Annotated in this window: 41 protein-coding genes; 17 read left to right on the top strand and 24 right to left on the bottom strand. The window is 60.7% G+C overall.

Translation table 11 applies throughout. From position 1 onward, the window contains the following. Positions 1–799: 799 nt before the first annotated feature. Genes thiO through AC09SL_RS28295 form a run of 7 tightly spaced genes read right to left on the bottom strand, consistent with a single transcriptional unit; the run spans position 800 to position 7,587 of the window. The gene (gene thiO, locus AC09SL_RS28325) at positions 800–1,900 is read right to left on the bottom strand and encodes a glycine oxidase ThiO (RefSeq protein WP_058544092.1); all 1,101 of its coding nucleotides are present in this window, start codon (positions 1,898–1,900) and stop codon (positions 800–802) included. Between the two features lie 56 nt (positions 1,901–1,956). Then, positions 1,957–2,358, bottom strand: a complete 402-nt coding sequence (locus AC09SL_RS28320; RefSeq protein ID WP_058544090.1) for a type IV pilin protein — start codon at positions 2,356–2,358, stop codon at positions 1,957–1,959. An 11-nt stretch (positions 2,359–2,369) separates the two neighbouring features. After that, a complete protein-coding gene (locus AC09SL_RS28315) occupies positions 2,370–5,465 on the bottom strand; it encodes a pilus assembly protein (RefSeq protein ID WP_058544089.1) in 3,096 nt (1,031 codons plus the stop codon). Next, positions 5,452–5,922, bottom strand: a complete 471-nt coding sequence (locus AC09SL_RS28310) for a pilus assembly PilX family protein (RefSeq protein ID WP_116643726.1) — start codon at positions 5,920–5,922, stop codon at positions 5,452–5,454. The genes AC09SL_RS28315 and AC09SL_RS28310 overlap by 14 nt, the downstream gene beginning before the upstream one ends. A gap of 20 nt (positions 5,923–5,942) precedes the next feature. Continuing rightward, a complete protein-coding gene (locus tag AC09SL_RS28305) occupies positions 5,943–6,659 on the bottom strand; it encodes a PilW family protein (RefSeq protein WP_058544087.1) in 717 nt (238 codons plus the stop codon). Next, positions 6,656–7,117: a type IV pilus modification protein PilV gene (gene pilV, locus AC09SL_RS28300; RefSeq protein ID WP_058544086.1), complete on the bottom strand. Its 462-nt coding sequence runs from the start codon at positions 7,115–7,117 to the stop codon at positions 6,656–6,658. The genes AC09SL_RS28305 and pilV overlap by 4 nt, the downstream gene beginning before the upstream one ends. Then, positions 7,114–7,587 carry a GspH/FimT family pseudopilin gene (locus AC09SL_RS28295; RefSeq protein WP_058544085.1) on the bottom strand — a complete coding sequence of 158 codons (474 nt, stop codon included), beginning with the start codon at positions 7,585–7,587 and terminating at the stop codon, positions 7,114–7,116. Before AC09SL_RS28295 ends, pilV begins: the two co-directional genes overlap by 4 nt. A 159-nt stretch (positions 7,588–7,746) precedes the next feature. On the opposite strand from AC09SL_RS28295, the gene AC09SL_RS28290 reads away from it, so the two are divergent. Further along, the gene (locus tag AC09SL_RS28290; protein WP_058544084.1) at positions 7,747–8,286 is read left to right on the top strand and encodes a GspH/FimT family pseudopilin; all 540 of its coding nucleotides are present in this window, start codon (positions 7,747–7,749) and stop codon (positions 8,284–8,286) included. Here AC09SL_RS28290 and ispH read toward each other — a convergent pair. The 6 genes from ispH to murJ form a co-directional block, all read right to left on the bottom strand. Then, a complete protein-coding gene (gene ispH, locus AC09SL_RS28285) occupies positions 8,240–9,187 on the bottom strand; it encodes a 4-hydroxy-3-methylbut-2-enyl diphosphate reductase (protein ID WP_058544083.1) in 948 nt (315 codons plus the stop codon). The genes AC09SL_RS28290 and ispH overlap by 47 nt on opposite strands. Before the next feature lie 108 nt (positions 9,188–9,295). After that, on the bottom strand, positions 9,296–9,733 hold the full coding sequence (gene fkpB, locus AC09SL_RS28280; RefSeq protein ID WP_058544082.1) for an FKBP-type peptidyl-prolyl cis-trans isomerase: 438 nt from the start codon (positions 9,731–9,733) through the stop codon (positions 9,296–9,298). Continuing rightward, on the bottom strand, positions 9,726–10,238 hold the full coding sequence (gene lspA / locus AC09SL_RS28275; protein WP_058544081.1) for a signal peptidase II: 513 nt from the start codon (positions 10,236–10,238) through the stop codon (positions 9,726–9,728). Before lspA ends, fkpB begins: the two co-directional genes overlap by 8 nt. Next, entirely contained in the window at positions 10,231–13,062 is a 2,832-nt protein-coding gene (gene ileS, locus AC09SL_RS28270) for an isoleucine--tRNA ligase (protein ID WP_058544080.1), read from the bottom strand. Before ileS ends, lspA begins: the two co-directional genes overlap by 8 nt. A 13-nt stretch (positions 13,063–13,075) precedes the next feature. Beyond that, positions 13,076–14,014 (bottom strand): bifunctional riboflavin kinase/FAD synthetase, encoded by a 939-nt coding sequence (ribF, locus tag AC09SL_RS28265; RefSeq protein WP_058544079.1) that lies wholly within the window; start codon positions 14,012–14,014, stop codon positions 13,076–13,078. Between the two features lie 129 nt (positions 14,015–14,143). Then, entirely contained in the window at positions 14,144–15,682 is a 1,539-nt protein-coding gene (murJ, locus tag AC09SL_RS28260; protein ID WP_058544078.1) for a murein biosynthesis integral membrane protein MurJ, read from the bottom strand. 254 nt (positions 15,683–15,936) lie between these two features. On the opposite strand from murJ, the gene rpsT reads away from it, so the two are divergent. Further along, on the top strand, positions 15,937–16,215 hold the full coding sequence (gene rpsT, locus AC09SL_RS28255; RefSeq protein WP_003185593.1) for a 30S ribosomal protein S20: 279 nt from the start codon (positions 15,937–15,939) through the stop codon (positions 16,213–16,215). 121 nt (positions 16,216–16,336) lie between these two features. Here rpsT and AC09SL_RS28250 read toward each other — a convergent pair whose 3' ends face one another. The 5 genes from AC09SL_RS28250 to rplU all read right to left on the bottom strand — a co-directional run bounded on the left by AC09SL_RS28250 (position 16,337) and on the right by rplU (position 20,276). Then, positions 16,337–16,801 (bottom strand): CreA family protein, encoded by a 465-nt coding sequence (locus tag AC09SL_RS28250; RefSeq protein ID WP_058544077.1) that lies wholly within the window; start codon positions 16,799–16,801, stop codon positions 16,337–16,339. A gap of 9 nt (positions 16,802–16,810) precedes the next feature. Continuing rightward, the gene (gene proB, locus AC09SL_RS28245; protein ID WP_058544076.1) at positions 16,811–17,929 is read right to left on the bottom strand and encodes a glutamate 5-kinase; all 1,119 of its coding nucleotides are present in this window, start codon (positions 17,927–17,929) and stop codon (positions 16,811–16,813) included. A 325-nt stretch (positions 17,930–18,254) separates the two neighbouring features. Beyond that, positions 18,255–19,478, bottom strand: coding sequence for an Obg family GTPase CgtA (gene cgtA, locus AC09SL_RS28240; RefSeq protein WP_058544075.1), 1,224 nt, complete (start codon positions 19,476–19,478; stop codon positions 18,255–18,257). Between the two features lie 190 nt (positions 19,479–19,668). Then, positions 19,669–19,926 (bottom strand): 50S ribosomal protein L27, encoded by a 258-nt coding sequence (rpmA, locus tag AC09SL_RS28235; RefSeq protein ID WP_003205738.1) that lies wholly within the window; start codon positions 19,924–19,926, stop codon positions 19,669–19,671. A gap of 35 nt (positions 19,927–19,961) precedes the next feature. Further along, positions 19,962–20,276 (bottom strand): 50S ribosomal protein L21, encoded by a 315-nt coding sequence (rplU, locus tag AC09SL_RS28230; protein WP_003176051.1) that lies wholly within the window; start codon positions 20,274–20,276, stop codon positions 19,962–19,964. Positions 20,277–20,515: 239 nt separating this feature from the next. On the opposite strand from rplU, the gene AC09SL_RS28225 reads away from it, so the two are divergent. From AC09SL_RS28225 to AC09SL_RS28215, 3 genes are all read left to right on the top strand, one after another. Next, positions 20,516–21,484, top strand: coding sequence for a polyprenyl synthetase family protein (locus AC09SL_RS28225; RefSeq protein ID WP_058544074.1), 969 nt, complete (start codon positions 20,516–20,518; stop codon positions 21,482–21,484). Between the two features lie 204 nt (positions 21,485–21,688). Then, a complete protein-coding gene (locus AC09SL_RS28220; RefSeq protein WP_003205741.1) occupies positions 21,689–22,030 on the top strand; it encodes a zinc ribbon domain-containing protein YjdM in 342 nt (113 codons plus the stop codon). 207 nt (positions 22,031–22,237) lie between these two features. Beyond that, the gene (locus AC09SL_RS28215; protein ID WP_003205743.1) at positions 22,238–22,495 is read left to right on the top strand and encodes a PA4570 family protein; all 258 of its coding nucleotides are present in this window, start codon (positions 22,238–22,240) and stop codon (positions 22,493–22,495) included. A 133-nt stretch (positions 22,496–22,628) separates the two neighbouring features. Here AC09SL_RS28215 and AC09SL_RS28210 read toward each other — a convergent pair whose 3' ends face one another. The 4 genes from AC09SL_RS28210 to AC09SL_RS28195 form a co-directional block, all read right to left on the bottom strand. After that, positions 22,629–23,246 (bottom strand): BamJ family beta-barrel-assembly machinery protein, encoded by a 618-nt coding sequence (locus AC09SL_RS28210; protein WP_003205746.1) that lies wholly within the window; start codon positions 23,244–23,246, stop codon positions 22,629–22,631. A 204-nt stretch (positions 23,247–23,450) separates the two neighbouring features. Further along, positions 23,451–23,939, bottom strand: a complete 489-nt coding sequence (locus tag AC09SL_RS28205; protein ID WP_014340287.1) for a TIGR00645 family protein — start codon at positions 23,937–23,939, stop codon at positions 23,451–23,453. A gap of 132 nt (positions 23,940–24,071) precedes the next feature. Continuing rightward, positions 24,072–24,413, bottom strand: a complete 342-nt coding sequence (locus AC09SL_RS28200; protein ID WP_013694243.1) for a PA4575 family protein — start codon at positions 24,411–24,413, stop codon at positions 24,072–24,074. 340 nt (positions 24,414–24,753) lie between these two features. Beyond that, the gene (locus AC09SL_RS28195) at positions 24,754–27,192 is read right to left on the bottom strand and encodes a Lon protease family protein (RefSeq protein WP_058544073.1); all 2,439 of its coding nucleotides are present in this window, start codon (positions 27,190–27,192) and stop codon (positions 24,754–24,756) included. Positions 27,193–27,466: 274 nt separating this feature from the next. Here AC09SL_RS28195 and AC09SL_RS28190 point away from each other — a divergent pair, with 274 nt between their 5' ends. The 6 genes from AC09SL_RS28190 to AC09SL_RS28165 all read left to right on the top strand — a co-directional run bounded on the left by AC09SL_RS28190 (position 27,467) and on the right by AC09SL_RS28165 (position 32,896). Then, a complete protein-coding gene (locus AC09SL_RS28190) occupies positions 27,467–27,955 on the top strand; it encodes a DUF3015 domain-containing protein (protein WP_003185616.1) in 489 nt (162 codons plus the stop codon). A 90-nt stretch (positions 27,956–28,045) separates the two neighbouring features. After that, positions 28,046–29,899 (top strand): Lnb N-terminal periplasmic domain-containing protein, encoded by a 1,854-nt coding sequence (locus tag AC09SL_RS28185; protein WP_058544072.1) that lies wholly within the window; start codon positions 28,046–28,048, stop codon positions 29,897–29,899. Positions 29,900–30,033: 134 nt separating this feature from the next. Beyond that, positions 30,034–31,296 carry an AAA family ATPase gene (locus AC09SL_RS28180; RefSeq protein ID WP_058544071.1) on the top strand — a complete coding sequence of 421 codons (1,263 nt, stop codon included), beginning with the start codon at positions 30,034–30,036 and terminating at the stop codon, positions 31,294–31,296. Beyond that, positions 31,293–31,862 (top strand): hypothetical protein, encoded by a 570-nt coding sequence (locus AC09SL_RS28175; RefSeq protein ID WP_039014169.1) that lies wholly within the window; start codon positions 31,293–31,295, stop codon positions 31,860–31,862. Before AC09SL_RS28180 ends, AC09SL_RS28175 begins: the two co-directional genes overlap by 4 nt. Positions 31,863–31,977: 115 nt before the next feature. Then, on the top strand, positions 31,978–32,334 hold the full coding sequence (locus AC09SL_RS28170; RefSeq protein ID WP_058544070.1) for a hypothetical protein: 357 nt from the start codon (positions 31,978–31,980) through the stop codon (positions 32,332–32,334). A gap of 70 nt (positions 32,335–32,404) precedes the next feature. Next, positions 32,405–32,896 (top strand): GreA/GreB family elongation factor, encoded by a 492-nt coding sequence (locus tag AC09SL_RS28165; protein ID WP_058544069.1) that lies wholly within the window; start codon positions 32,405–32,407, stop codon positions 32,894–32,896. Between the two features lie 185 nt (positions 32,897–33,081). Here the strand turns inward: AC09SL_RS28165 and ettA are convergent, their stop codons facing one another. Further along, entirely contained in the window at positions 33,082–34,746 is a 1,665-nt protein-coding gene (ettA, locus tag AC09SL_RS28160) for an energy-dependent translational throttle protein EttA (protein WP_058544068.1), read from the bottom strand. Positions 34,747–35,017: 271 nt separating this feature from the next. Between ettA and AC09SL_RS28155 the strand changes: the two genes are divergently transcribed. The 6 genes from AC09SL_RS28155 (at position 35,018) to AC09SL_RS28130 (ending at position 44,296) form a co-directional block, all read left to right on the top strand. Continuing rightward, a complete protein-coding gene (locus AC09SL_RS28155) occupies positions 35,018–38,866 on the top strand; it encodes a sensor domain-containing protein (protein ID WP_058544067.1) in 3,849 nt (1,282 codons plus the stop codon). A gap of 222 nt (positions 38,867–39,088) precedes the next feature. Continuing rightward, on the top strand, positions 39,089–40,342 hold the full coding sequence (gene glyA / locus AC09SL_RS28150; protein ID WP_058544066.1) for a serine hydroxymethyltransferase: 1,254 nt from the start codon (positions 39,089–39,091) through the stop codon (positions 40,340–40,342). Between the two features lie 204 nt (positions 40,343–40,546). After that, positions 40,547–41,077, top strand: a complete 531-nt coding sequence (locus tag AC09SL_RS28145; protein ID WP_058544065.1) for a hypothetical protein — start codon at positions 40,547–40,549, stop codon at positions 41,075–41,077. A gap of 399 nt (positions 41,078–41,476) precedes the next feature. After that, positions 41,477–42,790, top strand: coding sequence for a C4-dicarboxylate transporter DctA (locus AC09SL_RS28140; protein ID WP_058544064.1), 1,314 nt, complete (start codon positions 41,477–41,479; stop codon positions 42,788–42,790). 59 nt (positions 42,791–42,849) lie between these two features. Next, positions 42,850–43,554 (top strand): FadR/GntR family transcriptional regulator, encoded by a 705-nt coding sequence (locus AC09SL_RS28135; RefSeq protein WP_058544063.1) that lies wholly within the window; start codon positions 42,850–42,852, stop codon positions 43,552–43,554. A gap of 22 nt (positions 43,555–43,576) precedes the next feature. Continuing rightward, a complete protein-coding gene (locus AC09SL_RS28130; RefSeq protein ID WP_081264539.1) occupies positions 43,577–44,296 on the top strand; it encodes a GntR family transcriptional regulator in 720 nt (239 codons plus the stop codon). Here the strand turns inward: AC09SL_RS28130 and yjiA are convergent. Further along, entirely contained in the window at positions 44,288–45,256 is a 969-nt protein-coding gene (gene yjiA / locus AC09SL_RS28125; RefSeq protein WP_058544062.1) for a GTPase, read from the bottom strand. The genes AC09SL_RS28130 and yjiA overlap by 9 nt on opposite strands. Between the last annotated feature and the right edge of the window lie 65 nt (positions 45,257–45,321).

The following is a 45,321-nucleotide window of genomic DNA, read 5'->3' as shown; positions in this document are numbered from 1 at the left end:
TGCAAATCCCTGTGGGAGCAAAGCTTGCTCGCGATGGCGGTGAATCAGCTGACATCAGCCTTGGATATACCGCCGTCTTCGCGAGCAAACCCGCTTCCACACTGGGTCGGGAACGAACTACAGATTTTCGGCCACTGCAAATCCCTGTGGGAGCAAAGCTTGCTCGCGATGGCGGCGGATCAGCTGACATCAGCCTTGGATGTACCGCCGTCTTCGCGAGCAAGCCCGCTCCCACACGGGGTCGGTGACGATCTACACATTTGCGGCCACTGCAAATCTCTGTGGGAGCAAAGCTTGCTCGCGATGGCGGTGGATCAGCTGGTATCAGCGCGGGATATACCGCCGTCTTCGCGAGCAGTCTCGCTCCCACAATGGGATCGCAGTAGGACCGGAAGAGACAGGTCGGCTGTAAGGACGCCTCGCGAGCAAGCTTTGCTCCCACAGGTCCTGCTCAAACAGATCTGACGGATGTACGACCGAGAGAGCCAGGTCGGCTACTAGGCCGCCTCGGCGTGGACGTTGATCTCGGCGCCCCGTTAACCACGATGGCCGAACGCAGGCATTGCGCAGTGGGCCCACGGAGCAATGCCGGAGTGAGGGCACACCGAGCCTAGGCGAGGTGCCAAGTGGTGGGGCATGAGCGTTTTGCTTACTTTTGACTGGGCCGGCTTCCGGGTTTCTCAAAAGTGAGCCGCCGTCAGGGCGGAACCCTAAGCGGCCGTTACCGCAGCAATGGATATGTACTCGATCAACACACCGCCATCGCGAGCAAACCCGCTCCCACAGAAAAAACCGGCTCTTACAAGCGCCCCGCCGGCGCATAAGGCGCAGGATCAATCACCGGCGCCCGCCCCAACATCAAATCCGTAAACAACTGACACGACGCCGGCGCCAGCACCAACCCATTGCGATAATGCCCACAGTTCAACCACAACCCGGCAACCCCAGGCACCTCGCCGATATAGGGAATGCCTTCAGGCGATCCAGGCCGCAACCCAGCCCAATGCCCAACCACCTCAGCATCAGCCAGCGCCGGAATCAGTTGCTGGGCCGAAGCCTTCAGGCTCTCCAGCGCAGCATCAGTCGGGGTCTTGTCGAAGCCTTCGCGCTCCAGCGTACTGCCAACCAGAATATGCCCATCACGGCGCGGAATCGCGTAACGACCCTTGGCCAGGACCATGCTCGACAGAAAATCCGACGCGCACTTGTACAGAATCATCTGGCCCTTGACCGGCTCGACCGGCAACTTCAAGCCCAAGGTCTTGAGCAACTCGCCACTCCAGGCCCCGGCGGCCAGTACCACCTCGTCGCCACGAATTTCGCCAACAGAACTGTGCACGCCCACCACTTGCCCACCGTCGCGAATGAACCCACTGACTTCGCAATGCTCATGAAGCGTGACGTTCGGCATCGCCAGCAAGGCAGCCTTGAGGGATTTCACCAACCGGGGATTGCGCACGTTGGCCACATCGGCCATGTAGATCGCCCGGGAAAAACCCGCGCCCAGCACCGGCACGGCATCGTGGACAGCCGAGATATCCACAGCCCGCATCGGGCGCCCTTCCCGTTCGGCCCAGGCCAGCGCTTCGTCCTGATCGTCCAGGTCCAGCCAATACAGACCGGTGACATGCACTTGCGGATCGACCCCGGTCGCGGCGAACAAACGTTCGCCCAGCTGTGGATAAAAATCCTGCGACCAGTGGGCCAGCGCCGTGACCGCCGGGCTGTAGCGCCAGGGGTACAACGGCGACACGATACCGCCGCCAGCCCAGGACGATTCCTGGCCGACACTGGAACGGTCCAGCAGCACCACGCGCTGCCCTTCGGACGCCAGATTGAACGCCGTCAGCAGGCCAATGACTCCGCCGCCGACAATCACCACTTGCTGTTGCCTGGTCATGTTCTGATTCGACTCATAAGACAGAGGGCGCAAGACCGCGCCCGAATAAAAGAAACTCAGCGGCCCCAACAATCCTTGGTGGTCAGCCCGGCGGCGGCGTTCTCTATGCTCCGTACCCCGGTATTGGTGATTTTGAAGTCACCGCATTTGTCCGCGGCCATGGACGAGCCACTCTTGCGCACAGCGGTCAGGATGAAGCTCTGGTCCGTCAGTGTCTGGGTAATGGTATAGAAATCATTGCCGCCGCTCAGGCCGGTCGCATTGGTGTAGACGTTATTCTTCGAGTAGTAGCGCTCGAGAATCTGCGCCTGCTCAGATAACAGCCCGGCGATTTCCGTACGCCGGCCCTTCTTCATGTATTCGGTCAGGCTCGGATAGCCGATGGTAATCACGATACCGATGATCGCAATCACGATCATGATTTCGATCAAGGTGAAACCCCGGTTGGATCTGCGCATGACTTGCCTCTTCATTGTATTTGCCGCCACATGATGCGGCGGCTGCCACCGACGGATTTTTCCAACAGCTCGGTGATGTTGCCGCTGGAGTCGTTGACGATCATGTTGGTGGCCCCGCTGGCGCTGACGACGGCGCTCAAGGTCGGGATACCCCCCGTGAAAACCACCCCGCTGGAGATCGTGTCGGAGCTGTTGAGCGTGCCGTCACCGTTGGTATCGAGCACCGCATAGTTGAGCATCTTACCGTTGAACGCATCCAATTCGATCAGTTTGCCAGTACCGAAGCTGGCGCAAGGGTCGGTGGTGTCCACCGCAGCCGTGGTAAAGACCACGCGCCCAAGCACCAGGTTGGCCGGGTTGATCACCCGCTCCCCGGTCAGCGCATTGTTGTACACCAACGACAGGTACCAACCCTTTTTCGTCGGATAAGCCACGTCGGTCTGGCTGGTGGTCACGAACTGCCCCGTGCTGCCTGAGAACACACCCGTGATCGACTGGGCCTGCAGGCTCGACACGGTGATTTGCCCGACACCGCCGGCAGCATCCCAGATCGAGTAGAACCCTTGCAGGTCCTTGTTGAGTTTATCCGCCGTTTCATTGAACTTGCCGGTGCCGAAAAACACCTGGGTACCGCCCTGCGGGTTGTCCGCCAGCAGCGGTTGAACGGTGATCGGCTGAGTCGCGCCACCGGGCGCGGTGAACAACGGCTGCCCGGAAAACGCCACGCCCCAGGCGGTCGGGGAAGTGCCGCTGAGGTCAAACTTCCACATCCGCCCTTTCAAGTCGCCACCGTACGCCGCCTGTACCACGTTCTGGGAGTTGACCCGCAACTTGACCGACGACAAGCCATTACCGGTCTCGCTGCTGTTGATGACGATTTTCCTGATCAACGAGCCGTCGCGGATATCCACCACGTACAGTGCGGCGACACCGCTGTTGCTACCGTAGCCGTTGGAGATGAATGCCGCCCAGCGCCCGTCCGCCAGGCGGGCGACTTCGGGGCGGGCGTAGGCGTAGCCCAGGTCATTGAAGGCGTTGGCGGTGTTGGCAATGGTCGGCGCGCTGATTTCCCACAACGCCCGCAACACATTGCCCGCCGTCGCATCGAACAGCTGAACCGCGTAGAACGTCTTGCCCCCGGCACCGGTGCCACCCAGGGCCACTGTCTTCCAGGCACTCCCCGATTGCGTATCGAATACACCGATCTGTCCGTCCACTAAAAACTTGTGGCTCACGCCATTGACGTAGGTGGTGTCGGCAATGCTCTGCAACGATGGCAGCACGCTCGACGGCATATAGGCATAGCGCCGGGTACCGTTTGCACTGTTGATGACGCTGAAAAAACCGTCGTTGGCGTTCACCACCAGGCTGGTATTCATGTTCGCCGCCTTGGTCGTCAGGTACGTGCTGTAGCTGGTGTCGTTGAGCAAATCCGCAGCGGTCTGCTCATTGGGCGATGCCAGTACCAGCGGCGAATTGATGATGTCGCCCAGCAATACATTGCGCACCTTCAAGCCGGTCTTATTGACACCCTTGCTCCACCCCACCAGGTCGTTGCCGGTGATCCCCGTGGGCAGGCTCTGGCTGAGGCTGGTTTGCTGGGCCGGCGAAAAGTTGCCGTAGGCCAGGGTCACGGGCACGTTGGTCGCTGTGTTCCAGGATTGGTAAATTGGTGCCGTGGCGCCGGGCACGATGGCGGTGTCGGTGGTCCACTGCACCGCTGCCTTGTTGACCGTACCTGTCGCGGTGAAACCGAACGCCCGGATGGTGCCGCGCCAGTCCTTGGGGTCGTAGGTGGTCTGGTAGTAACTGGAGGTGCTGGATAATGTGGCGGCGTTGGTCGCGCCCGCGCCCCCGGACCCGGCCTTGGAGGTGATGTCGCTCAGGGCAGAGGCCAACGCTGAGTTCAGGCCTTCGCTGTCGGCCGCCTGGTAATACTTGCCTGCGCCGTAGCGGGCGGCGTCGGACAACATCGGGTTGCTGGCGGTAAAGCCCACAGTGTAGGTATTGAGGTACTGTCGACGGAAATCCGCGGAATCCCAGCTCTGGCCCGTGGCATCGGTACCGGTAGAACGCATGTCGATGTCGAAGGCGAACTTGGCGATGTCATCCAGATAGAGCGTGTCGCCCTCGCCGTCACCATTGAGATCGGCACCATCGTTGTTGACGCCATCCCAGTTCGGCAAACGGGCCAAGCCCAGCGGGTCGTTGATGGGAAACGTCCGGTCATAGGTGGGTAAACCGTCGGTGATGACCACTCCGAAGTTTTTCTGGCAGCGGTACTGGATCGGGCTGGTGTAAGAGCTTGGTGTGCCATTGTAGTAAGGCGCCATGCCCCGGAAATAGCGGGTGACTTCATAGTAACTTTCGGCCAATGGTGTATTGGCGACTGCGCCCAGGCCGTTGATCGCGTTGATCAGGGCACTGTAGTTGCTGTTGGCCTGGGTCTGGGTCACGCTGCCGCTGACCGGCGACAGGTCGCTGACGACGCGGGCAATGTAGCCCCCTGGGCCGGAGTTGCTGTAATTAGGCGGATTGAAGGTGGCGAGGCCAATACGCAGGGCGCGGTTATTGGCGACCAGGTCATTGGAAACATCCCGGGCCACGTTGATTCGATAGTCATTGGGTATCGTGCCAGTGGTGAAGTCTCGGTTCGACCCATTGGACAAGGACAGCAAATAAGACAGGTATTTGGCTGTATAGCGAGTATTCCCGTTACCCACCGGATCGGGGAGTCTCAGGCAGACTTCTCCCAGATCGCTTCGATAAAAGCCATACCAGTTGCCCGCCTTGGAGCAACCGCCTCGGGACAGGCTCGCCAGCAAAACATTGCCATCGTCCATATTCAGTCTGGCAATGCTGTTGCAGTTAGTAGTGGACTCACATGTATAGACAGTCGGCCAGGACACATTCGGATCAAACCCCGCCGCCCAGATAATGTTATTCATGCTCCCCGAATCATCGATCAGCAGCATCACGTTCGGCGTGACCGCGCCCGCACTCAGCAAGGGCGAATCCGAAGGCGTGAACGCATAGGCCGGCGCCGCCAGGTAAAGACTGAGCAACGCCCCCCACAACGACCCCAGCAGCCCCCTAGTACTTCGCATAGATACTCTCCACCACGCTGCGCTGGTTATTGCCCACCACCGCCACCGCCGTGATCCGGTACAGCGTCGCCGAGGTATTGACCGGCACATTGACTGCCGCAAGCGTAGTACCGATGTTCTGCACGCCATAAAACCCACCGGCAGCGGCAACCCAGAGCACCCCCGACGACGAACTGCGCCCCGCCGCCGTGACGGTCGCCGACTCGGCCGGTGGCGCGCATTGAATCGTGGTGGTACAGACCGCCAGCGAATAGGTCTCGACCTGCACCGCACTCTCACCGATTCTCAACGCCGCTTCGGCAATCTGGAACGACTGGTTGCGCTGCATGACGCTGCTGGTCATTTTTTCCTGGAGGGTGGCGCTCTGCATCGACGACAGGCCGATCAACGTCAGCAGCAACAGGAAAACCAGGCTGACCAGCAGGGCCATGCCACGCTGGCGATGCTTGAGACCCATCGAGCGCATCGATTGCCCCCTCATAGAAGCCGGTTGCGCAAGGCGGCAACCACATTGAAGGTCTGCTCGCGCACCGTGTTCCTTGGATCAAAGAGCGTCAGGCTCAGGCGCACACTGCGGATCAGTGCCGGGTCTGCCGGGTTGCCGGTGTAGCTCGACGCTGCGATATCCGTGGCGCTGCCGGCCACGCCAAACGTCACGTCGAACGCCCGCACGTTGTCCACCAGCACCGACAGGGTAGGCGGATTGGCGGTGCCGCTGCCCAGCAGCAATTGGTTGTTGTTGAAGCTGTAGACCAGTCGACGGATCGGGAAGGCCAACTGCCCCGCCGCCGGCGCCCTTGCGTTCGAGTAGGCCGTCGCCGAGGTACGGCAATCGGAAACGACGGTCCAGGTCGGCACGCCACCGCCACTTCCAATGTCCGCGGTGACCAGGGTCAACCTCCGGTTGGCGTTATCCCAACGGATCGGCGTGGTCTGGCTGGTAGCGAAACTGTTATCCGTTGAAGCATCGATGATGGTCGCCAGGCAACCGAACATGCCCACCATGCGAATTTCCTGGACCATTTTGCTCAAGGCAAACCGCGCGTCCTCCTGAATCACCGCGGCGGCATTCTGACTGACATAGGTGTTTTTGGCGGCAATGAAAATCTGCACGACACCCAGCACGACGATCAGGCTGAGCACCAGCGCGATCATCAACTCGATCAGGCCGAAACCGCGACTGTGCCGGTTCATGGTGTTGTCCCCACCGGGTCGACCGCGACGCGGCTGGTCAGCACGAAGCTGCGCCGCGCCTCGGTCGCGTCGGTGGTGTTGGCGGCCCGGGCGTCGTCCCAGGCAATGGTGATGGTGTAGACCCGCTGGTTCAGCGCAATGGTGCCAGTGGCCGTGGCGCCGCCGAAGGCAATGATATTGGTCTTGAAATCGTAGAGGTCCTGGTCCCGGGCCACGTTGAGGTTCGGCGAGCTGGGCGGTGTGATGGTGTAGTCGGCGCCGGAGTTGGCTCGAATGCGGTCCAGCAGGTCGTAGGCAATGAAACTGGCCTGGCTGGTCATGCGCGAACTGTCGGTGTACTTGAGCGCATTGAGCTGGATCATCGCCGCCCCCAGCAAACCGACGCCGAGAATCAGCACCGCCACCAGCACCTCGATCAACGTCATGCCGGCCTGCGCCCTTTTACTGCAACCCTTCATCCGCAACTTCCACCCAATACGATTCTTCCATTGAGGCAAACACTCAGCGTCCTGCTCTGCGCCCCTCGTACATAATTGAAACTCACCGGCGTGGCCGGTGCCGACAACCCGCCAAGGTTGTTGAAATCAATATTGCTCACCTCTGAGGTTAGCGTCAGAGTCGCGCCGCTGCCCATCGCTGGAACAACCCGCAATACATTGGCCGGCGTGCCAGTACTGTCGTACACCGTCAGTTCGCCGCTCCAGACGCTGCCTTGGGCCGTGGGGCGAATTCGCGTGGTGATACCACGGTCGATTGCCTCCATACGGGCAAAGTTCAGCGCCCGGCGCAAGTCGCCGATCTCGGTATCGGCCTTGGTGCTCTGCAGCGAGCCGGTGAATGACGGCACCGCCATAGTGATCAGGATCAGCAGCACGCCAAGGGCCACCAGCACCTCGATCAGCGTGAAACCTTTTGTACGAAGATCCATCGATGCCCTCCGTTGCCGTTGGCTATACCTGCTTCTACACGCTAGAACAAACCACCGCCCTGCGCGTGGTGCTGCAATCTGTGGCGAGGGGATTTATCCCCTCGCCACAATAATTCATAAGTCTTAGATCCGCTTCACACTCTCCAGGGAGGAGACGTCATGTATCAACAAGGCTTCAGCCTGATCGAACTGCTCATGGGACTGGCGATCGCCGCAATTGTTCTGCCGTGGGCCGGCGCGAGCTACAAAGAGCTGATCGAATCCATCGAACGCGAGGACACCGCGCAATTGCTGATCAGCGGGTTGCGCCTTGCCCGCAGCGAAGCCATCACACGTAATCGCCGCGTATTGATACAAGGGATAGACAATGATTGGGGCCAGGGTTGGCGGATCATGCTGGACAACAAGGAGAAAACCTTGCTGATGGAACGCACCGCAAGCGCCCGTGTGATCGGCAACCAGCCGATGAGACGCAGGGTGAGGTTCGGCAACCAGGGGGAAGCACTGCACCCCAGCGGCGCATTCCTGGCCGGCAGGCTGCATGTCTGCGCCAAACGCGGGCCGGTCAGCCACCATCAAGTGATACTGGCGCCCTCCGGCCGCGTCCGCCTGGAAAGCGTCGAGGCCGAGCAGGCGCTGTGCGAGAAAGGACTTAAAGCAAGGAGCGCACGCGCAGCTCTTTCGGCATCGAGAACGTGATGTTCTCCTCGCGACCGGCCAGTTCATCGGCACCGGTTGCGCCCCAGGCCTGCAATTGCTGGATCACGCCGCGCACCAGGACTTCCGGCGCGGAAGCGCCGGCGGTGATGCCGATGCGCTCGACGCCGTCGAACCAGCTGCGTTGCATGTCCTCGGCACCATCGATCAGGTAGGCCGGGGTGGACATGCGTTCGGCCAGCTCACGCAAGCGGTTGGAGTTGGAGCTGTTCGGGCTGCCGACAACCAGCACCACATCGCATTCGTTGGCCAGTTGTTTGACCGCATCCTGACGGTTCTGGGTGGCGTAGCAGATGTCATCCTTGCGCGGGCCGCCGATAGCTGGAAAGCGCGAACGCAGGGCGTCGATCACACGGCTGGTGTCGTCCATGGACAAGGTCGTCTGGGTAACAAAAGCCAGGCTCTCAGGGTTGCGGACCTGCAAGGCCGCCACGTCCTCCTCGTCTTCGACCAGGTAGATCGCACCGCCGTTGCTGGCATCGTATTGACCCATGGTGCCTTCGACTTCCGGATGGCCTTCATGACCGATCAGGATGCATTCGCGACCGTCACGACTGTAGCGCGCCACTTCGATGTGCACCTTGGTCACCAATGGGCACGTCGCGTCGAAAACCTTAAGGCCACGGCCGGCGGCTTCGGTGCGTACTGCCTGGGAAACCCCGTGGGCGCTGAAGATCACGATGACGTCGTCCGGCACCTGGTCCAGTTCCTCGACGAAAATGGCCCCGCGGCTACGCAGGTCTTCGACGACGAATTTGTTGTGGACCACTTCGTGGCGCACGTAGATCGGCGGCCCGAAGACTTCCAGGGCGCGGTTGACGATTTCGATCGCCCGGTCCACACCGGCGCAGAAGCCACGGGGGTTGGCGAGTTTGATTTGCATGCTGTGCCTCGTGTCTTGCGCGCAAGAAATTGAATCAGTGCGATTCACGGTGAGAGCGAGCTTGCTCCCACAGTGAATCGGGTGGCAGCAGGAACTGCCTGCGAAACGTTAAACCGCCTTGACCTCAAGGATTTCCACCTCGAAGTTCAAGGTCTTGCCCGCCAGCGGATGGTTGAAGTCCACGGTCACCTGGGCGTCGTCGAAAGCCTTCACCACACCCGGCAGCTCGGTGTTGGCCGCGTCGTTGAAGATCACCAGCAAGCCCAGGGACAGCTCCATGTCCTGGAACTGGGAGCGTGGCATGGTCTGCACGTTTTGCGGGTTGGGCTGACCAAAGGCGTTTTCTGGCGGTACGACCACGGTGCGCTTGTCGCCGGCCTTGAAGCCGAAGATCGCCGCTTCGAAGCCTGGCAGCAGGTTGCCGTCACCGACCTTGAACACCGCCGGGGCCTTGTCGAAGGTGCTGTCGACGGTGTCACCGTTTTCCAGGTGCAGGGCGAAGTGAAGCTTCACTTCGGTGTTTTGAGCGATACGCTGCTCAGTCATGGACGGCTTCTCCGGTTTTCTTGCTCTTGAACATGTCCAGGGCGAGCATCACGGCGCCCACGCTGATGGCGCTGTCGGCAAAGTTGAACGCCGGGAAATACCAGCGGTTCTGCCAATGCACCAGGATGAAATCGATGACATGGCCCAGGGCGATACGGTCATAGAGGTTGCCCAAGGCGCCACCAAGCACCAAGGCCAACGCCACGGCCAGCCAGGTCTCATTGCGCCCCAGGCGCTTGAGCCAGACCACCAGCACCGCGCTGACCACGACGGCGATCAGGGCGAAGAGCCAGCGCTGCCAGCCCGAACTGTCGGCCAGGAAGCTGAACGCCGCCCCGGTGTTGTAGGCCAAGGTCCAGCTGAAGTAGTCGGGAATGATCACGATCTGCTGGTACAGGGTCAGCGAGTTCTCGAAGTAGTACTTGCTGGCCTGGTCGATGACCAGTACCAGCACACTCAACCAGAGCCAGCCCAGCCGCCCGAAGCGGCCCGCCGCGTTAGGCATAATGACGAACCTCACCGGTGCCGCTGATGTTGTCGACGCAACGACCACAGATTTGCGGATGCTCCGGGTTCACGCCGACGTCTTCACGGCAGTGCCAGCAACGGGCGCACTTGGTGTGGTTCGACTTGACGATCTTCAGCTTCAGGCCGCTGACTTCAGTGGCTACCGCATCGGCCGGCGCCTGCACGAAAGGCGCGACGCTGGCGGTGGAGGTGATCAGCACGAAGCGCAGCTCGTTGCTCAGCTTGGCCAGATCGGCACTCAGGGCTTCTTCGGCGTAGAGGGTCACTTCGGCCTGCAGGTTGCCACCGACGGCCTTGGCCGCGCGCTGGATCTCCATCTCCTTGTTGACCGCCGCCTTGACCGCCATCACGCGATCCCAATACGCACGGTCCAGCTCGAAGCCTTGCGGCAGTTCGGTCAGGCCTTCGTACCAGGTGTTGAGCATCACCGATTCGTTGCGCTCGCCCGGCAGGTACTGCCACAGCTCGTCGGCGGTGAACGCCAGGATCGGTGCGATCCAGCGCACCAGCGCCTCGCTGATGTGGAACAGCGCGGTCTGGCACGAACGACGGGCCTTGCTGTTGGCGCCGGTGGTGTACTGGCGGTCCTTGATGATGTCGAGGTAGAAACCACCGAGCTCCTGCACACAGAAGTTGTGGATTTTGGAGTAGACGTTCCAGAAGCGGTATTCGCCGTAGTGCTCCTGCAATTCACGTTGCAGCAACAGAGTACGGTCCACGGCCCAACGGTCCAGCGCAAGCATTTCTTCGGCCGGCAGCAGGTCGGTGGCCGGGTTGAAGCCGGTCAGGTTGGAAAGCAGGAAGCGCGCGGTGTTACGGATCCGCCGGTAGGCGTCCGCGCTGCGCTGCAGGATCTGCTCGGAAACGGCCATCTCGCCGGAATAGTCGGTGGACGCCACCCACAGGCGCATGATGTCGGCGCCCAGGGTGTCGTTGACCTTCTGCGGCGCGATCACGTTGCCCAGGGACTTGGACATCTTGCGACCGGACTCGTCGACCGTGAAGCCGTGGGTCAGCAACTCGCGATACGGCGCGTGGTTGTCGATAGCGCAACCGGTCAGCAGCGACGAGTGGAACCAGCCGCGGTGCTGGTCCGAGCCTTCCAGGTACAGGTCGGCACGCGGGCCGCTCTCGTGGCCCATCGGGTGCGAACCGCGCAGCACGTGCCAATGGGTGGTGCCGGAGTCGAACCAGACGTCCAGGGTGTCGCTGATCTTGTCGTACAGCGGCGCTTCGTCACCCAGCAGCTCGGCGGCATCCATCTTGAACCAGGCTTCGATGCCTTCGGCTTCGACGCGCTTGGCGACAATTTCCATCAGTTCGACGGTGCGCGGGTGCAACTCGCCGCTTTCCTTGTTCAGGAAGAACGGGATCGGCACGCCCCAGTTGCGCTGGCGGGAGATGCACCAGTCCGGGCGGTTGGCGATCATCGAGTGCAGGCGCGCCTGGCCCCAGGCCGGTACGAACTGGGTTTCTTCAATGGCCTTGAGCGAACGCTGGCGCAGGGTGTCGCCGCTGGCCGGCTGCTTGTCCATGCCGATGAACCACTGCGCGGTGGCGCGGTAGATCAGCGGGGTCTTGTGGCGCCAGCAGTGCATGTAGCTGTGTTCGATGACGGTGGTGTGCAGCAGCGCGCCGACTTCGGTCAGCTTGTCGACGATGGCCGGGTTGGCTTTCCAGATGAACTGGCCGCCAAAGAACTCCAGCGACGGTGCGTACACGCCATTGCTCTGTACCGGGTTGAGGATGTCGTCGTTGACCATGCCGTATTTCTTGCAGGTCACGAAGTCGTCGACGCCATAGGCCGGCGCGGAGTGAACCACGCCGGTGCCTGCGCCCAATTCCACGTAGTCGGCCAGGTACACCGGCGACAGGCGGTCATAGAACGGATGACGGAAATTGATCAGCTCCAGCGCCGAACCTGGCGCGGTGGCGACCACCGAACCTTCGAGGTTGTAGCGGGCCAGGCAGGATTCGACCAACTCTTCGGCCAGCACCAGCAGCTTGTCGCCGACATCGACCAGGGCGTAGTTGAATTCCGGATGGACGTTCAGCGCCTGGTTGGCCGGGATGGTCCACGGGGTGGTGGTCCAGATCACGATCGAGGCCGGCTTGGCCAGCTTGCCAAGGCCGAAAGCCGCGGCGAGCTTGTCTTCGTCGGCGATCGGGAACGCGACGTCGATGGTCGAGGACTTCTTGTTCTCGTACTCGACTTCCGCCTCGGCCAGGGCCGAACCGCAATCGAAGCACCAGTTCACCGGCTTGAGGCCCTTGAACACGAAGCCGCCCTCGACGATTTTCGCCAGGGCACGGATTTCGCCGGCTTCGTTCTTGAAGTCCATGGTCTTGTACGGGTTAGCGAAGTCGCCCAGCACGCCGAGGCGGATGAATTCGGACTTCTGCCCTTCGATCTGCTCGGTGGCGTAGGCACGGCACAGCTCGCGGGTCTTGTCCGCGCCCAGGTTCTTGCCGTGGGTCACTTCGACCTTGTGCTCGATCGGCAGGCCATGGCAGTCCCAACCCGGGACATACGGCGCATCAAAACCCGACAGGGTCTTGGAGCGGATGATCATGTCCTTGAGAATCTTGTTCAGCGCGTGACCGATGTGGATCGTGCCGTTGGCGTACGGAGGGCCGTCGTGCAGGACGAACTTCGGACGATCCTTGCCAATTTCGCGCAACTTTCCGTACAGGCCAATGCTGTCCCAACGCTGCAGAATCTGTGGTTCGCGCTGAGGCAGGCCGGCCTTCATTGGGAAGGCGGTGTCCGGAAGGTTTAGCGTGGCTTTATAGTCGGTCATTTAAGGCTCTTCATTAGCGATTGGCGCTGGTTGCGACAAGGGCACGGGCGGCGGCGATATCTGCATGGATCGCCGTCTTGAGCGCCTCCAGAGAGGCAAAACGCTGCTCTTCACGCAGCTTATGGTGGAAAACCACCGTCAAACGCCGGTCATACAGATCGCCGGCAAAATCCAGAACATGTACTTCAAGATGGGCCTTGCCATCGCCCTGGACCGTGGGCCGCACACCGATGTTGGCGACGCCGGGCCAGGTCTTGCCGTCGATCTCGACACTCACCAGGAACACCCCGGTGAGCGGCACACGACGACGCTTGAGCTGCACGTTGGCCGTTGGCGTGCCCAATTGGCGCGCCAGTTTCTGCCCGTGCAGGATCCGTCCGGCAATCCGGTACGGCCGGCCGAGCAAGCGCTCGGCCAATTCGAAGTCGCCAGCCGCCAGGGCATTGCGGACCTGGGTGCTGCTGACGCGCAAGCCGTCGATCTCGACAGTCTGCGCTGCTTCGACGGTGAAGCCCTGGGCGATACCGGCCTGTTGCAGGTAATCGAAATCCCCGGACCGGTCGCAACCGAAACGGAAATCATCGCCGACTTCCAGATGCTTCACATCAAGACCGTCCATCAAGATGGTATCGACGAATTCGGCGGCACTGAGCTTGCTCAGGCGCTGGTTGAAGGCCAGGCACAGGACCCGGTCGACGCCTTCGGCGGCCAGCAGTTGCAGCTTGTCCCGCAGCCGGGCCAGACGGGCCGGGGCAGTGTCCGGGGTGAAGAATTCCCGCGGCTGCGGCTCGAAGATCACCACGCAGCTGGGCACGCCCAATTCCAGCGCGCGCTCGCGCAGCCGCGCCAGGATAGCCTGGTGGCCACGGTGAACACCGTCAAAGTTGCCAATAGTGGCGACACAGCCCCGATGTTGGGGGCGCAGGTTGTGGAGGCCTCGAACCAGCTGCATAACGCGCTTCTTGCTCATAAAGTGGCCGATTATAACCACACCCGGCGGCCAACGACAGGCAACACCGCAAGCCAAAGTGATCGAACCGACAAAACCGCTGCCCGACCCAGGATTATCGGAGGCAAACCCTCAGCTCAAGGCCTTGCGATTGAAGTCGCGCAGACGGAACCCCATCAGCAGCAACATGCCGAAATACGCCACCACGCCGGCAATCACCAACGCCCCCAGGCGCAGGAAACGCTCGAGCATCTGCCCTTCGCCCCAGGCCGGCATGAAATGCATCGCCCCCAGCAACACCGCCGACATCACCGCCACGGCCACCAGCAGCTTGAGGCCGAACTTGCCCCAGCCCGGCTGCGGTTGATACATCTTCTGCTTGCGCAACTGGTAAAACAGCAGCCCGGCGTTGAGGCACGCGCCGGCGCTGATCGCCAGGGCCAGGCCGGCGTGGGCCAACGGGCCGATGAGCAACAGGTTGAACAATTGCGTCATCACCAGGGTGAAAATGGCGATTTTCACTGGTGTGCGAATGTTCTGCTGGGCATAGAACCCCGGCGCCAGCACCTTGATCACGATGATCCCGAGTAGGCCCACCGAGTAAGCGATCAGGGCACGCTGGGTCATCAAGGCGTCGAACGCATTGAATTGACCGTATTGGAACAGCGAAACCGTCAGCGGCTCAGCCAGGATTCCCAGCGCCAGGGAACAGGGCAAGACCAGTACGAAACACAGGCGCAGGCCCCAGTCGAGGATGCGCGAGTACTCCTGGCGGTCCTGACTGGCGTAGGTCTTGGCCAGGGTTGGCAGCAGGATCGTGCCCAGGGCCACACCCAGCACGCCGGATGGCAATTCCATCAGACGGTCGGCGTAATACATCCACGACACCGAGCCGGCCACCAGGAACGAAGCGAAGATGGTGTTGATGATCAGGGATATCTGGCTCACCGACACCCCGAGGATCGCCGGCAACATCTGCTTCATCACCCGCCACACGCCGCTGTCGCGTAGGTTCAGCCGTGGCAGCACCAACATGCCGATCTTTTTCAGGTGCGGCAGCTGATACAGCAATTGCGCCAGGCCACCGACCAGCACCGCCCAGCCCAGGGCCATCACCGGCGGATCGAAATACGGCGTCAGGAATACCGCGAACACGATCATGCTGACATTGAGCAGGGTCGGCACAAAGGCCGGTACGGAAAAGCGGTTCCAGGTATTGAGGATCGCCCCGGCCAGGGACGACAGGGAAATCAGCAATATATAAGGAAAGGTCACCCGCAGCAGGTCCGAGGTGAGCTGGAATTTTTCTGGCGTATCAGTGAAACCCGGGGCCGTGGCCCAGATCACCCACGGCGCGGCGAGCATGCCGGCCGCCGTGACCAGCGCCAGCACCAACGTCAGCAGGCCGGTGACATAAGCAATGAACGTGCGGGTCGCTTCGTCGCCCTTCTGGCTTTTATATTCCGCCAGGATCGGCACGAAAGCCTGGGAGAACGCCCCTTCGGCGAAGATCCGCCGCAGCAGGTTGGGCAACTTGAAGGCGATGAAGAAGGCGTCGGTGGCCATCCCGGCGCCGAATATCCGTGCGATCAACGTATCGCGAACGAACCCCAGGATGCGGGAAAGCATCGTGATAGAGCTGACGGCGGCCAACGATTTGAGCAGATTCATGAAAAGAGTTTTTGCCTGTCGATAAACAGCAGGCGAACAACGCGCCCACTTGTGCGATACTCCGCGCCGCTAAACAGTGCAGAGCCAAAGCCCGCGAGTTTACAGGTCGCACGCCGGAAAGAAATCCTTCGGTGCGCAGCACCTGCCATTCAGCGGAACGCGTCACCCGCCCTTGACAAGACTTCAACTCATCGGCATGATTCGCGGCCTATTTTGTTTGCTATTTCCCAAAAAGTCTTTCGAGGAGCTCGACGGTGGCCAACACACCTTCCGCCAAAAAACGTGCAAAACAGGCTGAGAAGCGTCGCAGCCACAACGCCAGCCTGCGTTCCATGGTCCGTACCTACATCAAGAACGTAGTCAAGGCCATCGACGCAAAAGACGCTGAAAAAGCTCAAGCTGCTTACGTTCTGGCTGTGCCAGTTATCGACCGCATGGCCGATAAAGGCATCATCCACAAGAACAAGGCTGCTCGCCATAAGAGCCGTTTGAATGGCCACGTAAAGGCCCTGAACGTTGCCGCTGCTGCCTAAGCGACGCGCTCGTTAAAAAACCGACCTCAGGGTCGGTTTTTTATTGCCTGCGATTTACCAGACATACCGCAAAAAATGCGGGAGCGAGCCTGCTCGCCCCCACAATGGGATTTGCTCGAGGTTATTGGGTATGGGCCCACGGCAGGATCGGAATAGCCGTCACCGCATTCTGCGGGCTGCCCTCGATCACACGATCGCTGTAGACCAGGTACACCAGCGTATTGCGCTTCTTGTCGAGGAACCGCACCACCTGCATGGTCTTGAACACCAGCGAAGTGCGCTCGCGGAACACCTCTTCGCCGTCCTTGAGCTCACCCTTGAAGCTGATAGGCCCGACCTGGCGGCAGGCAATGGACGCCTCGGCGCGATCCTCGGCCAGGCCCAGGCCACCCTTCACACCGCCGGTCTTGGCCCGCGACAGGTAACAGGTCACGCCATCCACCTTGGGATCATCGAACGCCTCGACCACAATCCGGTCGTTCGGCCCGACAAACTTGAACACCGTCGATACCTGGCCGATTTCCTCGGCCGAAGCCAGCAGCGGCACTGCCAGCAGCAAACCGACCAATCCTTTTGCCAAACCCATGATTTTTCCTTAGACGAGGATCAGGTTGTCACGGTGAACCAGCTCAGGCTCCGCCATGTAACCCAACAGACCGACAATCGCATCGGACGACTGACCGATGATTTTCTGCGCTTCCAACGCACTGTAGTTGGCCAGGCCACGGGCGATCTCGCGACCATCCGGCGCCACGCACACGACCATTTCGCCCCGGCGAAAACTGCCCTGGACCAGCTTCACACCCACCGGCAGCAGGCTCTTGTTGCCTTGGGACAGGGCCGACACCGCACCAGCGTCCAGCACCAAGGTGCCACGGGTCTGCAGATGCCCAGCCAGCCACTGCTTGCGCGCCGCCAACATGCCGCGCTCCGGGGAGAGCAAGGTGCCGATGCGCTCGCCAGCTTTCAGACGATCCAGCACCCGCTCCAAGCGCCCACCCACGATGATGGTGTGAGCCCCGGACCGCGCCGCCAGACGCGCAGCGCGCAGCTTGGTCTGCATGCCGCCACGCCCCAGCGCACCGCCAGTGCCACCCGCCACTGCATCCAGCGCCGGGTCATCGGCACGGGCTTCGTAGATCAGCTTGGCATCGGGATTGTTGCGCGGATCGGCATCGAACATGCCGTCGCGATCGGTGAGGATCACCAACAGATCCGCCTCCACCAGGTTCGCCACCAGCGCGGCCAGGGTGTCGTTATCGCCGAAACGGATCTCGTCGGTGACCACCGTGTCGTTCTCGTTGATCACCGGGATGACTTTGAGCTCCACCAGCGCGCGCAAGGTACTGCGGGCATTGAGGTAGCGCTTGCGGTCGGACAGGTCATCGTGGGTCAGCAGGATCTGCGCCGTATGGCGACCGTGCTCGGCGAAGCTTGATTCCCAAGCCTGCACCAGGCCCATCTGACCGATGGCGGCGGCAGCCTGCAGTTCATGCATCGCGCTGGGTCGCGACGTCCAGCCCAAACGGCTCATACCGGCCGCCACAGCCCCCGAAGAGACCAATACCAGCTCGACGCCAGCCTCATGCAAGGCCACCATCTGCTCGACCCACACCGCCATCGCCTGGCGGTCCAGACCCTTGCCATCCGCTGTCAGCAGTGCGCTGCCGATCTTCACGACCCAGCGCCGCGCACCCGTCACCTTGCTCCGCATCATCTTCAACCTTTGCCAGCGAACGGCGCGACCCAGCGCCGCCCATGGGATTATTCGTATTTGCGTTTTACAGATACCAAAACGCCGCTCGAATGAGCGGCGCCCTGGAAACCGGCTGGTTGCGATGATAACACCGCGCCGAAACACTTGAACCTGCCCCCGAGAATCCTTGGGGGGATGAGCCTGCGCAAGTAAAGCTTGCTCGCGATGACGTCATCACGTCCAACACCTTTGCTGGCCGTAAAATCGCTATCGCGAGCAAGCTTTGCTCCCACAAGCTCACTCACACAGGCCTTAGCCCCAACTGAGTGGCATCAGCACAGGATCAGTCGCGAACGTAGATGATTTCCGGACCGTCTTCGTCATCCACATCTTCTTCGTCCCAATCGTCGTCACCGATGTCATGGACCGACTTGACGCCACTGCGACGCAGGGCACGCTGGTCGTCCAGCGCCTGCAACTGGGCACGAGCCTCGTCTTCGATGCGCTGATCGAGTTCGGCCAGCTCTTCCTTGTAGACCGGATCGTTGGCCAGGCGGTCGGCGCGATCTTCCAGGTAACGCATGATGTCGTGGCACAGGCGCTCGGTGCCTTCTTTGGCGATGGCCGAGATCACGTAGACCGGGCCTTCCCACTCCAGGCGATCGACGATTTCCTTGACCCGCTCCTCATGTTCTTCTTCAAGGATCTGGTCGCACTTGTTCAGCACCAGCCAACGGTCACGCTCGGCCAGGGCCGGGCTGAACTTGGTCAGCTCGTTGACGATGACTTCGGCGGCATCGGCAGCACTGGTTTCATCCAGCGGCGCCATGTCCACGAGGTGCAGCAACAGACGGGTACGGGACAAGTGCTTGAGGAAGCGAATCCCCAGGCCTGCACCCTCGGAAGCCCCTTCGATCAACCCCGGGATATCCGCGACCACGAAGCTCTTCCAGCGGTCGACGCTGACCACGCCCAGGTTCGGCACCAGGGTGGTGAACGGGTAATCGGCCACTTTTGGCTTGGCCGCCGACACCGAGCGGATAAAGGTACTTTTACCGGCGTTCGGCAGGCCCAGCAGGCCCACGTCGGCCAACACTTTCATTTCCAGCTTCAAGTCACGCTGCTCGCCTGGCTTGCCTGGCGTAGTCTGGCGTGGCGCACGGTTGGTACTGGATTTGAAACGGGTGTTGCCCAGGCCGTGCCAGCCGCCATGGGCGACCAGCAGACGCTGGCCAGCCTTGGTCAGGTCGCCAATCACTTCCTGGGTGGCGGAGTCGATCACCGTGGTGCCGACCGGCACGCGCAGGATCAGGTCTTCGCCCTTCTTGCCAGTGCAGTCGGTGCTGCCGCCGTTGGAGCCACGCTCGGCATCGAAGTGCCGGGTGTAACGGTAGTCCACCAGGGTGTTGAGGTTTTCGTCGGCGAGCATGTAGATCGAGCCGCCGTCGCCCCCGTCACCGCCGTTAGGGCCACCGTTTTCAATGAACTTTTCCCGACGAAAACTCATGCAACCATTGCCGCCGTCGCCGGCCTTTACTCGAATCGATACTTCATCAACAAACTTCATGACACACGCCTCTCGCCATACGGACGAGCCAAAAAAACAAGACATAAGACTCTTGCAAAAATGAGCGCAGCGACCTGATGACACGCCCCAACCGCAGCGCCGACAGCCCATACAAACAGTTTTGCAAGAGACTCACCCCACAAACGAAAAAGCCCCGTCGCAAGACAGGGCTTTTCCAGCGATCTCGCAATTAAGCTGCGATAACGCTTACGTAACGACGACCGAAGGCGCCTTTTACTTCGAACTTGATCACGCCTTCGACTTTAGCGAAGAGGGTGTGATCTTTACCCATGCCCACGCCGTAGCCAGCGTGGAATTGGGTGCCGCGCTGACGCACGATGATGTTGCCTGCTTTGATAGCCTGGCCGCCATACATCTTCACGCCAAGGCGTTTGGCTTCTGAGTCGCGACCGTTACGGGTACTACCACCAGCTTTTTTGTGTGCCATGAGTTCAATTCTCCTAGTGAGGAATTAGGCTGAAATTAAGCCTGAATACCGGTGATTTTGATCTCGGTGTACCACTGGCGGTGGCCCATACGCTTCATGTGGTGCTTACGGCGACGGAACTTGATGATGCGGACTTTATCGTGACGACCTTGGGAGATCACTTCAGCCACAACGGTAGCGCCAGCAACGACTGGAGCGCCGATATTCACGTCATCGCCATTGGCGACCAACAGAACGCGATCAAAAGTCACGGATTCGCCGGTAGCGATTTCCAGTTTTTCGATCTTCAGGTATTCACCTGGGGCGACCTTGTATTGCTTGCCACCAGTAACAATTACTGCGTACGACATGGTATTTCTCCGATAATCCTGCTCACCCAGCGCTTTATAAGAAGAGGTATTGGCTGGCATGGCTGCATGGGCTGGAAGGCCCGGATGCAATTGCGTAAGGCAGGTGCTGCCCAGGAAGTTCAGGGTGCGCGATTGTACGCAAGGCGCAACAGCCTTGCAAGTAGCCGTCCATCGCGCCTTGACAGGCCTGGGTGGGGGTCCTAGCATGCCGCGCAACCCTTCTGGAGCACCTGTCGCTGATGCAACCCCAAGCTTTCTACCGCGCGGTGGCGGACGATTTTAGCGCCGTCGACGGCATCATCAAGAAGCAGCTGACTTCCCGAGTGCCGCTGGTATCGAAAATCGGCGACTACATCACATCGGCCGGCGGTAAACGCCTGCGGCCTTTATTGGTGCTGTTGTGCGGCAAGGCCCTGGGTCGCGAAGGCGACGACATGCGCCTGCTGGCCGCGACCATCGAATTCCTGCACACCGCGACCCTGCTGCACGACGACGTGGTCGACATGTCCGGCATGCGGCGTGGCCGCTCGACCGCCAACGCCATGTGGGGCAATGCCCCGAGCGTGCTGGTGGGCGACTTCCTGTATTCGCGCTCGTTCGAAATGATGGTCGAGCTGGGCTCGATGCCGGTGATGAAAATCCTGTCCCAGGCCACGCGCATCATCGCCGAAGGCGAAGTGCTGCAGTTGTCCAAGGTGCGCGATGCCAGCACCACCGAAGAAACCTACATGGAAGTCATCCGCGGCAAGACCGCGATGCTCTTCGAAGCCTCGACCCACAGCGCCGCAGCCCTGGCCGGTGCCAGCGCCGAGCAGAGCCAAGCGCTGCGCACCTTCGGCGATCACCTGGGCGTGGCCTTCCAGTTGGTGGACGATCTGCTCGACTACAAGGGCGATGCCGAGACCCTGGGCAAGAACGTCGGTGACGACCTGGCCGAAGGCAAGCCGACCCTGCCGCTGATCTACACGATGCGCGAGGGCACGCCTGAACAGGCGGCACTGGTCCGCCAGGCGATCCAGAAAGGCGGGATCGAAGACCTGGAAAGCATCCGTGTCGCGGTCGAAGCGTCTGGCTCGCTGGACTACACCGCGAAACTGGCCCGGGACTACGTCGCCCGCGCGATCAAATGCCTCGACGCCCTGCCGGCCAGCGAATACCGCGATGCGCTGGTGGAACTGAGCGAGTTTGCGGTCGCCCGTACCCACTGACACACAGGGCTTTTGTGGGAGCAAGGCTTGCCCGCGATGACGACGATGCGGTCGTTCAGAAACCGAGTCGCCTGTATCGCGGGCAAGCCTTGCCCCCACAAATCCTCTCGCCACAGGATATCCAAACGCAGCACCGTCCCTCTTTCGCAACAAAACCCTATATAATGTGCGCCCTTTTGTCCTCCTGATACCCAAGGAACCTTAGTGAGCACGTTGCCTCCCTGCCCGAAATGCAATTCCGAATACACCTACGAAGACGGTACTCAACTGGTCTGCCCGGAGTGTGCCCACGAATGGTCCGCCAGCGGCGAAGCTGAAACAGTGTCCGACGATACCGTGAAGAAAGATTCGGTCGGCAACGTCCTGCAGGACGGCGATACCATCACCGTGATCAAGGACCTCAAGGTCAAGGGCACGTCGCTGGTGGTCAAGGTCGGCACCAAGGTCAAGAACATCCGCCTGTGCGATGGCGACCACGACATCGACTGCAAGATCGACGGCATTGGCCCGATGAAACTCAAATCCGAGTTCGTCAGAAAAGTCTGATCTTGCTGTATTCCATCCCACGCCCCGCGTGTGGGATGGAGCTTTTCCCCCTCCGCTTCGACCCCATTTCTCGGGGCGCCAGCCAACTGCCAGCCGCCCTGAGCCGACAGCACCCATCGTCAGAAAAACAGTCGCAACGCCAATAGAGACTTGCTATTTAGCGAATAAGAATTATTCTCATCAGACCCCATCAAGGAGATGAGAACCATGACTTATTTGATCGATGCCTGGCTGGACCGCCCACATCCCTACCTCAGGATCCTGCATCGGGAAACCGGGGAAGTTTGTGCAGTGCTTGAAGAAGAGGCCTTGAACGAGCTGCAGGACCAAGGAGACCTGGACCTCAACAGTCTCAACTCCAGCGAGCCGTTGGTGCTCAAGGAACTGGTGCGCAATCTGTTCCTGTTCTGCTACGCCCGGGCGTTGCGCCCGACGGGTGATTTCAGCGGCAGGTTCCACGGATGAGCACAAAGAACCTGTGGGAGCGAGCTTGCTCGCGATGGCGGTCGGTCAGTCGACATTTTCGTTACTGACACACCGCCATCGCGAGCAAGCTCGCTCCCACAGTTTTTATCCGGCGGTAAAACCGGACAGGGTCTTACAGTACGTCCAACAGCTCGACGTCAAACACCAGCACGCTGTGCGGTGGAATGCTGCCAACGCCTTGAGCGCCGTAAGCCAGTTCGCTCGGCACGTACAGGCGCCATTTGCTACCGGCATTCATCAGTTGCAGTGCTTCGGTCCAGCCTGGGATCACGCCGCCTACCGGGAATTCGGCTGGCTGGCCACGATCGTAGGAGCTGTCGAACACAGTGCCGTCGATCAGGGTGCCGTGGTAATGGGTGCGCACCTGGTCTTCACGGGTCGGCTTGGCGCCTTCACCCTGGGTCAGCACTTCGAATTGCAGGCCGGAAGCCAGGGTGGTGATGCCTTCACGCTTGGCGTTTTCGGCCAGGAACGCACGGCCTTCGCCTGCGGCGGCTTCAGCCTTGGCAGCGGCTTCGGCCTGCATGATTTCACGAATGACCTTGAAGCTGGCGGACATCTCGTCCTGGCCCACGCGGCTTGGCTTGCCGGCGAACGCGTCGGTCAGGCCGGCCAGGATCGCATCCAGGCTCACGCCCGGTGGCGGGTTGTCGCGCAGTTGGTCGCCCAACTGACGGCCAATGCCGTAGCTGACGCGGGTTTCGTCGGTGGACAGGTTAACTTCGGACATGATGCTGCTCCGCTGTGCGGACGGCTCGAGAATTGCCGTGCGTGACACAGCGCCTCCCGGAGCGCCCGGAACCAAAAGGGCGAGCAGACTAGCACAGATGCCACGGCGGGTGACGAGCCCCCCGCGTCAAAGCAACCCGCCAGAAACGACAACGCCCGCCTGCAATTTGACAGACGGGCGTTGCGCCAGCGCGGTGAACGGACCTCAGTGCTTGGTCAGTTTGTCCAGGTAGCCCATGGCAAATGCCGAAACCACGAAAGTCATGTGGATGATCACGTACCACATCAGGTGTTCGGGATCGACGTTTTTGGCGTCCATGAAAATGCGCAGCAGGTGGATGGAGGAAATGGCCACGATCGAGGCGGCGACTTTCATCTTCAGCGATGAAGAGTCCATGGTGCCCAGCCAGTTGAGCTTTTCCTTGTCGTCGGCGATGTCCAGTTGCGAGACGAAGTTCTCATAGCCGGAAATCATCACCATCACCAGCAGGCCACCCACCAGCGCCATGTCGATCAGCGACAGCAGCACCAGGATCAGGTCGGACTCGGCCATGGAAAACACGTTGGGAATGACGTGAAAGACTTCCTGGAAGAATTTCAGCGCCAGGGCCAGCAAGCCCAGGGACAGCCCGAAGTAGATCGGCGCCAGCAGCCAGCGGGAGGCGTACATTGCATTTTCGATAAAGCGTTCCATTGAATCTCACACCAGGGCTGAAAAATCGCGGCGAGTATATCAGCCACGACCGGCCCCACAAACGCCGGGCCCCTCCCTGGTCCCAGCTCTTGTGTCAAAATTTTACTGCTGGTAGTCGTGCCGTGATGGCCTTCAATGCAGCGGACGAAATTCGAAACCGCCGACGTTGCGACAACGGCCTCCGTTGATTTCACGCAGTTGGGCTTGCATGTGCAGGGACCAGATCTGCGGGTCGTCGGCCAGCTCATAACCGTGCAGTGTCAGGCTTTGCACAATGGTATCGAGGATGGATTCAGCGGCAGTCGGGCCGGGGAATGGCCCTTGGGCCTTGATGGCCGAAGGTTGTTCACCGGCCATTCCGGCGGCGAAGAGCAAGGTCCACATACCGGTATCTCCCGCCAGGGGGCGGATGGCGCATTCGATACGGGTGACAAGGCCCAGGCATTGACGAGTGAGGCAAAGGTTGCGCGACATGGCGGCGCCCCTCGGTAGATCCGGTATTCAGCCCCCGCGAGGAGGCTGTTTCGATCCGATGATGACTCTCGTTATCCTTGAGCTGAGGATAGAAGAAAAGTTCCGATCGCAAGGACTTTCGAGACCGGAATACGCCGAGCGGTCACAGTGTGAATATTGACGCCAAAGTGGTGGCGTTTTTTCGTGATAACCCACAAAACATTGATTGCGAGAGCAAGCCTATGGGAGCAAAGCTTGCTCGCGATGGGGTTGTCACATGCAACACTTCTGTTGACAGGACAAACGCTATCGCGAGCAAGCTTTGCTCCCACAGGGGGGTCTTGCGGCGGTCAGGAAAACATCAAGCCGGCTTGGCCTCCGCCAGAGCCTGCTGTGCCAGTTCCTTTTCCGCTTCCTTGATGTCGTCCTCGCTGATCATCTCCGCGATCACCCGCAGCCGTTCCACCACGCGGGCATTGACGCTGCCCTCCGGGAATTCGCCGTTTTCATCCGGCTCGCCGGCAGGCTCGCCCACCAGCAGGCTCAGGGCTTCGTCGGCCTGGCGCACCGCATAAACGTGGAACTGCCCGGCGCGCACGGCGGCCAGTACCTTCTCGTCGAGCATCAGGGTCGCGACGTTGGCCTGGGGAATGATCGCCCCCTGCTCACCGGTCAGCCCGCGGGCTTCGCAGAGGCGGAAGAAACCTTCGATCTTCTCGTTGACCCCGCCCACCGCCTGCACTTCGCCGAACTGATTGATCGAACCGGTGATGGCGAAGCACTGTTTCAACGGTGTCTTCGACAGGGCCGAAATCAACGTACACGCCTCGCCCAGGGACGCACTGTCGCCGTCCACGTAACCGTAGGACTGCTCCAGGGCGATGCTGGCCGAGATCGCCAGCGGGAATTCCTGGGCATAACGGCTACCCAGGTAACCGGTCAGGATCATCACGCCCTTGGAGTGGATCGGTTGGCCGAGGTTGACCTCCCGCTCGATGTCGACAATGCCGCTGCCGCCCGGGTACACCGTGGCAGAAATCCGCGCCGGCACGCCAAATGCTGAGTCGCCGACCTCGAGCACCGTCAGCCCGTTGCATTTGCCCACCGCCGCGCCGGCGGTGTCGATCAGGATGATCCCCGCCAGCATGTCGTCGAGGATTCGCGCCGAGACACGCCCGGTACGGGTGGCCTTGGCCTTGAGGGCGCGTTCGATATGACCGGCGTCGGTCATCTCGTCACCGGCCAGCTGGCGAATGAAATCCGCCTCGCTGACCAGTTGGAACAGATCCCCGATACGCGCCGACAAGCGTCCCTGGTGTTCGGCCAGGCGCGCACTGTAGGTCGCCAGGCGCGCCACCGCATCGGCAGTCAGCGGCGCCATGCCCTCTTCCGAAGTGCGGGTCTTGAGCAACTGGGCGAACTGCTCCAGGCTCTCGTCGCCCATCGGGATGTCTTCGTCGAAGTCCACCAGCACGCGAAACATTTCCTGGAAGTCCGGATCCAGGTCCTGCAAGGCGTAGTAGAGCTGGCGGGCACCGATGATCACAACCTTGACCTGCAGCGCAATGTGCTGCGGCGTCAGGGTCACGGTGGCCACGCGCCCCAGTTCACCGAGCGGCGATTCCATTTTCAGCTTGCGCGATTGCAGGGCACGCTTGAGCGCATCCCACACGAACGGCTCGCCGAGCATTTTTTCCGCTTCGAGAATCAGGAAACCGCCGTTGGCCCGGTGCAAGGCGCCCGGACGCAACTGCCGGTAAGTGGTGTAGAGCGCGCCTTGGTCGGTGCTGTATTCGATCCGACCGAACAGGTTGTCGTAGGTCGGGTGCGGCTCGAACACTACCGGCGCGCCGCCGCTGAACGGATGCCCGACCACCAGGCTCGGGGCGTACTGTTCCTCCAGCAGTTTGCGGGCGATGGCGTCGGTCTTGCTGTCCTCCACCAATTGCTCGACCACGGTCTTGAGCAGGTAGACCTGCATGGCCTGCAGGTAGCCGCAGACCGCAGCGTTCTCTGCGTACTTCTCCGACAGCGGTGCCAACAACGGTTGCAGGGCCAGGGTGATGGTTTCTTCGTTGAGATGGCGCAACTGGTTGCTGGACTCGCGCTTCCATTGCGGCAGGCTGGCGAGCTCTTCGTTCAAGCGCTCTTCCAGGCCCGAGATGTCCTCATGGAAACGCTCGCGCTCGGCTTCCGGTAACTGGGCGAATTCCGCCTCATCCAGGGCCTTGCCTTCGCTCATCGGCGTGAAGGCGATGTTGCTGCTGTCACGGTACAGCGCAACATCCTTCTCCAGCGCCAGGCGCTCGATCACGTCCAAGGCGCGGTCATAGCGCTGGTTGAAGGCGCGGTCGATGGCGCTTTTCTTCTGCTGGTAGGACGGGTGCTCGAACACTGCCGGGAAGGTCGCCAGCAGGTTGTCGATCAGGCCGTTGATGTCGGCGATGAAAGCACCGGCCGTACCTGACGGCAGTTCCAGGGCCCGGGGTTCGCGGGGCTCGTCGAAATTGTTGACATAGACCCAGTCCGCCGGGGTCTGCAGGCGCTTGCCTTCGGCCTTGAGGTAGCGTTTGACGAACGAAAACCGGCCAGTGCCGGGCTCGCCCATGACGAATACGTTGTAACCGGGGCGCGGCATGGCCACGCCGAACTGCAAGGCTTCGACCGCACGTTCCTGGCCAAGCACACCGCGGAAGGGCTCCAGATCATTGGTGGTAGAGAAGCTGAACTGTTCAGCGGAAAACGGACGGGTCAGCGCTTCGGGCGCTAGACGCAAGCTGGCAGCAACAGGATCAGGCATCGGGCTTCCTTACATCAGGCGGGGCAGATAGCGGCATTCTGGCGCCGCCTGCACCTGACTGGCAAGGAGCGCCTCCGCCCAAAGCATAGTCAACGGGAAAACCTTGGACGGGTCCCAGTAGGCAGGTGATCCTCCGTAATGTTTTTGCAAAATGTCACGGAACCCCAGGATCGTGCCTAAACTCCAAATTGCGCGGCTGGAACAATAACCGGCCCACTGGCTGCTATAGGGGCCAGACCCTGTCCATTGGTATGCACATAAAGAGAACATAGCTATGAAACGGATTCTTCTCGGTACTCTCTTCACCGCTGTATCCATCAACGCCATGGCTCAGGCGCCGGGCGGCCCGGATTGCGGCTGGGGCAACATGCTGTTCGAAGGTCAGCGTGGCACTCCGGCACACTTCCTGGCATCCACCACCAACGGCACTTCCGGTAACGCTACCTTCGGCATGACATCCGGCACCAACGGTTGCTCGACCAACGCGGCACTGACCTACGGTGGCAAGTCCTGGCTGGCCATGAATGGCATGATGAACGAGCTGTCCGAAGACATGGCCAAGGGTCAGGGCGAAGCGCTGACCACCTACGCCGTAGTACTGGGCGTGGCGCCGGAAGACCGCGCACATTTCTCTGCCGTCACCCACGAGCACTTCCAGCAGATCTTCAGCAAGGCTGACGTGACCGCCGAAGACGTGCATACCAACACCCTGGCCGTGCTGAAAAGCGATCCTCGCCTGGCCAAGTACGCCACTCAAGCTTAAGCTCGGCATCACTCGCTCCTTTCGGGGAGCGGGTTTTTCTTTTTGGGGCCCCTGCGGTCTTTATTTTTTCGACTTTCCAAGTAGCCGACTATGCTCAAACGCCTTGCCTGGCTGGCGCTCTGTGTGTGCGCCCCGCTGTCCGCCGCGCCTCATGTCGACCCTCAACGTTTGCAGCAACTGGCCAATGACCGCTTCTGGATTTCCCTGGGCCACTACGAAACCGCCAAGCTCGGCGGCTGGCGCAGCTATATCAGCGACAAGAAATTCTTCCTCGCGCCCGATGGCAACGAACATCCCGACCGTGAACTGACCGCCACGCTAGAGGCCCTGTACGGTCCGACCAGCGCCGGCCAGCAACATGCTCAATGCGTGTACCCGGCGCGAACCCGCTGGCTCAAGGCGCAGTTCAACCTGACAGACCTGCCGGCGGTCAATTGCAGCGACTTTACCCAGTGGTTCAAGGACGTCTCGCCTCACAGCGCGGTGATGATCTTCCCCGCCGCGTACCTGAACAGCCCGTCCTCGATGTTCGGCCACACCCTGCTGCGCATCGACCAGGCCGATGTGCAAAGAGACAAGACCGCCCTGCTCAGTTATGCGATCAATTTCGGCGCCTACATCGAAGGCTCCGACAACAGCATCCTCTATGCCTGGAAAGGCCTGATGGGCGGTTATCCCGGCCTGTTCGCCCTGGTGCCGTACCAGGAAAAACTCTCCGAGTACCGTAGCCTGGAGAACCGCGACCTGTGGGAATATCGCCTGAACCTGAGCCAGGCGGAAACCGAGCGCATGGTCGAGCACGTCTGGGAACTCAAGCAGATTCAGTTCGACTATTTCTTCTTCGACGAAAACTGCTCCTATCGTCTGCTCGAACTGCTGCAAGTGGCTCGTCCCAGCCTGCGCCTGACCGAACAATTCCCGCTGACGGCCATTCCCACCGACACCGTCAAGGCAGTAAAAGAGTCCGGCCTGGTAGAAAGCATCCAATATCGACCGTCCCGTGAACGGGAACTGCTCAGCCGCGCCGAACCGCTCAGCGATGATGAACAGCAATGGGTACTCAAAGTCAGCGCCGACCAGCAGCAACTGCAAACCCCCGGCTTCAAGGCGCTGCCGCGCGAACGCCAGGCGCTGATCATCGATGCGGCCTATCGCCTGGAGCGCTATCGCGCCAACGGCCAGGAGCGCGATCCACAACGCGCCCAACGCAGTTTCGAACTGTTGCGGGCGATCAATCAGAATCCCGCGCCGGAACTCGAGATCCCGCAACCGGGCCTGCCCGAGGACGGTCACCAATCGCGTACCTGGCAGGCCGGCCTCGGCACGCGGGGCGACCGGGCGTTCGGCGAGTATGGCTTGCGCATGGCCTATCACGATCTCAACGACAACGCCGAGAGCTTCCCCTTGGGCGCACAGATCGAAATCCTGCAATTGAAACTGCGCCAGTACGAAGGCAATGACTGGCAGCTGCAGCAACTGGACCTGGCGACCATTCGCTCCCTGACCCCACGCAACGAGCTGCTGCAACCGCTGTCCTGGCAGGTCACCGGCGGCCTGGAGCGGGTGCCGGGCAAACACGACGATGAAACCTTGGTCAGCCACGTCAACGGCGGCGCCGGAGGCACCTGGGCACTGGGCGAAGAGGTGCTGGGCTTTGCCCTCGGCACGGTGCGGGTCGAGCACAACAACGACTTCGCCCAATTCATCGCCCCGGCCGCCGGTTTCAACAGTGGTGTGCTGTGGAAAAACCCGTTGGGCAACCTGAGCCTGGAAGCCAAGGGCGATTATTTCGTCAACGGCGAAGTGCGCCGCAGCCTGAGCTTGAATCAACAATGGGAATTATCCCGCAACCTCGGCCTGCGCCTGAGTGCCCAGCGGGAATTCAGCCAATTGGCCTCGCCGCAGAACGAGGTGATGCTCGAGGTGAAGTGGTACCACTATTGAATCTGAGCGAGAGAAGGGGAAAACGAAGCACAACCTCAAGTCGAATCAGGCGTGAGTCCGGGCTCACATTTCGAAGTCAGCCAAAATCAAGTAGATTGGCTTGAATAAACCTTTAATCGGAATTGAATGCTGCGATGCTTGATTATCTGCACATGAAAAACGTGGGGCCCGCTCCTGAGCTCGAAGTTAACTGGGCGCCACGAATCAATCTGATCACGGGTGACAATGGACTGGGAAAAAGTTTTTTGCTGGACCTGGCCTGGTGGGCGCTGACGCGCACCTGGGCCAATACGCCAGCGCTTCCTGTAAACCCCGGCAAGTCCTCAATCGAATATGTTGTAAAAGGTAAATCCGGCGTCGCTCAGCCTGTCGTATCGACCTATAAACGCGAAGACAGCTCCTGGCCCTTGAAGCAAAGCCGTCCCACCATGCCCGGCATCGTGGTTTACGTACGCATCGACGGCGGCTTTTCCGTCTGGGATCCGGCCCGCAATTACTGGCGCTCCGATAAGGATCGCCCCGCCGCATATCACTTCTCTGCCGACGCCGTATGGGATGGCCTTGATGTCAACGGGCAAAGAGTCTGTGAAGGCTTGGAGCGCGACTGGGTCAATTGGCAAAACGGCCGCAAACCCCAATTCAAAGCGTTGGAAAACGCCTTGCGCGACCTTTCCCCCGCCACTGAACCGCTATGCGTCGGGGCGCCCAGACGCGTATACCTGGGCGAGGGTCGAGAACGACCGACACTCACCATCGGCAATCAGAACGTGCCTGTCACGCTGGCCTCGGCAGGCGTAAGACGAATACTGGGGCTGGCTTATTTTCTTGTGTGGGCCTGGTATGAACACCAGGCAGCTGCTGCGCTGCTCGACAAAAAACCCGAACGCCGGTTTGTCATCCTGTTCGACGAACCCGAGACTCATTTACATCCAAGGTGGCAACGCACGTTGATGCCCAGCCTGTTGCAAGCTATCAAGACCTTGCGTGGGAACCACGGTGCCGCGCCTCCCCAACTCCTGATTGCTACGCACTCGCCGCTCGTCGCCGCCTCCCTTGAGCCAGTGTTCGATGAAGAACAGGACGATCAGATTCAATTGTCGATCCAGGACCATAAGGTCACGCTGACACAAGGACACTGGGCGGCCCAGGGTGATGCCAGCAGTTGGTTGGTATCTGACACGTTCGGACTGGAACAGGCGCGCTCGCTGGAGGCAGAAAAAGCCATCGAGGCCGCCGAAGCGTTCATGCGTGGCGAGAAACAACTACCTGAAGGACTCAAGACCCGTGCATCCATCCACAGGTCCCTACAAAAACTGCTTCCTGCCCACGATGAATTCTGGCCACGCTGGCTGATCGAGAGCGGCCTCCTGACGCTCAATGGCGAGGGCAATCAATGATCCCGGTGACCAGGCCAAAGGAACCCGCCGACTTTGATAAAAATGTCAGAACACCGGGAACACAATGGCTCAAGGATAATCCGGGCGCTCCTCGTCCTTCACCGCTCTGGAACAAATGCTCGCAAGCGCTGGCCGATCATTACGCCAACCTATGTGCCTATGCGGCCATGCTTGACCCTACCGGCGGAACGGTTGACCACTACCTCAGCTACAAGAACTTCCCAGGCCTGACCTATGAATGGAGCAATTACCGCTTCGCCTCTGGCACTTTGAACTCCAGCAAGAAAACAGCTGATGACACGGTGCTCGACCCTTATGACGTGGGCCCAGGCTGGTTCGAAATCATTTTGCCGTCGCTTCAGATGCGCACCACAGAAGCGATACCTGCGGCTTATCGTGAAAAAGCCGAGTACACACTCAAGCGACTTAAATTGCGTGACGGTGAGCGCGTCATTCGCTGGCGCCAGAGTTGGTACAACATGTACAAACAAAAAAAGCTGACCCTTGAAGGGCTCCGTGAAGTTGCGCCGTTGATTGCAGATGCCGTTGAAAAAGCAGCCCTCTGAAGGCAGGCTCATTTGCCTGCAACCGCAGATTTTTTTGATCATTCTTTCACCACTCGTCAACAACTTCGCCTCTAGACTCTCCTTGTAAGGCCGCCAATGCGGCAGGGAGACAGGCATGTGGCGCGCGGTAACGATGTTGAGTGTGATGTTGTTGGTCAGCGGCTGTGAAACCACCCACCAAGACCTGATCGCCCGGGGTTATCCACCGGCGTTTGCCGATGGCTACGACGATGGTTGCAGCAGCGGCCGGCAAGCGGCCGGAGTGATCACCGGCCAGTTCAGAAAAGACGTGCCGCGTTACCTCAAGGATCCGCGCTATGCCGAAGGCTGGAGCGATGGTTTCCGCCAGTGCCAGGCCATGCGCGAGAACGAAGAGCGTAATGCCTATCGCGAGCGTCACTGGGATGAGCGTGAGCGGGCCTGGCAACAGCAAAAAGACCGCGACGCCGCCCGGGCTTACCGCTTGCAATAGGTCGCGTACAGGCATTCATCGAAACCAAAAGCCTGCGAGCATGGCCCAAGCTCCAATAGAGGAGAACACCATGAGTCGCGCTTTCGTCAACGAAGATAACGCCGCCGCCCAAGCCGATCAGCCGGTCGAACGCCAGGTCAGTGCACAGCCCAATTACGTGACCCCCTCGGGGTTTACCCAGTTGCAGGCCCGCGTCGCCCAATTGCAGGCGCTACATGGTCAGCACGTGGCCAAAGACGATCAATCAGACAAACAACGCATCGCCGACATTGAACGCGACCTGCGCTATTTCAACCAGCGTGTACAAAGCGCGCAGGTCGTTGTGCCGACGTCAACAGATCAAGTGCGGATCGGACATTGGGTGACCTTTGTCGATGAGCATGACCACCAACAGCGGGTGCAACTGGTAGGTGAAGACCAGGCTGATGCGGCCAGTGGATTGATCAACTGGGGCTCGCCGCTGGGACGAGCGTTGCTGGGGGCGAAGGTTGGCGATGAGGTGACATGGGAGCGACCGTTGGGGAATCTCGCTATCGAGGTCGTTGCGATAGATCTCCAGTGATACTGCCGGTCCGTTTAAACATGCCTAAAGCCTCTAACAAGGCCCGATATTACCCGGTACTCGGGTAGCCCCATCAATTAAGCCTTACAAACTGTGGGAGCGAGCAAGCTCGCTCCCACCATGGATTTACATCCATAAAAAAACGGAGCCTTCGAAGGCTCCGTTTTTTTATGCGACCGACCGAATCAGGCCAATTTCTTGTGCCGTACGCGATGCGGCTGGGCAGCCGCTTCGCCGAGGCGTTTCTTGCGATCGGCTTCGTACTCGGTGTAGTTGCCTTCGAAGAACACCGCTTGCGAGTCGTCTTCGTACGCCAGGATGTGGGTCGCCACGCGGTCGAGGAACCACCGATCGTGGGAGATCACAATGGCGGCGCCCGGGAAGTCCAGCAAGGCTTCTTCCAGGGAACGCAGGGTTTCGACGTCGAGGTCGTTGGACGGTTCGTCGAGCAGCAGGACGTTGCCGCCCTCCTTCAAGGTCAACGCCAGGTGCAAGCGACCGCGCTCACCACCGGACAAGTCCTTGACGAACTTCTGCTGGTCGCCGCCCTTGAAGTTGAAGCGGCCCACATACGTGCGCGACGGGATTTCATAGTTGCCGATGCGGATCTGGTCGGAACCGTCGGAGATCTGCTGGAACACGGTCTTGCTGCCTTCCAGGTCTTCGCGGCTCTGGTCGACGCAGGCCAGTTGCACGGTCTCACCGATTTCGATGCTGCCCGAATCCGGCGTTTCCTTGCCCATCAGCATGCGGAACAGCGTGGATTTACCCGCGCCGTTACCCCCGATCACACCGACAATGGCGCCTTTGGGCATGGAGAACGACAGGTTGTCGATCAGCACGCGGTCGCCATAACCCTTGGTGACGTTCTTGAACTCGATGACCTTGTCACCCAGGCGCGGACCGGCCGGGATGTAGATCTCGTTGGTTTCGCTGCGCTTCTGGAATTCCTGGGATTGCATTTCCTCGAAGCGTTGCAGGCGAGCCTTGGATTTGGACTGGCGGGCCTTGGCGCCTTTGCGCACCCATTCCAGTTCTTCCTTCATGGCTTTTTCATGGGCCGACTGCTGCTTGGATTCCTGGGCCAGACGATCAGACTTGGCTTCCAGCCAGCCCGAATAGTTGCCCTCGTACGGAATCCCTGCGCCGCGGTCGAGTTCCAGGATCCAGCCGGCGACGTTGTCCAGGAAGTAACGGTCGTGCGTGATCGCAACCACGGTGCCTGGGAAGTCGTGCAGGAAGTGTTCGAGCCAGGCGACGGAATCGGCGTCCAGGTGGTTGGTCGGTTCGTCGAGCAGCAGCATGTCCGGGGCCGACAGCAGCAGGCGGCACAGGGCCACGCGACGCTTCTCACCACCGGACAGGTGTTCGACCTTCGCGTCCCAGGCCGGCAGGCGCAGCGCATCGGCGGCGACTTCCAGCTGGCGGTCCAGGTTGTGGCCGTCGCTGGCCTGCAGGATCGCTTCGAGCTTGGCCTGTTCGGCGGCCAGCTTGTCGAAGTCGGCATCCGGATCGGCGTAGGCGGCATAGACTTCATCGAGGCGCGCCTGGGCGTCCTTGATCACGCTGACCGCTTCCTCGACCACTTCACGGACGGTCTTGCTCGGGTCCAGCTGCGGCTCCTGGGGCAGGTAGCCGATGTTCAGGTCCGGCATCGGGCGGGCTTCGCCGTCGAATTCGTTATCGACGCCGGCCATGATTTTCAGCAGCGTGGATTTACCCGAACCGTTGAGGCCCAGTACGCCGATCTTGGCGCCGGGGAAGAAGGACAGTGAAATGTTTTTCAGGATTTCCCGCTTCGGCGGAACAACTTTGCTCAGCCGATGCATGGTGAAGACGTATTGAGCCATGGTGAACCTAGCGTCAGTGACAGGTGAAAAGAACGAGCCAAGCCATGCGCTGCGCCGGCACTTGACGGTCATCAATGCCTGCGCGCGGATAGAGCCTGGGAATCTGGAGCTGGAACGCTCTTGTTTGACCGGCAAAGCTACCTCAACCGTCGGTCAAGGTCCAGCCACCAAGGGCTGGCACTTTGCCACAAGTCAAGGCATGCTAGCCGCCCTCCGGGCGTCCGGCTTATAGTGCACGTCGCGCCAGTCCAGCAAACCGCAGGATTACAGCTTGTCCAACGTCACTCAGCCCCTGTCCCCTCGAGCACCCGCTGTCGTGCCCGGCTCGCCCCTGCGCGGGACATTGAAGAGCGCACTGGCCACGCTGGTGTTGCTGTTGCTCGGTTTGCTGTTCTGGCAATTGCTTGACCAACTGCGCGAAACCCAACAGCAACAACGCCAATACACCATCGACTACACCGCCGATCTCGCCGCGCAGGTCAGCCTGAACATGGCCCTGAACGCGCAAATCGCCCTCAACCTGCTACCGATCGTCGAACAGCCGCAAACGGCCGACGAACAGCGGGCCCTGGTTCGCAAACTCCAACAATCGCTCCCCGAAGTGCGCAGCCTGGCCCTGCTGAGCCCCTCCGGCCGAGTGCTCAGTGACAGCGACGCCGACAGCCACGACGCCGATTACCTGGGTGAACTGGTGCGGCGCAGCCGGGCCCAGGCCCATTATTTCAGCAATGCCGAAGACGGCTCGGTGGTGCATCTATTGTTGCACCAGGCCAGCGGTAGCAGCCGTGGCTACTGGGCCCTGCGCCTGACCCCGAGCTTTTTCTCCACCCTGACCAAGCAGGCCGATATGGGGCTGCGCCCACTGTGGCTGGTGGAAAACCGTCTCAACCAGCAGATCATCAGCCGCGACGAAAACCTGCCCTCGAGCAGCCCTACCCATTTGTCTCCCGATGACCTGGAGAACACCGTACTGACCGTGCCCCTGAGCAGCAGCGACTGGCAACTGCGGGGGCTGTTCGACCGTCGCCAGGTGATCGAGCAACTGCTGCCGGCCTTCATCGGCAAATGCCTGCTGGGCCTGGCGTTTTCGTTGTTGCCGGTGATTGCGCTCTTGAACATGCGCCGGCGCCAGCGGCAGTTGCACGAAGGTCGACGGCGCTACCAGGATATTTTCGAAGGCACCGGCGTGGCCCTGTGCGTGCTCGACCTGTCGGGGCTCAAGGCCTTTTTTGAGCAGGCCGCCCTGCACAATGGCGATCAATTGCGCGCCTGGATGAAAACCGCTCACCAACTCGAGCAATTGCGCCAGGAAGTTCACGTCACCGAAGTCAACCAGATGGCGTTGAAGCTGCTCAACGTCGACTCCTGCGACCAGGCCTGGCAACTGTTGGTCGGCAAGGGTACACAGGACAACAACCCCATTGGCTCGAAGCTGCTCGAAGCGTTGCTCGACCCGCACAAGCAGCTGGAGCTGGAAATCAAGCTCCAGGACGCCCATGGCCGCGACCAGCACCTGTGGCTGGTGCTGCGTCTGCCGGAAAAACAGGATGACTATAACGCAGTCATCCTGAGTATCAGCGACATCACCAGTCGCAAGCTGATCGAACTCTCGCTGCTCGAACGCGAGGGTTTCTGGTCCGACGTGGTGCGCACCGTGCCGGATCATCTCTATGTGCAGGACGTCATCAGCCAGCGGATGATCTTCAGCAACCATCACCTGGGCCAGACGCTGGGGTACGACCGCACCGAACTGCACCAGATGGGTGAGTACTTCTGGGAAATCCTGCTGCACAGCGAAGACGCCGATCACTACCACCAACTGCGCCAGGAACAACGGCGAGGCGGATACACGCAACTGTTGCAATGCCAGCTGCGCTTTCGCCATCGCAATGGCAAGTGGCGCTGCTTCGACATCCGCGAACAGGCGCTGGCCCGGGACCGGCACAATCAGGTGACACGGATCATCGGCGTGGCCAAGGACGTCACCGAGCAGATCGAGGCCAGCGAATCGCTGCGTGACAGCGAGCAACGCTACCGGATGCTCGCCGAAAGCATCAGCGACGTGATTTTCTCCACCGACAACAAGCTCTCGCTCAACTATGTCAGCCCGTCGGTGCAAGCGGTGCTGGGCTACACCGCCGACTGGATCTTCCAGAACGGCTGGCAATCGATCATCGCCAACCCGCAACAACTGACCGGCATCTACAGCCTGATGGACCGGGTCAGCAAGGCCCTCGACAAGCCCGAACAGCTGGCCGAGCTGCGCAGCCAGATGCAGACCCAGTTGTTCCTGTTCGACTGCCTGCGGGCCGACGGGCGCAAGATCCCCATCGAGCTGCGGCTGGTGCTGGTGTGGGATGAACGCGGCGCGTTCGAAGGCGTGCTCGGCGTCGGTCGCGACATCAGCCAGCAGCGTCGCGCCGAAAAAGACCTGCGCATGGCCGCCACGGTCTTCGAGCACTCGACCTCGGCGATCCTGATCACCGACCCGGCCGGCTACATTGTCCAGGCCAACGAAGCCTTCAGTCGCGTCAGCGGTTATGCCGTGTCGCAAGTGCTGGACCAGTTGCCCAACATGCTGACCGTGGACGATCAGCAGGAAGCCCACTTGCGCTACGTGCTCAAGCAGTTGCAACAGCACAGCACCTGGGAAGGCGAAGTCTGGCTCAAGCGCCGCAATGGCGAACACTACCCGGCCTGGGTCGGCATCACGGCCGTGCTGGATGACGAAGGCGACCTGGCCAGCTATGTATGCTTCTTCAGCGACATCAGCGAACGCAAGGCCAGCGAGCAACGCATTCATCGCCTGGCCTATTACGACGCCCTGACTCACCTGCCCAACCGCACGCTCTTCCAGGATCGCCTGCACACCGCGCTGCAATCGGCCGAGCGGCAGAAGACCTGGGTCGTGCTGATGTTCCTCGACCTGGACCGCTTCAAGCCGATCAACGACTCCCTGGGCCATGCCGCCGGCGACCGGATGCTCAAGGAAATGGCCACGCGCCTGCTCGGTTGCGTCGCCGATGACGACACCGTGGCACGCATGGGCGGCGACGAATTCACCCTGCTGCTGCAACCGCGCGCCAGCCGCGAAATGGCGCTGAACCGGGCCATTGCCGTGGCCGAGCAGATCCTCGCCAGCCTGGTCCGGCCATTCGTGCTCGAAGGCCGGGAGTTCTTCGTCACCGCCAGTATCGGTATCGCCCTGAGCCCCCAGGATGGCAACGAACTGAGCCAATTGATGAAGAACGCCGACACGGCCATGTATCACGCCAAGGAGCGTGGCAAGAACAACTTCCAGTTCTATCAGGCCGACATGAACGCCAGCGCCCTGGAGCGCCTGGAACTGGAAAGCGACCTGCGCCATGCCCTGGAACAGAACGAATTCGTGCTGTACTACCAGCCGCAGTTCAGCGGCGATGGCAAGCGTTTGACCGGTGCCGAGGCCCTGCTGCGCTGGCGCCATCCGCGACGCGGGTTGGTGCCGCCAGGAGACTTCATTCCGGTACTCGAAGAACTTGGGTTGGTGGTGGACGTCGGCGATTGGGTCATCGCCGAAGCCTGTCGGCAGCTCAGGACCTGGCACCAGGCCAAGGTCCGGGTGCCGAAGGTCTCGGTCAACATTTCGGCCCGGCAGTTCTCAGACGGCCAGTTGGGCACGCGCATCGCCAATATCCTGCGCAGCACCGGCCTGCCTCCGGCCTGCCTGGAGCTGGAACTGACGGAAAGTATCCTGATGCGCGAAGTCAGCGAGGCGATGCAGATCCTGGCCGGGCTGAAAAACCTGGGCCTGAGCATCGCCGTCGATGACTTCGGCACCGGCTATTCATCGCTCAACTACCTCAAGCAATTCCCCATCGACGTGCTCAAGATCGACCGCACCTTCGTCGACGGCCTGCCGTCCGGCGAGCAGGACGCGCAGATCGCCCGGGCGATCATCGCCATGGCCCACAGCCTCAACCTGGCGGTCATCGCCGAGGGTGTCGAGACCCACGAGCAACTGGACTTCTTGCGCGAACATGGCTGCGACGAAGTCCAGGGCTACCTGTTCGGCCGACCGATGCCGGCCACCCGATTTGAAGCGCAGTTCAGCAATGATGCGTTGTTCATGCTCGACTGAGGCCTTGTACTCTCTGGGCCAGCCTCTCGCGGGCAAGCCTTGCTCCCACGGCGGAACGCAGGCTTTTGTGGGAGCAAGGCTTGCCCGCGATGAGGCCAGTACAGGCAACGCCCCTCTTGCTTGAATCCCATTCGTCCGCGACATGACGCCCTTTCATATGCCTTCCAAAACCGGTTGGGGTAGAATGCCCCCCTTTTCTGCCCCCGATCCTTGAGGACCGCCATGTTCAGCCGTGATTTGACTATTGCCAAGTACGACGCCGATCTCTTTGCCGCCATGGAGCAAGAAGCTCAGCGCCAGGAAGAGCACATTGAGCTGATCGCTTCGGAAAACTACACCAGCCCCGCGGTGATGGAAGCTCAAGGCTCGGTACTGACCAACAAGTACGCCGAAGGCTACCCAGGCAAGCGTTACTACGGTGGTTGCGAGTACGTCGACGTAGTCGAGCAACTGGCCATCGACCGCGCCAAGCAACTGTTCGGTGCCGACTATGCCAACGTCCAGCCGCACGCAGGCTCCCAAGCCAACGCCGCCGTGTACCTGGCGCTGCTGTCGGCCGGTGACACCATCCTGGGCATGAGCCTGGCCCACGGCGGTCACCTGACCCACGGCGCCAGCGTTTCCTCCTCCGGCAAGCTGTACAACGCCATCCAGTACGGCATCGACGGCAACGGCCTGATCGACTACGACGAAGTCGAGCGCCTGGCCCTCGAGCACAAGCCGAAAATGATCGTGGCCGGTTTCTCTGCCTACTCCCAAGTCCTCGACTTCCCGCGTTTCCGCGAGATCGCCGACAAGGTCGGTGCCTACCTGTTCGTCGACATGGCCCACGTTGCCGGCCTGGTCGCCGCTGGCGTCTACCCGAACCCGGTGCCATTCGCCGACGTGGTCACCACCACCACCCACAAGACCCTGCGCGGTCCACGTGGCGGCCTGATCCTGGCTCGCGCCAATGCCGACATCGAGAAGAAACTGAACTCCGCCGTCTTCCCGGGCGCCCAGGGTGGCCCGCTGGAGCACGTGATCGCAGCCAAGGCGATCTGCTTCAAGGAAGCCCTGCAACCTGAGTTCAAGGCTTACCAGCAACAAGTGGTGAAGAATGCCAAGGCCATGGCCGGCGTATTCATCGAGCGCGGTTTCGACGTGGTGTCCGGCGGTACTGAAAACCACCTGTTCCTGCTCTCGCTGATCAAGCAGGAGATCTCCGGCAAAGACGCCGACGCGGCCCTGGGCAAGGCGTTCATCACCGTCAACAAGAACTCGGTGCCAAACGACCCACGCTCTCCGTTCGTCACCTCGGGCCTGCGCTTCGGCACCCCGGCCGTGACCACTCGCGGTTTCAAGGAAGCCGAGTGCAAGGAACTGGCTGGCTGGATCTGCGACATCCTGGCGGACCTGAACAACGAAGCGGTCATCGACGCCGTGCGTGAGAAGGTCAAGGCTATCTGCAAGAAGCTGCCGGTCTACGGCGCTTAACTAGCCCGCTCGAGCGCAGTTGAAAAAGGTCCGCATCGAAAGATGCGGGCCTTTTTTTTGCCTTGCAAAACTGGGCCAAACAACCAACACCATCCGACACTTAATTTCCTGCAATACAGAAAACTCCACACGCAATTAACAAACTCCTACGATCCCTTTTGCCCCAACCTAACTTAATCAATAAAAACAGGACTCAATATTCACATGGACAGTGAACAATCCTTTAATGCAACGCTCAGCATGTTCAACACCCGCGTGAATCTACTGGAAAGGCTGCATGGCAAACCCGCGATGGCGACCATCAGTTCATTCAGCGGTGGATTCTTTACCGGCAAACCCCAAACCCTCGACCACTCAAGCCTGCTCGGGATGCGCGCCGAAGACCAGGCTGTGCAAGGCGAGCCCTTGCGGCTGCACTTGCGGTATACCGCGGGCGGCTACCTCCTGACCCTGAAAAACACCGGTGAACACTACAACAAGCTGATCAGTAAAAGCTGGCTCGACGTGTTTGGCGCACGTGATCCAGACACTCGCAACCCGACTCTTTTCAGTCTGATCGATCATCAGCACAACATCATCACGCGAAAGAACATCAAATCCCGCCATATCCCCATCTCGCTCATGACAGGCAATAAGAAACATGTCGGGGGCTTAAGGGTGCGCGGCTCGCCTTATCTTTATCTTGCCGAGACAGACCAACAGTCAAAAGCCATGTTCATTCTGAGCATCCGTTGAGAAAAGTACGCGTCGCTCTCTTTTACACTTAACAACCAGATTGTGGCGAGGGAACCGGGCTGCCCTGTAGGAGCTGCCGAAGGCTGCGATCTTTTGATCTTGATCTTTCGCTCGCGACTCAATTGTCCGGGACAAGATCGCAGCCTCGTTGCACTCGACAGCTCCTACGCAGCGGCATCTGCGGCAACTTTTTTCAAGCCGAGAAAAGGCTCAAGGACAAGGCTCGCGCCGCAACTGGTAAGACCGGTAAAGCCAAATCATCACAATCGAGCTTGCATCCCCGCAAAAACAGCGCCTAGACTGCGCCTGCACTGGACAAACCGGTAAGACCACAATAATGAAGTCCCGACGCCAGCCCCTCCTCTGGCGAACAAGGACACCGAACCAGGAATCCCTCCCATGCTCAAATGGTGCTCGCGGTCGATCTTCCTTCAAGTTGTCCTCGGACTGGTGCTCGGCATCGTCTGCGGGCTTACCCTTCCCGAATACTCTGCACAGCTCAAACCCCTCGGCGACGGCTTTATCAAGCTGATCAAAATGCTCATCGGCCTGATCGTGTTCTGCGTGGTGGTCAGCGGCATCTCCGGCGCCGGTGATCTCAAGAAGGTCGGGCGCATCGGCCTCAAGTCGGTCATCTACTTCGAAATACTCACCTCCATCGCCCTGGTCATCGGCCTGGTCCTTGCTTTCAGCACAGGCATTGGCAGCGGCGCGAACATCCACCTGGAGCAGCTCTCCAGCGCGGACGTGAACGATATCGCCCAGCGCGGCCAGCACATGGTCACCACCACTCAGTTCCTGATGAACCTGATCCCGACCTCAGTGATCGGAGCGTTCGCGGAAAACAACATCCTGCAGGTGCTGTTGTTTTCAGTGCTGTTTGGCAGTGCGTTGAATCTCGTGGGTGACGCCGCTTCCGGCATTTCACGCCTGATCAACGAACTCAGCCACGTGATCTTCCGCATCATGGGTATGATCGTGCGCCTGGCCCCGATTGGCGTCTTCGGGGCCATTGCCTTCACCACCAGCAAATATGGCCTGGACTCGCTACAGCACCTGGGCAGCCTCGTCGGCCTGTTCTACCTGACCTGCATCGCTTTTGTCGCGGTGGTCCTGGGCGTGGTAATGCGTGTGTCGGGCCTGCCGATGCTGCCGTTCCTCAAATACTTGCGTGAAGAGTTGCTGATCGTACTCGGCACCGCGTCGTCCGACGCCGTGCTGCCCCAGATCATGCGCAAGCTCGAACACCTGGGGATCGGCAGCTCCACCGTGGGCCTGGTCATTCCAACCGGCTACTCGTTCAACCTGGATGGTTTCTCGATTTACCTGACCCTGGCCATTGTTTTCATCGCCAACGCAACCGGTACGCCCTTGGCCATGAGCGATCTGTTGACCATCCTGCTGGTCTCGCTGATCACCTCCAAGGGTGCCCATGGGATTCCCGGCTCGGCGCTGGTGATCCTGGCGGCCACGCTGACCGCGATCCCGGCGATCCCGGTGGTCGGCCTGGTGCTGGTGTTGGCCGTGGATTGGTTCATGGGCATCGGTCGAGCCCTGACCAACCTGATTGGCAACTGCGTGGCCACCGTGGCGATTGCCCGCTGGGAAAAAGACATCGATGTCCCTCGGGCGCGCAAGGTGCTGTCCGGCCAACAAGGCTATACCTTCCAACCCAGGAAACCGGTGGGCAGTGCCCATCACCAGCAATTCTGAAAGACGGCGATGCCGGCCCGCGAGCCGGCATCGCCTGATTGATTACCAAGGAGTCACATGTGATCAGCTCATCGACCGTCGTCAATTCCGTGGTGGAGAAACTCCGCGCCGCCCTCGCCCGGGGCCAGTGGCGCTCGGGCGACATGCTGCCCGGCCAGCGTGAGCTGGCCGAGCAACTGGGCATCAGCCGCCCCAGCCTGCGTGAAGCGGTGATTGTGCTGGAGACCCTGGGCCTGGTGCGCTCGATGCCCGGCAAAGGTGTCGTGGTGCTGGAGGCCAATCTCAACGATGGCGCCAGTGACAGCGGCGCCATGGCCGGCGCGAGCCTGGAGGACCTGCTGCAACTGCGCTACACCCTGGAGCCCTTCATCGTTGGCCTGGTGGCCCAGTCCATCAGCAGCAAGGAGGTCGGCCAGTTGCGCCTGACCCTCATGGACATGCGCGAAGCCCTGGAAGCCAACGACAGCGACGCCTGCGCCAACGCCTACATCGCCTTCCATGAAGAATTGTTTGCCCTGACGTCCAACCCGATCTTCCAGAACGTGGTCCAGCAGACCAGCAACGCCCTCAAGCAAAGCGCCGATGTGTTGCGCAATTCGCCCGAGCACCTGGCAGAACGCCTGGAAGAAAACGAAGCCGTGGTACGTGCCATTCGTGGCAAGAACAGCGCCCAGGCCAGCGCGCAAATGCGCCGGCACATTCTCCGGGAAGGCCAGCGCATGGGCATCGAATTGAACATTCCGGACGACAACCTCGGCACCTGAGCCATTGCCTGTGGAGACCGCCATGAACAACCTCATGCCCCATCAACCAAAGCACAACCGCAACGTGCAGGCCACCCTGCCCCTGCCCGGCCGAGTCGGCAAACCGTCGGTGGAGGATATCTACCCGCGGATCTTCGACGCTATTCTCGAACAGCGCATTGCCCCGGCCAGCCGCTTCACCGAGGAAAGCCTGGGGGACGTGTTCGGCGTCAGCCGCAGCGTCATTCGCCGCGTCCTGGCGCGCCTGTCCCACCAGCAAGTGGTGATCCTGCGGCCCAACCACAGGCCACAAGTCGCCGCGCCGGACCTGGAGCAGACCCGGCAGATCCTCCACGCTCGCCGCTTGGCCGAGCGAACCCTGGTGCGCCTGGCCTGCAACGCGCCACAGCCCAAGGATTTGCAACAGCTGCGCGATCTGGTGGAGCGCGAGCGCCAGTGCCTGGATCGCGGTGAGCGTGGCCCGGCGATACGCCTGTCCGGCGAGTTTCACCTGCAACTGGCCGTCATGGCCGGCAATGCGCCACTGATGCAATTTCTCGGCAGCCTGGTGCCGTTGACCTCGTTGGCCCTGGCCAGACATGAGATCAGGTCCCGCCGGCATTGCGCGTGGCAGGAACACCTGGCGATCATCGACGCCGTGGAAGGCCGCAACGTCAACGAAGCGGTGCGGCTGATGGACGAGCACCTGGACCATCTGGAGCAAAAACTGCTGCTGGCCGCAGGCACGGGTTCGTCACAGTAGAGCGGCTTCGAAGCCGGCGCGGATCTTTTCTTCCGGCAGTTCGTCGGCGATGAACACGATCACGCTTTCCCGGGCTTCGTCTGGCGCCCATTCGGTGTCCCAATCGAAACCGTACAACTTGAGCACACCCTGGAACACCAACCGACGCGGTTCGCCGGCGATGTTCAGCACGCCTTTGTAGCGCAGCAATTGCTTGCCGTGTTCTTCCAGCAACTGGTTCATGAACTCGCTGAGCTTGTCGATATCCAGCGCCTTGTCGGTACGCAGCACCAGGCTGCTGATGCGATCACCTGGGCTGGCCTTGCCGACCGGTCGCAGGCTGAGCCCGGCGCCCAGGTCCGCATTGAGGTTGAAGCCGCGGATGTCGAGCAGCTCGGCCAGGTCGATCTTGCCGTGCTCGACCACCCGGATCGGCGCCCGCCGGTTGATGCGCGTCAGGCGCTCGCCCAGGGCCTGGACCTGGGTCGCGTCCACCAGGTCGGTCTTGCTCAGGAGCAGGCGGTCGGCAAACCCGACCTGGGCCTGGGCGATGGCCTGGGTCAGGTGGACATCGGCATGGGCAGCGTCCACCAGCGTGAGAATGCCGTCGAGGATATAGCGCTCGCGCAGGTCCTCGTCGATGAAGAACGTCTGGGCCACCGGAGCCGGGTCGGCCAGGCCGGTGCATTCGATCACCAGGCGATCGAAGGCAATCTCGCCGCTGTCCAGCCGCTCGAGCAACAGATACAGGGCCTTGGTCAGGTCGGTGTGGATGGTGCAGCACACACAACCGTTGGCCAGGGTCATGACTTGCACCGGCTCGTCGCCCAGCAATTGGGTGTCGATGCCGGCATCGCTGAATTCGTTCTCGATCACGGCGATTTTCAGGCCGTGCTCGGCTTTGAGCAGATGGCGCAACAGCGTGGTCTTGCCGGCGCCGAGAAAGCCGCTGAGGATGGTGACCGGGATGGGAGAGGACAAACTGAATCTCCTTGATACCTGAAAGGGAAGCGGTTTTGTAGGTATGAAAACCCTGAGACTACCCG

This window comes from Pseudomonas sp. PF05 (assembly GCF_056521845.1).
The sequence above is the reverse complement of the archived record's forward strand: the minus strand, read 5'-3'. Positions and strand labels throughout refer to the sequence as shown.

Excerpts from the sequence above, each read along its gene's own strand:
- thiO (WP_058544092.1), bottom strand. The coding sequence starts at position 1,900 with ATGACCAGGCAACAGCAAGTGGTGATTGTCGGCGGCGGAGTCATTGGC.
- AC09SL_RS28320 (WP_058544090.1), bottom strand. The coding sequence starts at position 2,358 with ATGCGCAGATCCAACCGGGGTTTCACCTTGATCGAAATCATGATCGTG.
- AC09SL_RS28315 (WP_058544089.1), bottom strand. The coding sequence starts at position 5,465 with ATGCGAAGTACTAGGGGGCTGCTGGGGTCGTTGTGGGGGGCGTTGCTC.
- AC09SL_RS28310 (WP_116643726.1), bottom strand. The coding sequence starts at position 5,922 with ATGGGTCTCAAGCATCGCCAGCGTGGCATGGCCCTGCTGGTCAGCCTG.
- AC09SL_RS28305 (WP_058544087.1), bottom strand. The coding sequence starts at position 6,659 with ATGAACCGGCACAGTCGCGGTTTCGGCCTGATCGAGTTGATGATCGCG.
- pilV (WP_058544086.1), bottom strand. The coding sequence starts at position 7,117 with ATGAAGGGTTGCAGTAAAAGGGCGCAGGCCGGCATGACGTTGATCGAG.
- AC09SL_RS28295 (WP_058544085.1), bottom strand. The coding sequence starts at position 7,587 with ATGGATCTTCGTACAAAAGGTTTCACGCTGATCGAGGTGCTGGTGGCC.
- AC09SL_RS28290 (WP_058544084.1), top strand. The coding sequence starts at position 7,747 with ATGTATCAACAAGGCTTCAGCCTGATCGAACTGCTCATGGGACTGGCG.
- ispH (WP_058544083.1), bottom strand. The coding sequence starts at position 9,187 with ATGCAAATCAAACTCGCCAACCCCCGTGGCTTCTGCGCCGGTGTGGAC.
- fkpB (WP_058544082.1), bottom strand. The coding sequence starts at position 9,733 with ATGACTGAGCAGCGTATCGCTCAAAACACCGAAGTGAAGCTTCACTTC.
- lspA (WP_058544081.1), bottom strand. The coding sequence starts at position 10,238 with ATGCCTAACGCGGCGGGCCGCTTCGGGCGGCTGGGCTGGCTCTGGTTG.
- ileS (WP_058544080.1), bottom strand. The coding sequence starts at position 13,062 with ATGACCGACTATAAAGCCACGCTAAACCTTCCGGACACCGCCTTCCCA.
- ribF (WP_058544079.1), bottom strand. The coding sequence starts at position 14,014 with ATGCAGCTGGTTCGAGGCCTCCACAACCTGCGCCCCCAACATCGGGGC.
- murJ (WP_058544078.1), bottom strand. The coding sequence starts at position 15,682 with ATGAATCTGCTCAAATCGTTGGCCGCCGTCAGCTCTATCACGATGCTT.
- AC09SL_RS28250 (WP_058544077.1), bottom strand. The coding sequence starts at position 16,801 with ATGGGTTTGGCAAAAGGATTGGTCGGTTTGCTGCTGGCAGTGCCGCTG.
- proB (WP_058544076.1), bottom strand. The coding sequence starts at position 17,929 with ATGCGGAGCAAGGTGACGGGTGCGCGGCGCTGGGTCGTGAAGATCGGC.
- cgtA (WP_058544075.1), bottom strand. The coding sequence starts at position 19,478 with ATGAAGTTTGTTGATGAAGTATCGATTCGAGTAAAGGCCGGCGACGGC.
- rpmA (WP_003205738.1), bottom strand. The coding sequence starts at position 19,926 with ATGGCACACAAAAAAGCTGGTGGTAGTACCCGTAACGGTCGCGACTCA.
- rplU (WP_003176051.1), bottom strand. The coding sequence starts at position 20,276 with ATGTCGTACGCAGTAATTGTTACTGGTGGCAAGCAATACAAGGTCGCC.
- AC09SL_RS28225 (WP_058544074.1), top strand. The coding sequence starts at position 20,516 with ATGCAACCCCAAGCTTTCTACCGCGCGGTGGCGGACGATTTTAGCGCC.
- AC09SL_RS28215 (WP_003205743.1), top strand. The coding sequence starts at position 22,238 with ATGACTTATTTGATCGATGCCTGGCTGGACCGCCCACATCCCTACCTC.
- AC09SL_RS28210 (WP_003205746.1), bottom strand. The coding sequence starts at position 23,246 with ATGTCCGAAGTTAACCTGTCCACCGACGAAACCCGCGTCAGCTACGGC.
- AC09SL_RS28205 (WP_014340287.1), bottom strand. The coding sequence starts at position 23,939 with ATGGAACGCTTTATCGAAAATGCAATGTACGCCTCCCGCTGGCTGCTG.
- AC09SL_RS28200 (WP_013694243.1), bottom strand. The coding sequence starts at position 24,413 with ATGTCGCGCAACCTTTGCCTCACTCGTCAATGCCTGGGCCTTGTCACC.
- AC09SL_RS28195 (WP_058544073.1), bottom strand. The coding sequence starts at position 27,192 with ATGCCTGATCCTGTTGCTGCCAGCTTGCGTCTAGCGCCCGAAGCGCTG.
- AC09SL_RS28190 (WP_003185616.1), top strand. The coding sequence starts at position 27,467 with ATGAAACGGATTCTTCTCGGTACTCTCTTCACCGCTGTATCCATCAAC.
- AC09SL_RS28185 (WP_058544072.1), top strand. The coding sequence starts at position 28,046 with ATGCTCAAACGCCTTGCCTGGCTGGCGCTCTGTGTGTGCGCCCCGCTG.
- AC09SL_RS28180 (WP_058544071.1), top strand. The coding sequence starts at position 30,034 with ATGCTTGATTATCTGCACATGAAAAACGTGGGGCCCGCTCCTGAGCTC.
- AC09SL_RS28175 (WP_039014169.1), top strand. The coding sequence starts at position 31,293 with ATGATCCCGGTGACCAGGCCAAAGGAACCCGCCGACTTTGATAAAAAT.
- AC09SL_RS28170 (WP_058544070.1), top strand. The coding sequence starts at position 31,978 with ATGTGGCGCGCGGTAACGATGTTGAGTGTGATGTTGTTGGTCAGCGGC.
- AC09SL_RS28165 (WP_058544069.1), top strand. The coding sequence starts at position 32,405 with ATGAGTCGCGCTTTCGTCAACGAAGATAACGCCGCCGCCCAAGCCGAT.
- ettA (WP_058544068.1), bottom strand. The coding sequence starts at position 34,746 with ATGGCTCAATACGTCTTCACCATGCATCGGCTGAGCAAAGTTGTTCCG.
- glyA (WP_058544066.1), top strand. The coding sequence starts at position 39,089 with ATGTTCAGCCGTGATTTGACTATTGCCAAGTACGACGCCGATCTCTTT.
- AC09SL_RS28145 (WP_058544065.1), top strand. The coding sequence starts at position 40,547 with ATGGACAGTGAACAATCCTTTAATGCAACGCTCAGCATGTTCAACACC.
- AC09SL_RS28140 (WP_058544064.1), top strand. The coding sequence starts at position 41,477 with ATGCTCAAATGGTGCTCGCGGTCGATCTTCCTTCAAGTTGTCCTCGGA.
- AC09SL_RS28130 (WP_081264539.1), top strand. The coding sequence starts at position 43,577 with ATGAACAACCTCATGCCCCATCAACCAAAGCACAACCGCAACGTGCAG.